This is a genomic window from Microbacterium sp. BH-3-3-3 (assembly GCF_007679045.1).
GTDB lineage: Bacteria > Actinomycetota > Actinomycetes > Actinomycetales > Microbacteriaceae > Microbacterium > Microbacterium algihabitans.
Window position 1 is genome coordinate 639,464 of record NZ_VEFS01000001.1, and the last position, 57,106, is coordinate 696,569.

The 57,106-nt window shown below is 70.4% G+C and carries 51 protein-coding genes (2 of these 51 cut by a window edge); 18 read left to right on the plus strand and 33 right to left on the minus strand.

Translation table 11 applies throughout. From position 1 onward, the window contains the following. Together FS769_RS02955 and FS769_RS02960 are read right to left on the minus strand one after the other, a co-directional pair. Positions 1–980: the 5' portion of an extracellular solute-binding protein gene (locus FS769_RS02955; RefSeq protein ID WP_144829159.1), read on the minus strand. 304 nt of this gene lie to the left of the window's left edge; only the first 980 of its 1,284 coding nucleotides appear in the window; it begins with the start codon at positions 978–980; its stop codon lies off the left edge, out of view. Between the two features lie 38 nt (positions 981–1,018). After that, positions 1,019–2,044: a LacI family DNA-binding transcriptional regulator gene (locus FS769_RS02960; RefSeq protein ID WP_144829162.1), complete on the minus strand. Its 1,026-nt coding sequence runs from the start codon at positions 2,042–2,044 to the stop codon at positions 1,019–1,021. A 184-nt stretch (positions 2,045–2,228) separates the two neighbouring features. Between FS769_RS02960 and FS769_RS02965 the strand changes: the two genes are divergently transcribed. Continuing rightward, positions 2,229–3,656 carry an NAD(P)/FAD-dependent oxidoreductase gene (locus tag FS769_RS02965; RefSeq protein WP_144829164.1) on the plus strand — a complete coding sequence of 476 codons (1,428 nt, stop codon included), beginning with the start codon at positions 2,229–2,231 and terminating at the stop codon, positions 3,654–3,656. A gap of 109 nt (positions 3,657–3,765) precedes the next feature. Next, positions 3,766–4,284 (plus strand): DUF1697 domain-containing protein, encoded by a 519-nt coding sequence (locus tag FS769_RS02970; RefSeq protein WP_144829167.1) that lies wholly within the window; start codon positions 3,766–3,768, stop codon positions 4,282–4,284. Here FS769_RS02970 and FS769_RS02975 read toward each other — a convergent pair. From FS769_RS02975 to FS769_RS03030, 11 genes are all read right to left on the minus strand, one after another. Further along, a complete protein-coding gene (locus tag FS769_RS02975; RefSeq protein ID WP_144829170.1) occupies positions 4,265–5,218 on the minus strand; it encodes a DMT family transporter in 954 nt (317 codons plus the stop codon). The two genes, FS769_RS02970 and FS769_RS02975, sit on opposite strands and share 20 nt — an antisense overlap. 266 nt (positions 5,219–5,484) lie before the next feature. Next, a complete protein-coding gene (locus tag FS769_RS02980; protein ID WP_144829173.1) occupies positions 5,485–6,528 on the minus strand; it encodes a hypothetical protein in 1,044 nt (347 codons plus the stop codon). A gap of 356 nt (positions 6,529–6,884) precedes the next feature. Beyond that, complete coding sequence (gene purH, locus FS769_RS02985; protein WP_144829177.1) at positions 6,885–8,495, minus strand: bifunctional phosphoribosylaminoimidazolecarboxamide formyltransferase/IMP cyclohydrolase; 1,611 nt, start codon at positions 8,493–8,495, stop codon at positions 6,885–6,887. 63 nt (positions 8,496–8,558) lie between these two features. Beyond that, the gene (purN, locus tag FS769_RS02990) at positions 8,559–9,158 is read right to left on the minus strand and encodes a phosphoribosylglycinamide formyltransferase (protein WP_144829180.1); all 600 of its coding nucleotides are present in this window, start codon (positions 9,156–9,158) and stop codon (positions 8,559–8,561) included. 42 nt (positions 9,159–9,200) lie between these two features. Then, entirely contained in the window at positions 9,201–10,697 is a 1,497-nt protein-coding gene (locus tag FS769_RS02995; protein WP_144829183.1) for a DUF6350 family protein, read from the minus strand. Between the two features lie 40 nt (positions 10,698–10,737). Continuing rightward, positions 10,738–11,784 carry a sirohydrochlorin chelatase gene (locus FS769_RS17020; protein ID WP_260979676.1) on the minus strand — a complete coding sequence of 349 codons (1,047 nt, stop codon included), beginning with the start codon at positions 11,782–11,784 and terminating at the stop codon, positions 10,738–10,740. Beyond that, positions 11,781–12,920: a uroporphyrinogen-III synthase gene (locus FS769_RS03010; protein ID WP_144829186.1), complete on the minus strand. Its 1,140-nt coding sequence runs from the start codon at positions 12,918–12,920 to the stop codon at positions 11,781–11,783. Before FS769_RS03010 ends, FS769_RS17020 begins: the two co-directional genes overlap by 4 nt. After that, complete coding sequence (gene cobA, locus FS769_RS03015; RefSeq protein ID WP_144829189.1) at positions 12,917–14,191, minus strand: uroporphyrinogen-III C-methyltransferase; 1,275 nt, start codon at positions 14,189–14,191, stop codon at positions 12,917–12,919. Before cobA ends, FS769_RS03010 begins: the two co-directional genes overlap by 4 nt. After that, positions 14,188–14,742 carry a nitrite reductase small subunit NirD gene (nirD, locus tag FS769_RS03020; RefSeq protein ID WP_396652402.1) on the minus strand — a complete coding sequence of 185 codons (555 nt, stop codon included), beginning with the start codon at positions 14,740–14,742 and terminating at the stop codon, positions 14,188–14,190. Before nirD ends, cobA begins: the two co-directional genes overlap by 4 nt. Further along, positions 14,739–17,318, minus strand: a complete 2,580-nt coding sequence (nirB, locus tag FS769_RS03025; protein ID WP_144831829.1) for a nitrite reductase large subunit NirB — start codon at positions 17,316–17,318, stop codon at positions 14,739–14,741. Before nirB ends, nirD begins: the two co-directional genes overlap by 4 nt. A 430-nt stretch (positions 17,319–17,748) precedes the next feature. Beyond that, positions 17,749–18,186 (minus strand): nitroreductase family deazaflavin-dependent oxidoreductase, encoded by a 438-nt coding sequence (locus FS769_RS03030; RefSeq protein WP_144829192.1) that lies wholly within the window; start codon positions 18,184–18,186, stop codon positions 17,749–17,751. Positions 18,187–18,253: 67 nt separating this feature from the next. Here FS769_RS03030 and FS769_RS03035 point away from each other — a divergent pair, with 67 nt between their 5' ends. Then, positions 18,254–19,705 carry an NCS2 family permease gene (locus tag FS769_RS03035; RefSeq protein ID WP_144829195.1) on the plus strand — a complete coding sequence of 484 codons (1,452 nt, stop codon included), beginning with the start codon at positions 18,254–18,256 and terminating at the stop codon, positions 19,703–19,705. A 282-nt stretch (positions 19,706–19,987) separates the two neighbouring features. Here FS769_RS03035 and sucD read toward each other — a convergent pair whose 3' ends face one another. The 4 genes from sucD to FS769_RS03055 all read right to left on the minus strand — a co-directional run bounded on the left by sucD (position 19,988) and on the right by FS769_RS03055 (position 22,832). Next, on the minus strand, positions 19,988–20,890 hold the full coding sequence (gene sucD / locus FS769_RS03040; protein ID WP_144829197.1) for a succinate--CoA ligase subunit alpha: 903 nt from the start codon (positions 20,888–20,890) through the stop codon (positions 19,988–19,990). Positions 20,891–20,925: 35 nt separating this feature from the next. After that, positions 20,926–22,089 (minus strand): ADP-forming succinate--CoA ligase subunit beta, encoded by a 1,164-nt coding sequence (gene sucC / locus FS769_RS03045; RefSeq protein WP_144782578.1) that lies wholly within the window; start codon positions 22,087–22,089, stop codon positions 20,926–20,928. A 201-nt stretch (positions 22,090–22,290) separates the two neighbouring features. Beyond that, the gene (locus tag FS769_RS03050; protein WP_144829200.1) at positions 22,291–22,485 is read right to left on the minus strand and encodes a hypothetical protein; all 195 of its coding nucleotides are present in this window, start codon (positions 22,483–22,485) and stop codon (positions 22,291–22,293) included. Between the two features lie 53 nt (positions 22,486–22,538). Next, positions 22,539–22,832: a VOC family protein gene (locus FS769_RS03055; protein ID WP_260979677.1), complete on the minus strand. Its 294-nt coding sequence runs from the start codon at positions 22,830–22,832 to the stop codon at positions 22,539–22,541. A 153-nt stretch (positions 22,833–22,985) separates the two neighbouring features. On the opposite strand from FS769_RS03055, the gene FS769_RS03060 reads away from it, so the two are divergent. After that, positions 22,986–23,393 (plus strand): RidA family protein, encoded by a 408-nt coding sequence (locus FS769_RS03060; RefSeq protein WP_144829203.1) that lies wholly within the window; start codon positions 22,986–22,988, stop codon positions 23,391–23,393. 9 nt (positions 23,394–23,402) lie between these two features. Here the strand turns inward: FS769_RS03060 and FS769_RS03065 are convergent, their stop codons facing one another. Genes FS769_RS03065 through FS769_RS03075 form a run of 3 tightly spaced genes read right to left on the minus strand, consistent with a single transcriptional unit; the run spans position 23,403 to position 25,569 of the window. Beyond that, positions 23,403–23,810, minus strand: a complete 408-nt coding sequence (locus tag FS769_RS03065) for an ASCH domain-containing protein (RefSeq protein ID WP_144829206.1) — start codon at positions 23,808–23,810, stop codon at positions 23,403–23,405. Further along, positions 23,810–24,412, minus strand: a complete 603-nt coding sequence (locus tag FS769_RS03070; RefSeq protein WP_144829208.1) for a DNA-binding response regulator — start codon at positions 24,410–24,412, stop codon at positions 23,810–23,812. Before FS769_RS03070 ends, FS769_RS03065 begins: the two co-directional genes overlap by 1 nt. After that, positions 24,409–25,569 (minus strand): sensor histidine kinase, encoded by a 1,161-nt coding sequence (locus tag FS769_RS03075; protein WP_260979678.1) that lies wholly within the window; start codon positions 25,567–25,569, stop codon positions 24,409–24,411. Before FS769_RS03075 ends, FS769_RS03070 begins: the two co-directional genes overlap by 4 nt. A 152-nt stretch (positions 25,570–25,721) precedes the next feature. Here FS769_RS03075 and FS769_RS03080 point away from each other — a divergent pair, with 152 nt between their 5' ends. Next, positions 25,722–26,222, plus strand: a complete 501-nt coding sequence (locus tag FS769_RS03080; protein ID WP_144829214.1) for a small multidrug efflux protein — start codon at positions 25,722–25,724, stop codon at positions 26,220–26,222. Positions 26,223–26,232: 10 nt separating this feature from the next. Here the strand turns inward: FS769_RS03080 and FS769_RS03085 are convergent, their stop codons facing one another. Further along, entirely contained in the window at positions 26,233–26,787 is a 555-nt protein-coding gene (locus FS769_RS03085) for an alpha/beta hydrolase (RefSeq protein ID WP_222123889.1), read from the minus strand. Between the two features lie 143 nt (positions 26,788–26,930). Here FS769_RS03085 and FS769_RS03090 point away from each other — a divergent pair, with 143 nt between their 5' ends. Further along, positions 26,931–27,362, plus strand: coding sequence for an Lrp/AsnC family transcriptional regulator (locus FS769_RS03090; RefSeq protein ID WP_260979679.1), 432 nt, complete (start codon positions 26,931–26,933; stop codon positions 27,360–27,362). On the opposite strand, the gene FS769_RS03095 is transcribed toward FS769_RS03090, so the two are convergent. Beyond that, positions 27,363–28,073, minus strand: coding sequence for a hypothetical protein (locus FS769_RS03095; RefSeq protein ID WP_144829220.1), 711 nt, complete (start codon positions 28,071–28,073; stop codon positions 27,363–27,365). On the opposite strand from FS769_RS03095, the gene FS769_RS03100 reads away from it, so the two are divergent. Beyond that, positions 28,072–28,380 (plus strand): hypothetical protein, encoded by a 309-nt coding sequence (locus FS769_RS03100; protein WP_144829223.1) that lies wholly within the window; start codon positions 28,072–28,074, stop codon positions 28,378–28,380. The genes FS769_RS03095 and FS769_RS03100 overlap by 2 nt on opposite strands. A gap of 113 nt (positions 28,381–28,493) precedes the next feature. Next, on the plus strand, positions 28,494–29,075 hold the full coding sequence (locus FS769_RS03105) for a helix-turn-helix transcriptional regulator (protein WP_144829226.1): 582 nt from the start codon (positions 28,494–28,496) through the stop codon (positions 29,073–29,075). 23 nt (positions 29,076–29,098) lie between these two features. On the opposite strand, the gene FS769_RS03110 is transcribed toward FS769_RS03105, so the two are convergent. Continuing rightward, on the minus strand, positions 29,099–29,581 hold the full coding sequence (locus FS769_RS03110; protein WP_144829229.1) for a nucleoside deaminase: 483 nt from the start codon (positions 29,579–29,581) through the stop codon (positions 29,099–29,101). A 91-nt stretch (positions 29,582–29,672) separates the two neighbouring features. Beyond that, complete coding sequence (locus FS769_RS03115) at positions 29,673–29,945, minus strand: hypothetical protein (protein WP_144829231.1); 273 nt, start codon at positions 29,943–29,945, stop codon at positions 29,673–29,675. Between the two features lie 206 nt (positions 29,946–30,151). Between FS769_RS03115 and FS769_RS16945 the strand changes: the two genes are divergently transcribed. Further along, positions 30,152–33,235, plus strand: coding sequence for a chitobiase/beta-hexosaminidase C-terminal domain-containing protein (locus FS769_RS16945; protein WP_222123890.1), 3,084 nt, complete (start codon positions 30,152–30,154; stop codon positions 33,233–33,235). A 103-nt stretch (positions 33,236–33,338) separates the two neighbouring features. On the opposite strand, the gene FS769_RS03125 is transcribed toward FS769_RS16945, so the two are convergent. The 7 genes from FS769_RS03125 to FS769_RS03155 all read right to left on the minus strand — a co-directional run bounded on the left by FS769_RS03125 (position 33,339) and on the right by FS769_RS03155 (position 43,458). Continuing rightward, positions 33,339–34,040, minus strand: a complete 702-nt coding sequence (locus FS769_RS03125; RefSeq protein WP_186325401.1) for a peptidase E — start codon at positions 34,038–34,040, stop codon at positions 33,339–33,341. After that, positions 34,037–36,781 carry a glycosyl hydrolase 2 galactose-binding domain-containing protein gene (locus FS769_RS03130; protein WP_144829236.1) on the minus strand — a complete coding sequence of 915 codons (2,745 nt, stop codon included), beginning with the start codon at positions 36,779–36,781 and terminating at the stop codon, positions 34,037–34,039. The genes FS769_RS03125 and FS769_RS03130 overlap by 4 nt, the downstream gene beginning before the upstream one ends. A gap of 4 nt (positions 36,782–36,785) precedes the next feature. Next, complete coding sequence (locus FS769_RS03135) at positions 36,786–37,652, minus strand: carbohydrate ABC transporter permease (protein WP_144829239.1); 867 nt, start codon at positions 37,650–37,652, stop codon at positions 36,786–36,788. Next, positions 37,649–38,638, minus strand: a complete 990-nt coding sequence (locus FS769_RS03140; RefSeq protein ID WP_144829242.1) for a carbohydrate ABC transporter permease — start codon at positions 38,636–38,638, stop codon at positions 37,649–37,651. Before FS769_RS03140 ends, FS769_RS03135 begins: the two co-directional genes overlap by 4 nt. Next, the gene (locus tag FS769_RS03145) at positions 38,635–40,710 is read right to left on the minus strand and encodes a DUF6259 domain-containing protein (RefSeq protein WP_144829245.1); all 2,076 of its coding nucleotides are present in this window, start codon (positions 40,708–40,710) and stop codon (positions 38,635–38,637) included. Before FS769_RS03145 ends, FS769_RS03140 begins: the two co-directional genes overlap by 4 nt. A 150-nt stretch (positions 40,711–40,860) precedes the next feature. Continuing rightward, a complete protein-coding gene (locus FS769_RS03150; protein ID WP_144829247.1) occupies positions 40,861–42,126 on the minus strand; it encodes an ABC transporter substrate-binding protein in 1,266 nt (421 codons plus the stop codon). Between the two features lie 69 nt (positions 42,127–42,195). After that, positions 42,196–43,458: an ABC transporter substrate-binding protein gene (locus FS769_RS03155; protein WP_144829250.1), complete on the minus strand. Its 1,263-nt coding sequence runs from the start codon at positions 43,456–43,458 to the stop codon at positions 42,196–42,198. 177 nt (positions 43,459–43,635) lie between these two features. Here FS769_RS03155 and FS769_RS03160 point away from each other — a divergent pair, with 177 nt between their 5' ends. Beyond that, the gene (locus tag FS769_RS03160; RefSeq protein WP_144829254.1) at positions 43,636–44,946 is read left to right on the plus strand and encodes a DUF3863 domain-containing protein; all 1,311 of its coding nucleotides are present in this window, start codon (positions 43,636–43,638) and stop codon (positions 44,944–44,946) included. Further along, positions 44,943–47,468 carry a family 78 glycoside hydrolase catalytic domain gene (locus FS769_RS03165; protein WP_186325402.1) on the plus strand — a complete coding sequence of 842 codons (2,526 nt, stop codon included), beginning with the start codon at positions 44,943–44,945 and terminating at the stop codon, positions 47,466–47,468. Before FS769_RS03160 ends, FS769_RS03165 begins: the two co-directional genes overlap by 4 nt. Positions 47,469–47,532: 64 nt before the next feature. Here the strand turns inward: FS769_RS03165 and FS769_RS03170 are convergent, their stop codons facing one another. After that, on the minus strand, positions 47,533–48,291 hold the full coding sequence (locus tag FS769_RS03170) for an SDR family NAD(P)-dependent oxidoreductase (protein WP_144829260.1): 759 nt from the start codon (positions 48,289–48,291) through the stop codon (positions 47,533–47,535). 76 nt (positions 48,292–48,367) lie between these two features. Between FS769_RS03170 and FS769_RS03175 the strand changes: the two genes are divergently transcribed. The 3 genes from FS769_RS03175 to FS769_RS03185 are packed head-to-tail and all read left to right on the plus strand — an operon-like array spanning position 48,368 to position 51,149. Then, entirely contained in the window at positions 48,368–49,270 is a 903-nt protein-coding gene (locus FS769_RS03175) for an SIS domain-containing protein (protein WP_144829263.1), read from the plus strand. Next, positions 49,267–50,223 carry an NAD(P)-dependent oxidoreductase gene (locus tag FS769_RS03180; RefSeq protein ID WP_144829266.1) on the plus strand — a complete coding sequence of 319 codons (957 nt, stop codon included), beginning with the start codon at positions 49,267–49,269 and terminating at the stop codon, positions 50,221–50,223. The genes FS769_RS03175 and FS769_RS03180 overlap by 4 nt, the downstream gene beginning before the upstream one ends. Further along, positions 50,220–51,149 (plus strand): phosphotriesterase, encoded by a 930-nt coding sequence (locus FS769_RS03185; RefSeq protein ID WP_144829269.1) that lies wholly within the window; start codon positions 50,220–50,222, stop codon positions 51,147–51,149. Before FS769_RS03180 ends, FS769_RS03185 begins: the two co-directional genes overlap by 4 nt. A gap of 48 nt (positions 51,150–51,197) precedes the next feature. Here FS769_RS03185 and FS769_RS03190 read toward each other — a convergent pair whose 3' ends face one another. Further along, a complete protein-coding gene (locus FS769_RS03190; RefSeq protein WP_144829272.1) occupies positions 51,198–53,654 on the minus strand; it encodes a glycoside hydrolase family 2 protein in 2,457 nt (818 codons plus the stop codon). A 134-nt stretch (positions 53,655–53,788) separates the two neighbouring features. Between FS769_RS03190 and FS769_RS03195 the strand changes: the two genes are divergently transcribed. The 4 genes in view from FS769_RS03195 to FS769_RS03210 are tightly spaced (at most 3 nt apart) and all read left to right on the plus strand, a layout consistent with a single transcriptional unit that may run on beyond the window. Continuing rightward, a complete protein-coding gene (locus FS769_RS03195) occupies positions 53,789–54,391 on the plus strand; it encodes a glucose-6-phosphate isomerase family protein (RefSeq protein ID WP_144829275.1) in 603 nt (200 codons plus the stop codon). After that, complete coding sequence (gene deoC, locus FS769_RS03200) at positions 54,384–55,073, plus strand: deoxyribose-phosphate aldolase (protein ID WP_144829278.1); 690 nt, start codon at positions 54,384–54,386, stop codon at positions 55,071–55,073. Before FS769_RS03195 ends, deoC begins: the two co-directional genes overlap by 8 nt. After that, complete coding sequence (locus FS769_RS03205; protein ID WP_144829281.1) at positions 55,070–56,038, plus strand: shikimate dehydrogenase; 969 nt, start codon at positions 55,070–55,072, stop codon at positions 56,036–56,038. Before deoC ends, FS769_RS03205 begins: the two co-directional genes overlap by 4 nt. A 3-nt stretch (positions 56,039–56,041) precedes the next feature. Continuing rightward, positions 56,042–57,106, plus strand: the 5' portion of a protein-coding gene (locus FS769_RS03210) for an FGGY-family carbohydrate kinase (protein WP_144829284.1). Its footprint extends 447 nt past the window's final position; the window shows 1,065 of its 1,512 coding nt (coding positions 1–1,065); the start codon lies at positions 56,042–56,044; its stop codon lies off the right edge, out of view.

The following is a 57,106-nucleotide window of genomic DNA, read 5'->3' on the forward strand; positions in this document are numbered from 1 at the left end:
TCCCACGCGGTGGCCTTGTTGTCGCACGCGGTGAACAGGCCGACGTTCTTCGCGTCGCTGAAGGTCCACGTGTCGGAGGCGGCGGTGCCCTTCTCGGTCGGCACGGGGACCGAGCCCCAGTTCACCTTGTCCTTGTAGACCGAGATGGCCCACGGCCCGACGATCGCCATGGCGGCCTGGCCGTCGGCGAACGCGTCGCCCTGGTACTGCTCGTTGCCGGCGAGCTGGTCGCTGTAAATGGTGCGCCAGAAGTCGGCAACCGCTTCGCCGTCCGCGTCGTCGAAGGTCGCCTGACCGTCTTCGACCAGCTGCTTGCCGCCCGTCTGCGCGGCGTACAACGGGTAGAAGTCGAACCACGACTGGAAGAACTCGCTCGTGGGCGCCGGGTTGATCGCGTACGGCGCGACCCCGGCCGACTTCAGCGTCTGCGCGGTCTGGAGGAACTCGTCGTAGGTCGACAGCTTCGGGTTCTCGGCGTCGAGGCCGGCCTGGGCGAAGAGGTCCTTGTTGTAGAAGATCATGACCGGGTTGCTCTTCCACGGCAGCTGGTAGAAGCCGCCGTCGTCGGAGCGGTACTGGTCGGCGAGGTCGCCGCTGCGGTCGGTGATGTACTGCTCGCCGTCGGGGAAGTCCGACAGGTTGACCAGTCCGCCCTGCTTCTGGAAGCCGGGGACGGCCGCGGGCGAGGTGTTGAAGATGAGGCACGGCGCGTTGCCGGCGGTGATCGCGGCCCCGATGACCTCTTCGCTCGAGGATCCGGCGGGGATCTCCTGCGCGGTGATCTGCTGGTCGGGGTTGGCGTCGTTCCACGCCTTCACCATCTGCTCGCCCCACGCGATCTCGGCGTCGTTGTTGGAGTACCAGATGGTGATCGGGCCGCGGGCGTCCATGCCCGAGCTCGCTCCTCCCCCGCCGCTGCAGGCGGACAGGGCCAAGACGCCGGTGGCGGCGAGTGCTGTGGTCAGAATGCGTCGTCGCATGTCTTCCTCCTTGTGTGTGCGGGATGACCCGCGGTGCGTCAAGCGGTCGGCGGCGCCCCGGTCGAGGCGCGGACGATGAGTCGGGGATCGGGCAAAGCGAGGGCCTCGGCGGCACCGCCCGTGGTGGCGGCCAGCAGCGCGCGGGCGGCGGCGGCTCCCCAGCCCCGCGCGTCTGTGGCGACGCTGGTGAGGGCAGGGAAGAGGTGGCGGCCGATCTCGGCGTCGTCGAACCCCGTGATCGACAGGTCGCGCGGCACGACCAGCCCGCGACGCTGCGCGCGGCCGAGACCGGCGATGGCCATGTTGTCGTTCGAGTACACGATCGCGGTCGGGGGCACGTCGGCGTCGAGCAGCGCATCCGTGGCCCGGGCGCCGTCGGCCGCGCTGAAGTCGGTCGGCACGACCCGGGACCGGATGCCGCGGTCTGCAGCCGCCGCCTCGAACGCCGCCGTGCGGCTGCGGCCGTGGAGCATCGCGGTGGGGCCCGCCACGTGGGCGATGTCGGTGTGGCCGAGGTCGGCCAGGTGGTCGACCGCGAGACGGATGCCCGCTCCGTCGTCGACCGACACCGAGGTGAAGGGGCTGTCGACGTCGGGGACGCCGAGTGTGACGGCGGCGATGCCGAGCTCGGCGACCAGCGCGATGCGGGGGTCGCCCGCGCGGAGGTCGGAGAGGATCACGCCGTCGACGCGGCGATCGGCGACCAGGCCGCGGTAGGTCTCCTCCTCGTGGCGACCGGGGGTGGCCGCGGCCAGCACGAGCACCTGGCCCGAGACCGAGAACTCGTCTTCGACGCCCGCGATGAACGAGGGGAAGAAGGGGTCGGCGGCGATCACGTCGGGGCTGCGACCGATCACGAGACCGCACGCGAACGCCCGGCCGACGCTGAGCGAGCGAGCCCGGAGGCTGGGGCTGAAACCCATGTCGGCGGCGACGGCGAGGATGCGGTCGCGGGTGTCGGGGGCGACGCCCGCGCGGCCGTTCAGCGCGAACGAGACGAGGCCCTTGCTCACGCCGGCGCGGCGCGCGACATCGGCGATGGTGGGTCGCGTGTCGTTCGTCATCCGTCACTCCGTCGTGGGGGCCTGCGGCCTAAACCGGTTCAGTAATCAAAACTCTAAACCGGTTCAGAGATAGTAGTCAAGACCTTGCAGGGTTCCCCCAGGGTGCGGTTGGCTCGGAAATCCGCGCGCGGGTGGGCAGCGCAACCCCCGCCCGATGTCGCACCCCCTGAGTAGCCTGAGCGACATGAGCGAACGCGAATACGACCTCATCGTCATCGGTGCCGGCCCCGTCGGCGAGAACGTGGCCGACCATGCCGTGCAGGCCGGCCTCACCGCCGTCATCGTCGAGTCCGAGCTCGTCGGCGGCGAGTGCTCGTACTGGGCCTGCATGCCGTCGAAGGCCTTGCTGCGCAGCGCCGCCGCGTTGCGCGCCGCACGCGACGTCGACGGGGCGAAGCAGGCGGTCACGGGCGACCTCGACGTCGCGGCCGTGCTCCGCCGTCGCGACACCATGACCAGCAACTACGACGACTCCGGTCAGGTGCAGTGGCTGCAGGGCGCGGGCATCGACCTCGTGCGCGGCCACGGCACCCTGACCGGCGAGAAGACCGTGCGGGTCACCGCCGCCGACGGCACGACAACCGACCTCGTCGCGCGCCACGCGGTCGCGGTCTGCACCGGGTCGGCTGCGCTCCTGCCCGACATCCCGGGTCTGGCCGACATCTCACCGTGGACGAGTCGCGAGGCCACCGCCGTCGAGCAGATCCCCGCATCCCTCGCGATCATCGGCGGCGGCGTCGTCGGCGCCGAGATGGCCACCGCGTTCCAGAGTCTCGGCAGCGAGGTCACGATCATCGCGCGCTCCGGCCTGCTCGGCGGCAACGAGCCGTTCGCCGGCGAGCTCGTCACCGACTCCCTGCGCGAGCGCGGCGTCACCGTCAAGACCGGCGCCGACACCACCTCCGCTCGTCGCGACGACGACGGCCGCGCCACGCTCGAGCTCTCCGACGGCACGACCGTCACGGCCGACGAGGTGCTCGTCGCGATCGGTCGCACGCCCCGCACGCAGGATCTGGGGCTGGATGCCGTGGGCCTCAAGCCGGGCACATGGCTCGAGGTCGACGACACCCTCCTCGTCCGCGGCTTCCATTGGCTGTACGCCGTGGGCGACGTCAACCACCGGGCGCTCCTGACCCACCAGGGCAAGTATCAGGCGCGCGCGGCAGGCGACGTGATCGCCGCCCGTGCGAAGGGCGACGAGATCGACGACGCTCCGTGGGGCGCTCACGTGGCGACCGCCGACCACGACGCCGTGCCGCAGGTGACGTTCACCGACCCCGAAGTGGCATCCGTCGGTCTCACCGCGAAGAAGGCCGACGAGAAGGGCCTGAACGTCAAGGTGGTCGACTACGACCTCGCGAGCATCGCCGGCTCGAGCGAGCAGTCCGACGCCTACGTCGGAAAGGCCCGCGCGATCGTCGACCTCGACCGAGGCGTGCTGGTCGGTGCGACCTTCGTCGGCCCCGACATCGCCGAGCTGCTGCACTCCGCGACCATCGCGATCGTCGGCGAGGTGCCGGTGAAGCGTCTGTGGCACGCGGTGCCGTCGTACCCGACGGTCAGCGAGGTGTGGCTGCGCCTGCTCGAGACCCTGGGTCGCGACTCGGCCTGAGGCGGGGCGGGCGCGCGCTGTCGCTCGACGCTCGAGCGAGCCGGGCGTTGATCTGTCGCGCCCGGATCCGCCCTCTCCTCACCCGGTGCCGACGGAATACGGTCGCTTCATGTCACGCCTCATCGCCCTGATCCGTGGAGTCGGTGGACCCACGGCGATGAAGATGCCCGCGCTGCGCGAGGTCCTGGCATCCGCCGGTCTGGGCGAGGTCGAGACGCTGCAGGTCGCGGGCAACCTCGTGCTCGACCCGGGGCGACGCAGCTCCGCCACCATCGCGAAGACGGTCCGCGCGGCGGTGCGGGAGGGGTTCGGCTTCGACCTGCCCGTCATCGTCCGCACCCACGCCGAGCTCGCCGACGCGCACGCGCGCAATCCGTTCGCGTCCGACCCCGAGGGTCACTGGGTGCAGACCGTCTTCCTCGATCAGCCCGCCGCCACGACCACGCTCGAGCTCCCCACGGGCGCGCCGGAAGAAGTCGTGGTCGACGGGCGCGAGGTGTTCGTCCGCTACCCCGACGGCATCGGACGGTCGAAGGTGCAAGCGAGCTACATCGAGAAGCGACTCGGCGTCGTCGGCACGGCGCGCAACGCCAACACCGTCGCGAAGCTCATCGAGATGAGCGCGTGAGCGCAGCGGCATCCGTCGCCTCGGGAGACACGGGCGCCGGAGGGCCCGCCGAGCGCTGACGGATCGTCACGGCGATCGCCGCGCACGCGATGACGGCGAGACCACCGGCCACGGTCCCGAGGGTCAGCGACTCTCCGAGCACGAGAGCCGCCCAGCCCAGCGACAGCACCGGCTGGGCGAGCTGCAGCTGGCTGACGCGGGCCATGGGTCCGATCGCGAGTCCGCGGTACCAGGCGACGAACCCGAGGAACATGCTCACCACCGCGAGGTAGGCGAACGATCCCCACGCGGCGGGATCCGCGGTGACCGGCGTGCGGATCGCGGAGAAGAGGGTCAGGCCGACCATCACGGGGCTCGACAGCACGAGCGCCCACGAGATCGTCTGCCACGCGCCGAGTTCGCGCGCGAGCACCCCGCCTTCGGCGTAGCCCACGGCGGCGGCCACGACCGCGCCGAGCAGCAGCAGATCGGTGGCATGCAGCCCCTCACCCCCGGAACCGCCGACGGCGAAAGCCACGGCGACGACGGCTCCGATCGCCGCCGCGATCCAGAACCCGCGGCCCGGTCGCTCGCGCGTGCGGAGCACCGCGGCCACGGCGGTGGCGGCGGGCAGCACCGCGATCACGACCGCGCCATGACTCGCGGGTGCCGAGGTCAGGGCGAACGAGGTCAGCAGCGGAAAGCCCAGCACCACTCCCCCGCCGACGATCGCGAGGCGTGCGGCCTGCCGGGCCGACGGCATCCGCGACCGCGTCACCGCGAGTGCGACCGCCGCGATCGCCGCGGCCACGACGGCCCGCCCCGCCCCGACGAACAGCGGGTCGAGCTGCGCCACGGCGACGCGGGTGAAGATCACGGTGAACGAGAAGGCGAGCACGCCGAGGCCACCCCACACGAGGCCGCGCCGCGAGACATATCCGGATGCCGACTGCATCCCCCCACCCTGCGAGACCGGGCGCCGCGCTCGCGCGGTCCACTCGCCCCCGCGTGGCCTGCGGCGGTCCCGTCCGGTTTGGGGCAGTCCCCTCCGGTTTGGGGCAGTCCCCTCCGGTTTGGGGCGGATTCCGTCGTTCGGGGCGGATGATTCACGCCCCGAACGACAGAACGCGCCCCGAACGCGACCGATGCCACCACCGAACCCGCCGGTCCGGTACGCCTTCGCGTCCAGCGAGCTGCCGCCATTGCGTGATCGCTTCTCGGCTACACCTCAACGGTCGAAGTCGCAGTCGCCCCCGACCTCGGCACCGGATGGGCGCTCGCGTACGCCTGCGCACGCCGGATCTGCCGCAGTTGCAGCGGGATCACGACCGCGAGGCCGACGATCACCAGTCCGAGGAAGATGGCGCTGAACACGCGGAACGCAGGGTCCGAGGTCTCCGACAGGAGAGTATTGATCTGCAGGATCCCCTGACCCGCGATCAGCGCCCCCAGCGAGATCAGCTGGTAGGTCAGAAGAGCGGGAGCCACGGGTGCGTACCGCGCGGCGGCCTCCTCTTCTTCCGGAGTGAGCTCCACCTTCTTGTTCCCCAGCACCACCTTGCCGATGGCTCGCAGTCGCCCGAGGTCGCCGTCAACGAGCGCACGGGTGCGCCGACCAAGCCGGTAGGACGGGAACATCGCCCCCACGCCACCTCCGAAGAGAAGCGTCATCGCGATGGGGAGACCGACGAGCGGGAACCAGTTCTCCTCCGCTCCGAAGATCAGGCCGAGGGAGAGCGAGAGGGTTCCCATGATCACGAAGGTGATGACGGCGGTCAGCACGATACGGCGGATGTCACGGCGTCGCTCTTCCGGTGGGTAGATCGACGCCACCTCGCCGGCGACCTGATGACGATCCGCGTTCCGCAGCGCAGGGCCCATGGCGTATGCCGCGGCCATCAGCACGGCTCCCCCGGCGATGAAGACGACCGGAAGCCACGTCGGAGCGCCCACCAGAACCGCATACGCGATGATCAGCGCGACAGAGGCGATCTCGACGACGCCCATGACGATCCACATCCGGCGGAACATCTGGCGCGATCCCCGAGACCTGCGGGGGTCCCAAAAGGTCAACCACGACCCCATGAGCATCGGACCGACGGCGAATCCGCCGATCGCCGCGGTCGCGAGGAACACCTCCCCGCCCGCTCTTCGAGGAGAGGTCAGCCCCAAAAGGACACCGGCACCCAGCGCGTAGGCCAGCAGCACGACGATGACGACCACCAACACCGCCACGCGCGACGCTCGCGACATTCTTCCGGCCACGTCTCCGGACTCCTCACCGCGACCGACGATCGCTCACCGAAAGCTATCGACCCGTCCGCGCCGGAAGCTCGCACTGGCGGTTCGCGGGGTCTTGTGAGTGCGTTACCGCTTGATCCACTCGTCCCCCGCCGTCGGCGCTTCGCGCCCCTCCGGGTTCGGGGCGGATTCCGTCGTTCGGGGCGGGAAATTCACGCCCCAAACGACAAAGTGCGCCCCAAACCGCACCCCGCGAACCCACGCAACGCCCCGCCAACGCCAACGCCAACGCCCCGCCAACACCAAGATCCACGCCACACCCCCACACACCACACCGCCCCCGCAACCGAGGTCACGAGGGCGGCGCGAAGCGCGACGGCTCAGTGGAAGAAGTGACGCTCTCCCGTGAAGAACATCGTGACGCCGGCGGCGCGCGCGGCGTCGACGACCTCGGCATCCCGAACCGATCCACCGGGCTGGATGATCGCCGAGATCCCGGCGTCGATCAGCACCTGCGGCCCGTCGGCGAAGGGGAAGAACGCGTCGGATGCCGCGACCGAACCGGCAGCACGGTCACCGGCCCGCTCGACGGCGAGGCGGCACGAGTCGACGCGGTTGACCTGGCCCATGCCGATACCGACGGTGGCCGAGGCCTGCGCGAGCACGATGGCGTTGGACTTCACCGCGCGGCACGACTTCCACGCGAAGATGAGGCTCTCCATGTCGGCTTCGGCGGGACGCTCGCCCGAGACGAGCTCCCAGTTCTTGGCGACCGACTCGATGTCGTCGGGGAAGCGGTCGGCGTCCTGCAGCAGAAGTCCGCCTGAGACGAGGCGCACGTCCATCGACTCCTGCGTCCAGTCGGCGGGCAGGCGCAGCACGCGCAGGTTCTTCTTGAGCTTGAACACTTCGAGCGCTTCGGGCTCGAAGTCGGGCGCGATGATGACCTCGGTGAAGATGTCGCGCAGGTTCTCGGCCATCTTGAGCGTCACGGTGCGGTTCGCGGCGATCACTCCACCGAAGGCCGACACGGGGTCGCACTCGTGCGCGCGCAGGTGCGCCGAGGCGATCGGGTCGAGCGCGTTGGGGGCGGCGACGGCGATGCCGCAGGGGTTCGCGTGCTTGATGATCGCGACGGCGGGCTTGACCATGTCGAAGGCGGCGCGCAGGGCAGCGTCGGCGTCGACGTAGTTGTTGTACGACATCTCCTTGCCCTGCAGCTGCGTGGCCTGGGCGATGCCGTGACCGCCGACGCGCGTGTAGATCGCGGCGCGCTGGTGCGAGTTCTCGCCGTAGCGCAGGGTCGACTGGCGCTCGGCCTGGATCGTGAGGTGCGCGGGCAGGTCGATGTCGTCGCCGAGCGTGCCCTCGGCGAACCAGGTCGACACGGCGGTGTCGTAGGCGGCGGTGTGCGAGAAGGCGCGGGCGGCGAGCTCGCGGCGCTGCACGAGGGTGGTGCCGCCCTGCGCCTGCACGGCGTCGATGATCGCGGGGTACGACTCGGGCGAGACGACGATGGCGACGTTGGCGTGGTTCTTCGCGGAGGCGCGCACCATCGCGGGGCCGCCGATGTCGATCTGCTCGACAACGTCGTCGCCCTCGGCTCCGGATGCCACGGTCTCGACGAACGGGTAGAGGTTCACGACGACGAGTTCGAAGGGGCGGATACCGAGCTCGTCGAGCTGCGCTTCGTGCGAGGCCAGGCGCAGGTCGGCGAGAAGACCGGCGTGCACGTTGGGGTGCAGGGTCTTCACGCGGCCGTCGAGCGACTCGGGGAAGCCGGTGACGGCCGAGACGTCGGTGACCTCGAGGCCGGCGTCGCGCAGCAGCGTCGCCGAGCCGCCGGTCGAGACGATCTCGACGCCGGCGGCGGCGAGGGCTTCACCGAGCTGCAGCAGGCCGGTCTTGTCGCTGACCGACACGAGGGCGCGGCGGATGGGGACGATGTCGCGGGGACGGTAGTCGGCGGGGTCGTGGCGGGGTCCGGCCATGGCTTTCGGCTCCTGTGTCTCGAGTCGGGTTCGTCCGCAGCGGGCGAGCGCCCGCCGCGCGGGTCAGGCGGTTCGGGATGCCGCGGCGGCGAGGTCGAGCTCGCCCTCGGCGATGCGGCGCACGACGTCGATGAGCAGACGTCGTTCGACGGGCTTGATGCGGTCGTGCAGGGTGTCTTCGGTGTCGCCGGGCAGCACGGGGATGCGCTCCTGCGCGAGGATCGGCCCGGTGTCGACGCCGGAGTCGACGACGATGACGCTCGCTCCGGTCTGCTCGACGCCGGCGGCGAGGGCGTCGCGCACGCCGTGGGCTCCGGGGAACTCGGGGAGGTACGCGGGGTGGGTGTTGATGATGCGGGGTTCCCACGCGGCGACGAGGTCGGCCGGCAGCAGGCGCATGAGTCCGCTCAGCACGACGAGGTCGGGATTCCACACGGCCAGCTGCGCACCGAGTTCGGCGCCCCACTCTTCGCGGCTCTCGAACGAGTCATACGCGACGAGGAAGCTCGGGATGCCGAAGTGCTCGGCGTGGGCGAAGCCGTCGGCTTCGCGATCGGCACCGACCACCACGACGCGCGCCGGAAAGTCGGGGGCGGATGCCGCCTCGAGCAGGGCGCGGAGGTTGGAGCCGGTGCCGGAGATGAGGACGGCGACCGTGAGCACGCGCTCAGTCTACGCAGGTGGGTCGGAGCGTGCCGAAGCGGGTCAGCGGTCGTCGCGGTGGCCGTCGCGGTCGGCCGAGCCCCAGGCTGCGCGGATGCGGGCGCGCTCCTCGTCGGTCAGGCCGACCTCGGTGCGCTCGGGCGTCGCGCTGGGGCGCGCGGCATCCGGTTCGGTGAACGTGCGGGGCCAGACGTCGGAGGCGATGCCGGTTCCGGGCGCCGCGAGCACGGGAGCGGGTCCGGTCGCGTGCTCGTCGTGGTCGAACGCGGTGTGCGCGCGGGGGGCCGGGACGAAGGCGGGAGTCTCGTCGCGGTGCTCGACGACCTCGGGCGGGGCGTCTCCGCCGACGCGGGGGCCGAGCAGCATGATCGCAAGGCCGACGAGCACTTCGAGGCCGAGCGCGAGCGCGAGGGGGCCGGGCTGCGGGCCGGTCTCGACGAGTCGTCCGGGCCCGATCGCTCCGCTCGAGAGCACCGCGGCGAGCGCACCCGCTCCGCCGGTGAGCACCGCGACGCTGAGGGCGACGACCAGCCGGGGCGCGACGGGTTCGTGGTCGTCGTTCAGCGGCATCCGGGATCGCAGGATCCACCCGGTCAGCGCGCCGACCGCGACCGGGAGCAGCACGAGCAGCAGCAGCCACGACGAGGTGGTGTCGGGCACGGCGCCGAGCACCGGGATGCCGGGGAGCGCGCCGACCTGCGTCGCCGCCGGCGTCACGGCGGTGTCGGTTCCGAGTGCGAAGCCCGGGCCGGCCGTGAACGACAAGGCCCAGAGCACGAGCGTCGGCAGGTACATCAGCTGCCCGAGCGCGATGACGGTCGCTCCGAGAGCGTCGGCGTTGCTCGCCTGGAAGAGGCCGATCACCTGCGTCGAGCGCGCGATGAGGCCCACGACGACCACTACCGAGGCGACGGCGACGAGTCCGAGCGCGGTGACGGCGAAGCCGCGGATCGCGAGGGCGGGCACGAGGGCCCAGTCTCGCGGCATCCGCGCGATCCACCCCCGCACGGCGTCGACGGGGCCGTCGTCACCGACCCGCCAGGCACCGAGCACCGCTCCGATGAACGAGGGGGCGACGAAGAACAGCGACGGCAGAAGGATCGAGAGCCAGGTGTCGGATGCCACGAGCGCGGCGTTCGACGTGAGTGCGACGACCGTGGTCAGGGCGGTGAAGACCACCGAACCCGACAGCCAGCCGGTGAGCGCTGCTCCCGCCTCCCCGGCGCGGGCTCCCGAGCGCGCGGCGAACAACGCGGTGAAGGCGGCGAAGGCGAGCGGCGCGAGCGACAGCGTGAAGGTCGCGAACGAGGGGTCGATGCCCGTCGCCGCGAGATACGTGTCGGGCAGGGTCAGGGTCACCGGCACGAGGTGGCCCAGGTGCCATACCGCGGCCGATGCCGGCCAGAGGGCCGACCAGTCGGGATTGCCGATACCGAACACCCACAGCAGGGTGAGCGGTGCGAGCACCACGGCGATACCGCCCGCGGCGGCCAGAACGGCGTCGAGAGCGGCCAGAAGGGCGACGAGGAGGCGATGCATGGGCGAGAGGAACCCTACCCGCGCTCCCCCAGCGCTCTGCTCAGGCGCGGCGGCGAGCGCGCGAGAAGAGGCCGCGCAGCCCGGCGCAGAGGCCGCGCGAGGAGGACCCTGCCACCTCCGCAACCGAGGTCCCTGAGCCTGTCGAAGGGTCCGCAACCAACGCACGACCGGGGGCTTCGGCAAGCTCAGCCACCTCTGCGACCGAGGACCCTGAGCCTGTCGAAGGGTCCGCAACCGACGCACAACCGGAGGCTTCGACAAGCTCAGCCACCTCCGCGACCGAGGTCCCTGAGCCTGTCGAAGGGTCCGGAACCGACGCACGACCGGGGGCTTCGACAAGCTCAGCCACCTCTGCGACCGAGGTCCCTGAGCCTGTCGAAGGGGCCGGGACCACCTCCGCAACCGAGGCCCGGGGGCGGCGCGCCGCGGCCCACCGCTCCCACACCACCGTCGCCAGGCGCGGGTCCGCGCCGATCGGGGCGGTGGTGAGGTCGGCATCCGCCTTCTCGATCACGCGCGAGAAGTGCCCCGGGGCGAGCACGTAGCTCGCGGCGACCGTGCGGCGGCCGTCCGCGCGTGCTGTCGCCACGGCATCCGGAATGCGGGGGTCGGATGCCGCGGCGTAGGCCGTGACGACGGGACCTGTCACACCGGCGTCCGCCATCAGCTCCGCCATGCGTTCGACGTCGACCACGGCGCCCGGGCGGGTGGATCCGGCCGCGGCGAGCACGACGGTGTCGTCGGGAGCGGCCCCGGCCGCGCGCACGCGATCGGCGAGAATCTCGGCCAGCACCGGGTGGGGTCCGAGCGCGGGCGCGACCGGGAGGCCACCCGCGGCCTCCACCAGGTCGACCTCGGTGTGATAGCCGGTCGACAGCAGCAGTGGCACGATCACGATGTCGTCCGTGCGCTCCCGCGCTACGGCGACCACGTCGGACACGTACGGACCGTGCACGTCGACATAGGCCTCGAGCACCTCGACGCCCGCGGGAGCGGTGGAGCGCAGCACCTCGAGCAGCTCGCGCACGACGACGCGACCCTCTTCGAACCTCGTGCCGTGGGCGCAGGCGATCAGTACGGCGGTCATGCGTCCTCCTCGTCCATCACGTCGAGCCGGTATCCGCGCTTGTAGACGGTGCGGATCAGGTCGAGCCCGCCGAGCGCCTCGCGCGTGCGGGCCACGGCGACCTCGACGGCGTGTCCGCTGGCCTCCGCGCTCGACAGCGCGGCGATCAGGTCGGCGCGCGAGACGACGGCCCCGGGGTTCTTGGCGAGCGCCCGCAGGATCTCGACTCCGGTGCGCGGCAGGGGCGTGAACTCCCCGTCGAGCACGATCCCCGATGAGCGGATGCCGAGGCGCCCGACCGTCGTGGGGATGAGCGCCGCGTCCGCCCCGCCGTAGTGCGTCACCACGGCTCGCACGAGCGCGCCGAGTCGCCCGCGGTCGGGGATGAGCGGGGTGATGCCCGCCTCGAGGAGGGGACCTGCGGTGATGGGCCCGACGGCGGCGACGAGCACGTGCCCGCGGGCGGCTCGCGCGGCCACTCCGTCGAGCGCGTCGGCCCGTTCGGCCGCGAGGATCCACTCGCGCGCGGCGGGGGCCGAGGTGAACAGCACCGCGTCGATCTCTCCCCGCGCGACCTGCTGGGTCGACGCGGCGACGATCTCGGGGTCGGGCGGCGGACCCCAGCGGTAGATGGTGAGGCTGGTCACGCGCGCGCCGGCCGCCTCGAACGCCTCGTCGAGACCGTCGGCCCCGGAACCGTGGTGCTGCACAGCGACGTGGAGTCCCTCGATTCCCTCGGCCACGAGGAAGTCGCGCAGTTCAGCGGCCGTCTCGCTCTCGGCGACCCAGTCGGCCTCGAACCCGGCCTGCTGAATGGCCCCGCGCGCCTTGGGCCCGCGCGCGACGATGCGCGCGCCGTCGAGCACGGGCGCGAGCGCGTCGTGCAGCCCCGCCTCATCGGCGGTCTCCATCCACGCGCGGAACCCCACGCCGGTGGTGGCCACGACGACGTCGGGCGGGTCGGCGACCAGCGACCGTGTCTGCGCGATCAGTTCGTCGTCGTCGACGTGCGGCACGATCGTGAGGGCCGGAGCGATGCGCACGCGCGCGCCGTGGCGCTCGAGCGCGGCCGACAGCTCCCCCGACCGCCTGTCGACGGGAAGCAGCACGGTGCACCCCTGGAGCACCGTGCTGATCGTCCGCGCGGGTGTGGTCACCCGATGCCCTCCGTGCGCACCGCGACCGCCGCGGAAGCAGGCTGGCGTGATGCCGCAGCGGGCGCCGCGACCGGCAGCAGCAGGTCGGCCCGGGCGACCTCGCCGAAGACCAGCACCGCAGGGTTCGCGAGGCGGTGGGTCTCGGCATCCGCGATCGCCGTTCCGAGCGTGGTGCGGATCGTGCGCTGAGCGGGCGTGTGGCCGTTCTCGACGAAGGCGACGGGGCGCGTCTCAGGAGCACCGGCAGCGCGGGCCGCGGCGACGAAGCGCGGCAGGGCACTGACGCCCATCAGTGCGACGACCGTGGCGCTGTCGTCGCGCAGGGCGGCGAGGGTCGCCTCGCTCGGGGTGTCCTGACCGTTCACGACATGCAGGGTACCGGCGACGCCGCGGTGCGTCACGGGCACTCCGGCGGCTGAGGGAACGGCGATCGCGCTCGAGATGCCGGGCACGACCTCGACCGCGATCCCGGCCTCGCGGCACGCGATGACCTCTTCGCCGCCGCGGCCGTAGACGAACGGGTCGCCGCCCTTGAGCCGGACGACGCGCAGCCCGCGAGCCGCGCGATCGACGAGAATCGCGTTGATCTCGTGCTGCGGCACCGGGTGATGCTGCGGCCGCTTGCCCACGTCGATCAGCTCGACGTCGTCGCCGAGTTCGGCGAGCACGCCGGTGGGTCCGAGCCGGTCGTGCACGACGACGTCGGCCTCGGCCAGCAGCGCGCGGGCGCGCACCGTCAGCAGGTCGACCGGGCCGGGACCGCCGCCGACGAGCGCCACACTCCCCACGAGCGGGCGACGTCGGCGGCGGAGCGGAAGGGCGCCTTCGGCGAGGCGCTGGGCGATGGCGTCGCGCACGGCGACGCTGCGGCGGGGGTCGGCCCCCGCGGTGGAGACGACGCCGACCATGACGTCGCCACTCGTGGTCTCGGCGGCCAGGCGCGCGGTGCCCTTGCCCCCGTGCCCCGCGTTGACGCACCACACGCGGCGGGCCTCGGCCGCAGCGACCACGTCGGCGTCGACGGATGCCGTGCCCGTGGCCGTGTGGCAGAACCAGGCGTCGTCGAGGTCGGCGTCGGCGAATCCCCTCGCGAGCCACTCGATGTCACCCGCGGCGGCGAGCGCGGCGAGACCCGGCGTCACCACGGGTGCGACCACCCGCACCCGGGCGCCGGCGGCCCGCAGCCGCGCGATGCGCTTCTCGGCGACGGAGCCGCCGCCCACGCACACGACGAGCTTGTCGGTGAGGTCGAGTCCTGCGAGAGCGATCATCGGGCGTCTCCTTCTGCGGGGTCGGCGTGCGCGGGGTCGGCGTGCGCGCTGCCCGCCGGCGCCGAGGCGGTCACGAGCTTCACGAACACATCGCCTTCGGCGACCGCCACCGGGTGCACGGCCACGGTCAGCGATTGCTTGCCCTGCGTGTCGAGGCACGCGCCGGTGCGCAGGTCGAACACCTGCTTGTACATGGGCGAGGCCACGGTGGGCACTCCCCCGCGGTCGCCGACGATCCCGCGCGAGAGCACCGCCGCTCCGCTGAACGGGTCGATCTGGTCGGTCGCGAAGATTCGCCCGTCGAACGTGCGGAACAGTGCGATCTGCCGGTCGCCGAGCAGGGCCGCCGCCCCGCGCTCGACGAGCAGGTCGTCGATGCGGCAGACGCGGATCCAGCCGTTGCCCGCCGCCGCCTGCGCGTCGGGAGCGAGAGCGGAGCCTGGCGTCATGGCCGGGGTCCCGGCATCCGGAGTCGCCCCGCATGCCACGGAGGCCGAACCCGTCGTCACGGCCGAGGCCCCGGCATCCGGAGTCGTCTGCATCAGGGTCATGACCGCACCGCCAGCGTCGTGCCACCGATGAGTACCGCGCCCGACGCGCGTTCCTCAGCCGTGGCGGGTCGGGCCTGGCCGCGCTCGGCGACATAGGCGAGCGAGGGGTCGGCCTTCTCGGGCGCGTTGACGAAGCTCTGGAAGCGCTTGAGCTTCTCGGGGTCGGCGAGGGTCGCGGCCCACTCGTCTTCGTACGCGTCGATGTGGGATGCCATGGCCCGGTCGAGATCGCCGGCGATGCCGAGCGTGTCGTCGAACACGACACCCTTCAGCGCCTCGAGTCCGCCCTCGTACTCCTCGACCCAGGGGGCGGTGCGCTGCAGCCGGTCGGCGGTGCGGATGTAGAACATGAGGAACCGGTCGATCGCCCGGAGGAGCCCCTCGTCGTCGAGGCCCTCGGCGAACAGCACCGCATGACGCGGGGTGAAGCCGCCGTTGCCGCCGACGTAGAGGTTCCAGCCGGCCTCGGTCGCGATCACCCCGATGTCCTTGCCGCGGGCCTCGGCGCACTCGCGCGCGCAGCCCGAGACGCCGAACTTGAGCTTGTGCGGCGAGCGCAGGCCCCGGTAGCGCAGCTCGAGCTGCACGGCCATGCCGACCGAGTCCTGCACGCCGTAGCGGCACCAGGTCGAGCCGACGCACGACTTCACGGTGCGCAGCGACTTGCCGTAGGCGTGGCCGGATTCGAAGCCGGCGTCGACGAGACGCTTCCAGATGTCGGGCAACTGGTCGAGGCGGGCGCCGAACAGGTCGATCCGCTGCCCTCCGGTGATCTTCGTGTACAGCCCGAAGTCGCGCGCGACCTCGCCGATCACGACCAGCCCCTCGGGCGTGATCTCGCCACCCGGAATGCGCGGGACGACGCTGTAGCTGCCGTCGCGCTGGATGTTGGCCATCACGTGGTCGTTCGTGTCCTGCATCGTCGCGAGCTCGCCGTCGAGCACGTGCCCCGAGTAGAGGCTGGCGAGGATGCTCGCGAGGGCCGGCTTGCAGATGTCGCAACCGCGGCCGGTGCCAAAGCGCTCGACGATCGAGGTGAAGGTGCGCAGCCCCGAGACCCGGACGGCGTCGAACAGCTGCGCCCGGGTGAACGAGAAGTGCTCGCAGAGTCCGTTCGAGACTTCTTTTCCGGATGCCGCCAGCTCGGTCGCCACGAGCTTCTTCACGAGCGTGAAGCACGAGCCGCACGCGGCCCCGGCCTTGGTGCAGGCCTTGACCTCGGCGGCATCCGCGCACTGGTGTTCGGTGACGGCCTCGCGCACGGTTCCGGCGGTGACGCCGTTGCACGAGCAGACGATCGCGTCGGCGGGCAGGTCGCCCTGCGGGGCCGGGGCGAGGTCGGAGGGCATGAGGTAGGCCGCGGGGTCGCCGCCGAGCGCGCGACCGATCAGCGGACGCAGCGAGGTGTACGCCGAGGCGTCGCCGACCAGGATGCCGCCGAGAAGCGTCCGCGCGTCGTCGCTCAGCACGAGCTTCTTGTAGACGCCCGACACCGGGTCGGCATAGGTGACGTCGAGGGCGTTCGGCGTCTCGGCGAACGCGTCGCCGAAGCTCGCGACCTCGACGCCCGAGAGCTTGAGCTTGGCCGAGGTGTCGAAGCCGGGGAAGGCCGCTTGGCCGCCGAGCAGGCGGGTCGCGGCGACCTCGGCCATCGCGTAGCCGGGGGCGACGAGGCCGATGCACTGCCCGTCGAAGCTGGCGACCTCGCCGATCGCCATGATCGCGGGATCCGAGGTGTCGCAGCCCTCGTCGATCACGACGCCGCCGCGGGCGTCGACCCGCAGCTCTGCCGCACGGGCGAGCTCGTCGCGGGGCCGCACGCCGACCGTGAAGACCACGATGTCGACGGCCTCCCACGTGCCGTCGCGCAGCTCGAGGCCGCACACGGCGCCGGTCTTGTCGGCATCCACCCGGGTCGTCACCGAGCTCGTGCGCACCTCGATGCCGCGCGCTTCGATGAGCCGCTGCAGGGTGCGCGCCCCGCCCAGGTCGAGCTGCGCCGACATGAGGCGCTCGTTCGACTGCAGCACGAACGGCGAGACACCCTCGGCCTGCAGAGCTCCCGCGGCCTCCAGTCCGAGCAGACCGCCGCCGACGACCGCGCCGCGCAGGGGCCGGCCGAGCTGGGCCGAGCGCTTCGCGACCCACGCCCGCATCGCCGCGACGTCGTCGAGCGTGCGGTAGACGAAGCAGCCCTGGTGGTCGAAGCCGTCGAGGGCCAGGCGCGCCGCGAACGAGCCGGTCGCCAGCACGAGGCGGTCGTACGCGTGCGTCGACCCTCCGGCCGTGGTGACGGTGCGCGCCGCGCGGTCGATCGCCGTGACGCGGGCGTCGGTGCGCACCCGCACCCGGTCGTGCTCGAGCACGGCGGGGTCGAGGGCGAGGTCGTCGGGGGTCTTGCCGCTGAAGTAGCCGGTGAGGCCGACGCGGTCGTACGGGCCGCGGGCCTCGTCGCCCAGCACCGTGACTGACCAACGGCCGTCGGTGTCGCGGCTCGTGAGGCTCTCGACGAAGCGGTGGGCCACCATTCCCGCACCCACGACCACGACGGATCCGGATGGAGCGGGGTGGAGCATGCCGTCACCGTACGCGGCGGACTTTGCCGAGGCGTCAGCGGCGTGTTTCGTTCCGGTTGCGGGGTTCGAGCGGGCCATGCCCCGACGCTAGGCAGCCGAGGTTTCTCCCGCCCTCGCGCCCGCGTTACCCCCGGCGAACGTTTCTCTCACGCGGGCGCGGGCCCGGTGTGAGGTTTGCGCCCACCAAGGTGGCTGAGCCTGTCGAAGCCACCGCGAGCCCCGCGGCGCCCACCAAAGTGGCTGAGCCTGTCGAAGCCACCGCAACCCGCAGACAACCCCGGCCCTTCGACAAGCTCAGGGACCTCCGCCAAGGTGGCTGAGCCTGTCGAAGCCACCGCAACCCGCGCGGCGCCCAGCGAGGTGGCTGAGCCTGTCGAAGCCACCGCAACCCGCAGACAACCCCGGCCCTTCGACAAGCCCAGCGGCTCCGTCAGTCGACCGGCTCCAGCACGAACAGCTCGATGCGGCGGTCGGTCTTCTTCTGGTACTCGTCGTAGTCGGGCCAGACCTCGGTCGCGTAGCCCCACCACTCGTCGCGCTCAGCGCCCTCGGCCTGGTGCGCGTCGTACTCCTTCTTCACGTCGCCGTCCTGCAGGGCGACGCGGGGGTTCTTCACGAGGTTGAAGAACCACGCGGGGTGCTCCGGGGCGCCGCCCTTCGACGCCACGACCGCGTACTTGCCGTCGTGCTCGACGCGCATCAGGGCGGTCTTGCGCAGGCCGCCCGTTTTGGCGCCGACGGTGGTGAGGACGATGATGGGTACGCCCCGCATGTCGGCGGACTCCTTGCCCCCCGTGGCTTCGAACGTCTCCGCCTGCTGACGGGCCCATTCGCTGGTGCTGGGTAGATACTCTCCTGAGAGTGACATAGCTCACACGATACGTCGGCGTCTTCCCCCTCCGGTCTAGCCCCTCCCCCTTTTTCCTGGAGCCTTCATGAGCGCTTCTGCTCCCGAGACCACGACCGTTCCCGCACCGAAGAACCGTCTCGATAAGTTCTTCGAGATCACCGCGCGCGGCTCGACCGTCGGCGCGGAGGTCCGCGGCGGCGTGGTCACCTTCGTGACGATGGCCTACATCGTCATCCTCAACCCGATCATCCTGTCGGGCACGCCCGACGTCGCCGGCAACGCCCTCGGCTTCACGCAGGTCGCCGCGGTCACCGCCCTCACCGCGGGTGTCATGACGATGCTCTTCGGCCTCGTGACCCGGTTGCCGTTCGCCTTCGCCGCGGGCCTGGGCATCAACTCGTTCCTCGCGGTCGGCATCGTGGGCGAGGTCACCTGGCCCGAGGCCATGGGGCTCGTCGTCATCAACGGCCTGATCATCGTGCTGCTCGCGGTCACAGGCCTGCGCCGCATGATCTTCGAGGCCGTGCCCCTCGCGCTGAAGACGGCGATCACGGTCGGAATCGGCCTGTTCATCGCCTTCATCGGCTTCGTCGACAGCGGCCTGGTCACCTCCACCGGCCTGAGCTCTCCCCCGGTGGGCCTCGGCGTCGGCGGCTCGATCGCCACGATTCCGACCGCCCTGTTCGTGCTGACCCTCGTCATCACCGCCGTGCTGCTCGTGCGCAAGGTCAAGGCCGCGCTGCTGATCGGCCTGCTCTCGGGCACCGTCATCGCCGTCATCGTCGAGGCGGTCGCGGGTCTCGGTGTCAAGGCCGACGGCAACGCCGGCGGCTGGGGTCTGACCGTGCCGACCCTCCCCGCGCAGTGGGTGAGCCTTCCCGACCTGTCGCTCGTCGGCCAGGTCGACCTGGCAGGCTCGTTCGGCCGCATCGGCATCCTCGCCGCCCTCATGCTGGTGTTCACGCTCGTGTTCACGAACTTCTTCGACGCGATGGGCACCATGACCGGCCTATCGCGCGAGGCGGGACTCGCGGCTCCCGACGGCACCTTCCCGCGCCTGCGCTCGGCGCTGGTGATCGAGGGCATCGGTGCTGTGGCCGGAGGCGCAACCTCGTCGTCGTCGAACACGGTGTTCATCGAGTCGGGCTCCGGCATCGGCGAGGGCGCCCGCACGGGCCTCGCCAACGTCGTGACGGGAGCACTGTTCCTGCTGGCGATGTTCTTCACGCCGCTGACCAGCATCGTGCCGAGCGAGATCGCCGCCGCGGCGCTGGTCATCGTGGGCGCGCTGATGATGGCGCAGATCCGCCACGTCGACCTTTCCGACCTGTCGGTGCTGATCCCGGTGTTCCTCACGGTCACCGTCATGCCGCTGACCTACTCGATCGCCAACGGCATCGGCGCGGGCTTCGTCAGCTGGGTGCTGATCCAGGCCCTCTCGGGTCGCGCGCGTCGAGTCAGCCCCCTGCTGTGGATCGTCGCCGCCGGCTTCGTGGTCTTCTTCGCCCGCGGCCCGGTCGAGGCTCTGCTCGGCTGAGGTTCGATTCCCCTCGGAAGGGTCCGGATGCCGCGGCATCCGGGCCCTTTTCCGTCGCTGCCGCAGGGCGGGGCGCGCGGCAACCGCCCCACCGCACCGAAGCCGCACCCGTTTGCTCAGACCGCACCCGTTTGCCGCCCATCCGATAGTCCTCGACGACCGAGTGCGTCCTCACGCGGTCCGCCCCGTCGCCCGCCCGCGTCCGCGCCCGCCCCGCCCGGCACGACGGACACGCGAAAGGGCCCGGATGCAATGGCATCCGGGCCCCGCAGAGAGTGCTGCTTACAGGCTCTCGATGATCTCGCGCATCAGGGCGGCAGCCTCGGACGGCGTCTTGCCGACCTTGACGCCGGCGGCCTCGAGGGCCTCCTTCTTCGCCTGAGCGGTACCGGCCGAGCCCGAGACGATGGCGCCGGCGTGGCCCATGGTCTTGCCCTCGGGAGCGGTGAAGCCGGCGACGTAGCCGACGACCGGCTTGGTGACGTTGGCCTTGATGAAGTCGGCGGCACGCTCTTCGGCGTCTCCACCGATCTCACCGATCATGACGATGGCCTTGGTCTCGGGGTCGGCCTCGAACGCCGCCAGGGCGTCGATGTGCGTGGTGCCGATGACCGGGTCGCCGCCGATGCCGATGGCGGTCGAGAAGCCGAGGTCGCGCAGCTCGAACATCATCTGGTAGGTCAGGGTGCCCGACTTCGACACGAGGCCGATGGGTCCCTTGCCGGTGATGTTCGCGGGCGTGATGCCCACGAGCGCCTCGCCGGGCGTGATGATGCCGGGGCAGTTCGGACCGATGATGCGGGTCTTCTCGCCCTTTGCCTTCGAGTACGCCCACGCCTCGGCGGTGTCGCCGACGGGAACGCCCTCGGTGATCACGACGAGCAGGGGGATCTCGGCGTCGATGGCCTCGACCATCGCGTCCTTGGTGAAGGCCGGGGGCACGAACGCGATCGACACGTCGGCGCCGGTCTCGCGGATGGCCTCTTCGACCGACGCGAAGACGGGCAGCTCGACGTCGTTGCCCGACGCGTCCTGGTGCGAGACCGTGGTGCCGGCCTTGCGGGCGTTCACGCCACCGACGACCTGGGTGCCGGCCTTGAGCATGAGGGCGGTGTGCTTGGTGCCCTCACCGCCGGTGATGCCCTGGACGATGACCTTGGAGTCCTTGTTGAGGTAGATAGACATGTTCTCTTTATCCGGTCCCTGAGCTTGTCGAAGGGTTAGGCGTTGGCCAGTTCGGCGGCCTTGTCGGCGCCCTCGTCCATACCGGCGGCAAGGGTGACGAGCGGGTGGTTGGCGGCGGCGAGGATCGCGCGACCCTCTTCGACCTGGTTGCCGTCGAGGCGCACGACGAGCGGCTTGGTGGCGGTGTCACCGAGGATCTCGAGGGCCTTGACGATGCCCTCGGCCACGGCGACGCACGAGGTGATGCCACCGAAGACGTTGACGAAGACGCTCTTGACCTGCTCGTCGCCGAGGATGACGTCGAGGCCGGCGGCCATGACGGTCGCCGAGGCGCCGCCGCCGATGTCGAGGAAGTTGGCGGGCTTGACGCCGTTGTGCTTCTCACCGGCGTACGCGACGACGTCGAGGGTCGACATGACCAGGCCCGCGCCGTTGCCGATGATGCCGACCTGACCGTCGAGCTTGACGTAGTTGAGGTCGTGCTGCTTGGCCTTGGCCTCGAGCGGGTCGGCGGCGTCCTTGTCTTCGAGCGCCTCGTGGTCGGGGTGACGGAAGCCGGCGTTCTCGTCGAGCGAGACCTTGCCGTCGAGGGCGATGATGTCGCCGTCTTCGCTCTGGATGAGGGGGTTCACCTCGACGAGCGTGGCGTCCTCGCCCTTGTAGACGTTGAAGAGCTTGACGAAGACGTCGGCCACCTTGGGGGCCAGCTCGTCGTCGAACTTCGCGGCCTTGGCGATCTCGAGGGCCTTCTCGGGCGTGATGCCCTCGATCGGGTCGACCTCGATGCGCGCGAGCGCCTCGGGACGCTCGACGGCGAGCTCTTCGATCTCCATGCCGCCCTCGACGCTCGAGAGCGAGAGGTAGGAACGGTTGGCGCGGTCGAGCAGCACCGAGAAGTAGAACTCCTTGGCGATGCGGGCGCCGGCGGCGACCATGACGCGCTTGACGACGTGACCCTTGATGTCGAGGCCGAGGATGGCCTGGGCCGCCTCGAACGCCTCGTCGGGGTTCTTCGCGACCTTCACGCCGCCGGCCTTGCCGCGGCCTCCGGTCTTGACCTGAGCCTTGACGACGACGACACCGCCGAGCTTCTCCGCGGCCGCCTTCGCCTCCTCAGGGGTGTCGGCGATGATGCCGGCGAGTACCGGCACCTCGTACTTTTCGAACAGATCACGTGCCTGGTACTCGTAGAGATCCACGGACAATCCTTCGCTGGGCGATCGGTGGTGGGAGGAGGCGAACTCTCTCGATATCAAGAGATCTTCGCCAGTCGACAACCCTACTAGACGGGGCTGGAGCCCCCCGACCCCTGCCCCTTCGATGGGAGGGGGTTCCCGGATGCCGCCGTGGCCGGCAGAACAGAGAACTCAGGGTTACAGCGACGGCACGCGGGCGCCGGCTCACTTTTTCGGACGCACCACGAACCACGCGATGACCGCGCCGATGATTCCGAGGAACAGGCCGATCGAGATGCCGAATCCGACCCCGATCGAGGGCACGAGCAGTCCGATGAGCGGCCCGGCGATGATGCCGACGACCACCCCGATGATCACGTACCGCGCCAGCCCCGCGTCGCCCGCTGCGTTGTCCGCCATGCCCCGACCATAGCGACGCCGGCGGGCGGGAGGCAGAGCTTGACGGATGCCGCTCACCCCGGGTTGTGCATGAATTCGATGCGGATACCGTCGACGTCTTCGACGAACGACGCGTAGTACGTCGGCGTGAACCGGGGGTACTCCTTGGGTTCGCGCACGGCCGTCCATCCGGCATCCAGGGCTAAGGCGTGCATGCGGTCGACTTCGGCGCGCGAGGCGACGGCGAACGCGAGGTGCTGCCACCCGACCCGCCCGTGTTCGTGGGGGCCGGATGCCGTGTCCCGGGCCGGCAGCACGATGAATTCGGTCTCGCCTTCGGCGTACCACGTGGGCCCCGTTGCCGCCATCGGTGCGCTCGAGCCCGAGAGCGGTGAGGATCGGATCGAACTGCGCGATCGCGCGATCGACGTCGGAGACGCTGACACTCAGGTGATCGAAGAGGGGCATGCGCCTAGTCTGGCCAGGACCTCCGACATCGCCACCTCCGGGAGCCTCGAACCATGCCGTCCGTCGTGACCCTCATCCGTTCCGCGTCGCTGTCGGATGCCGCCGAGTACGCCTACGCCGCCACCGCTCCGGCGAACGCCCGCCTGATCTTCCTCGCAGGCTCCTGCCCGTTGAACGCCGACGGCTCGACCGCCGGCGTCGGCGACTACGCGGCGCAGGCCGCGAGCTGCATCGAGAACATGACGATCGCCCTGCGCGAAGCCGGGGCGACGATCACCGATGTGATCAGCACGCGCGTGCTCGTGGCATCCGCTCGACAGGCCGATCTCGTCGCGGCGTGGGAGGTCGTGCGCGACGCGTTCGGCGATCACGACGTGCCGAGCACGCTGATGGGCGTCACCGTCCTCGGCTACGACGACCAGCTGGTCGAGATCGAGGCGGTCGCCGCGGTCGTCGACTGATTGCGCGGGTCAGCCCGACACCGCGAACTGTTGCAGCACCACTCGGGTGTCGTCGTCGACGACGAAATCGTCGCCCAGCTCGTCCCGCATGGCATCCGATGTCCAGAACCGCACGTGGCCATCGCGCCACTGGGCGACCGACGCGTAACCCTCCCCCTCGGCGATCGCGTGGGCGAGGGGAACGTCCCGCAGGGCCACGACCTCGACCTCGGTCGTCTCGATGACGCAGACCGGCTCACCGAAAGAGTCGATCACCACGCCCCGCTCGCCGACGGCGGGGAGCGGGTCACCGGCGACGGCATACTCCTGCTCCAGCGAGCTCGTCGTCGTCTTCTCCCCCGCACGGATCGCCGCGACGATCCGGTCGCGACCGGGCCCGGGGAACATGAACTCGATCGGCGTCAGCTGCTCCGTCATCAGATCCACCCCCGCTCGCGCGCGTGGATCGTCGCCTGCTGGCGACTCGCGAGACCGAGCTTGCCGAGCACCGACGACACGTGGTTTCGCACCGTCCCCGCCGACAGGTGAAGGGATGCCGCGATCTCGGCGACCGTCTCCCCCCGGGCTCCCGCGCGCAGCACGTCGAGCTCGCGGTCGGTGAGGGGGCTGCGCTCGTCGCTCAGCGCGTCGGCGGCGATCTCGGGGTCGACGTAGCGCCGCCCGGCCGCGACCTCGCGGATCACCGCCGCCACGTCATCCGCGGGCCTCGATTTGGGCAGGAACCCGTCGACTCCCGCACCGAGCGCGCGCCGCAGCACTCCGGGTCGCGCGTGGCGCGTGACGATCACGCAGCGCGAGGCGACGCTGCGCAGGATCTTCGAGGCCGTGTCGACCCCGTCGAGTCCGGGCATCTCGAGATCGAGAAGGCACACGTCGGGTTTCAGCCGCTGCGCCTCGATCACGGCGCTCTCGCCGTCGCGGCATTCGGCCACGACCTCGAGATCGTCCTCCAGCCGCAGCAGTGCGGCGAGCGCGGTGCGGATCATGTCTTCGTCGTCGGCGATGAGCACGCGGATCACGCGGGAACCTCCTCGGGCACGCGGACGGTCACGCGGAAGCGGTCGCCGAGCCGAGTGGCATCCACCGTCCCTCCCACCGATCCCACGCGTTCGGCGATGCCCGACAGCCCCGCCCCATCGCCGACGGGTGAGGCGGCACCGCGCGAGTCGTTCTCGACGACCAGCACCCAGGCGCCCTCGTGTCGGGCGAGCGAGAGCGAAGCCGAGACCCCGCCGCCGTGCTTGAGCACATTCGTCGTGGACTCGCGGACGACCGGTCCGAGCACATCGGCCGGCGCCCGATCGGCCTCGGTGTCCACCAGCAGATCGACGGACAGACCCGCCGCACGCAGCAGGTCGGCGGCGTTGGCGAGTTCGTCGGGAAGGGGCACCCCGCGGAAGCGCGCGGCCAGATCGCGCGTGCCGCGACGGGCTTCGTCGACGCTCGCGCGAGCCGCGCGCACCTGTTCGACGGCGGCATCCGGATCCCTCCCCATCATCTTCTCGGCGAGCTCGAGCTGCAGCGCGATCACCTGCAGGTGGTGGCCCTGCAGGTCGTGCAGGTCGCCGGCGAGGCGCAGGCGCTCTTGCGCGGCGGCGAGACGCCCCTCGGCGCGCCGCGCGCGGTCGAGTTCGCGCACGATGTCCCACCACCACAGCGACGTCGCGGTCAGCGGCGCGAGCATCGCGACGAACAGCGGCAGGGCGAAGCCGCTGACCTCGTATCCCGCGGGGTGGATGCGCGTGGCATCCACGAACCAGGCCGCCGCGATCACGGCGAGCAGCAGCACGACCAGACGCAGCCGGATGCCGTGCCTCCAGCGCACGAGACACAACGCCTGCGCGGTGAAGCCGACGCCGAGCAGCAGCGACCCGGCGCTGATGCCCATGAGCACCGCCGAGACGACGCCGAGCGCGACGAGCGGCCACACGCGGCGGCGCGCGGAGTCGTCGTCCTCGAGGGGCTCCTGCCGGTAGCGGATGAGCAGCAGGACGGCGGACGCCACCGACCCGGCCACCCCGACGAGGTTCAGCACGAGGGCGGGCACGGTGCCGTCGACGAAGACCGACAGCGACCAGAACAGCGCCGCGAACAGATGGAGGAACAGGATCGACGACGCCGTGTACCACCACGTGACGCGCACGTCGCGGGCGTAGGTGGCGGTGGAGGTGCTCACCCCGGCCACTGTACGGCCGTGACATTCGTCACGGGTGGCCCGTCGCATCCTCCCGCGCAGTCATGACACCGCGACACTGCCGCAGAACGGCGCGGATCGATGGGATGGAATCACCGCGGAACACGCCGCGGACTCATCCCCCAGGAGAACTCATGTCGAACCCTGTCAGCGATCTCGTCCTCGGTTTCCAGGGCCTCGTCTCCGATGTGCCCGAGTTCGTCCAGCCGCTCATCGTCGCCCTGGCCGGCGCCGTGCCGTTCATCGAGGGCGAGGGCGCCGCCGCGATCGGGCTCATCGGCGGTATCCACCCCGTGGTCGCCGCGATCGCCGGTGCCGTGGGCAACCTCATCTGCGTGGCCATCGTCGTGCTGGCCACCTCACGCGTTCGCACCGCCGTCACCACCCGTCGCGGAGCCGCCGCGAAGCCCCCGACCGCGCGCCGCGAGAAGTTCGAGAAGGCCTACCACCGGTACGGAACCCCCGGTGTGAGCCTGCTCGGCCCCCTGCTCCTGCCGACGCAGTTCACCGCCGCCGCCCTCACCTCGACCGGTGTGCCCCCGCTGCGCGTGATCGCCTGGCAGGCCGCCGCGATCGTGCTGTGGACGACGGTGATCACCCTGCTCATCACGGGCGTCATCCGCGCGGTGGCGTAAGGGGCTGGGTTCAGTCGTCGGCGAACGCTCGGTGCAGCGCCTCTCGACCCTGGGGCCAGTCGCCGAGACCGCTGGCGGAGTTGAGATGGCCGAGGTCACCCACGACGACGAACTCACTACCCCACCCGCGCGCGAGACCCTCGGCCGTTCCGAGGTCGCAATACGGATCGTTCGTGCTGGCCACGACCACGCTGGGGCAAGGCAGCGAACGCACGTCGAGTCTCGTGAAGCTCGGGGCCTCTGCAGCCGGAAACGCGTCGCCCGTCGGGTCTGGCGGCGCCACCAGGAGCACCCCGCGCGGAGGGCGTCCGGCTGATGGCCGCAGCCACTCCGCCACCGCCCAGCATCCGAGGCTGTGGGCGATCAGAACGATGTCGTCTACCCGCGGTTCGAGGTCTGCCGCCGCCCGATCGATCGCTGCGACCCAGTCTCCGAGATCCGGCTGCGACCACGAGCTCGGCTCGACACACACGGCGATCTCGTCGCCCCACCGGCGCTCCCACCTCGTCTGCCAGTGCGCGTCGTCCGACCCGCCGATCCCGGGAACCATCACGTATCCGATCACAGTCTTCCTTCGGTTTTGCGCGCGCGAGGCGCCTCGGATGGGTGGCTGTACGGGTCGAGCATGATGGGATCATCATCGACACGCGAGCGCAGTGAGCGATCCCTAAGCAGTAGGACGGAAACGCGATGGAAGCATTGGATCGAGTGGACCGCCGAATCCTCGAGCTGCTTCAAGACGACGGACGTCTCACCGGCGCCGAGGTGGGCCGCAGGGTCGGTCTGTCGCAGCCGGCGGCCAGCGCCCGCATCGCGCGGCTCGAGAAAACGGGCGTCATCTCCGGGTATCACGCCGTCGTCGACGCAGCCGTCGTGGGCCTGAACATCCGCGCCGTCATCCGCCTGCGCACCACCCACGCGCAACTCGGCCCCGCATTGCAACTGGCGTCGCAGATGGAGGAGGTCACGTCGACTCTGCGAGTGACGGGTGAGGACTGTCTGATCTTCGACGTGCACTGCGTCGACGCAGCACGGTTGGAAAGGGTCGTCGATTCGCTCGCGCGTTTCGGCCCGGTCACTACCTCGCTGGTGCTGCGCGAGTATCCCGCGAAGCCCCTCGCGCCGGCGTCCGTCGGCTAGCTAGCCCGCGACCGGCGGTCCCGGCGAAGGGTCGGCGGCGGGTTGACCGTCTTGAGTCGCGTCGATCTCGCTCCGCCGTGCGAGCACCTCGCGGATGATCGCGTTCTTACGCAGACTGCGCGGGGTGGTGACGACGGAAACGACGAGCATCACGACGAAGAACGCCGCGGCCAGGCCCCAGTACGGGCTTCGCGTGATCGTGAGCGAGAGCGCGACAGGGGTCATCAACCCGAAGACGACCGGATTCAGCCAGAGGGCGCGCCGCAGTAGTTGATGCTGACGTTCGACGATGGTCGCCCACGCGACGACATCGATCTCGGCCGGCACCCGCCCCGTCTTGAGAGCGTGTCCGATGCGATCCAGTTCGAGGGCTCCGCCGGCGTCGCTTCGCTGCCGGACAACTATGACCGTGAAGACGACGGTCATCACGGTGGCGAAAATGGAGGTTCCGATCAGGCGGGCGGCGAGAGGGCCGTCCGGCAGGGCCAACTGCCCGCCCGCGAAATAGGCACCCGCGAAGAAGACGAAATAGACCGGGGCGAGAGCCCACAACGGCAACGTCCGGAATCTGCGCATCAGCGATGGTCTCAGCCCGGCGAGAAGTGAGGAGGGTGCCTGCTCTCCCTCCGCCGTAGGCGCTAGGTTGTCGCGGGTGGATGGAGTCCAGTGGGGTGCAGAAGGCGTATTCCTGCTGGTCTTCAGCTCGGTCATGGCTGTTGCATTCCCCATCGTGATGCGATTCAAGCTCGCCAGCCCCCAGCTCCTCCGCGAGCAGGTGATGTTATCGACAAGCCGTGGGGTCGTGATCTGGACGGTCCTCGTCACCCTGGGCGCGGGACTTTTCGGACTCACCTCCGTGTCCGTCGCCCTGGAATTTCCGGTTGGCTGGGGAATTGCCGCGATGGCAATCAGCGTGCTGGTCTGCACCCTCTGGTATGCGATCCTCTATCGCCGCACGATCCGCGAAATGGAGCGCGAGCGCATGTCTCGCGACGCGGCGCCTCCAGACCCCGACTGACGCCCCGCCCCTCAACCCGTTCGACAGCTCGTCACGATCAGCCCCCTGGTCCTGAATACGGCCGCGATCCCTCAAGCCCATCCTGTTATCGTTTAAGAGAACAGGAGGTCGGAATGGGCATCGTGAACACTCTTCGCAGGGCGCGCCGACGCTCCGGCGCAAGCCTTCGAAACGTGGCTTCGCAATCGGGGGTGGGGGCAGGCAATCTCAGTGCGATCGAGAACGGCCACCGCGAGCCGACCTCGTCCACGGTGGATCGGCTCGCCTCGACCATGGGAATCGAATGGGTGCCCTTTCACGCCGAAGGACGCACTCCCGCCGCGAGCGCCGCCGATGAGATCACCCGCGCCGAGAACGACGGCAGGCATGCGCAGGCCTATCGCCGCTTCCTTCAGTTGGCCGACGATCTCGCCTCCGCCGATCCGGTGACACGGGTGCTGCTCTCAGCGGAGCCGCCAGAAGACTCACCCTCTCGCTGGCTGGACGCGATCGCCGCTGTCGTGGAACTGCGTTTGCACGAGGTTCGCGCTCCGATCCCTTCATGGGTCACCGGCTACTCCGGTCAGCCGGATGCCGTGTGGGAGCCTCAGCGCGGTTCACGCGCTCTCCCGCTCAGCGCAGATCACGACAACGTCCCCGCTGAATTCCTCAAGCGAGGTGTCGCGATCGAGCAGGGTGAGTTGCTCACTGCGTAAGAACCGCCCGCACTAGAGCCCGCTCAGCCCCAGAACCCCCGGTGCGGCTCCGCCGCCTCGTCCTCGAGGTGCGGCCCCGACACCGCGATCGCCCGCCCGCCGTGCGCGAAGACCTCGCGCGAGGGCAGGTCGAGGGCGGCTCCATCGTCCTCTCCCCCGGCGATGTCGATGAGGCCGGTGCCCGAGAGGGCGTACACGACGCGGCCGATGCCCGCCCAGAAGATCGCCCCGCAGCACATGGCGCAGGGTTCGCACGACGTGAACAGAGTGGATGCCGGCAGCTCAGCGGCATCCACCTCCTTCCACACCCGCCGCACGAGGTTCGTCTCGGCGTGACCCGTCACGTCGCGGTCGGTGAGCACGGTGTTCTCGGCCTCGATCACGCGCCCGTCGCCCGTGACGAGCAGCGCGCCGAACGGATGGTTGCCGTGCTCGCGCGCCGCGATCGACAGGTCGATGGCACGGCGGAGGTGGGCGAGGTCGGTCGCGTCGAGAGAGTCGGTCATGCAGTCGATGATGGTGGATCAATGTTTTCGCGAAGAAGAGGGCGGATGCCGCGGCGTCGGTCAGCTCGTCAGGAGTCACCGCGGATTTTGGTTATGCCCGGCGATCCGGCAGGTCGCGCGGGCGGCCGTCGTCGCCCTCCCCCGTCTGCACGGATCCGTAGACGGCGGGGAGGTCCGTCGAGGCGGAGGGCGTCCATCCGTAGGCCTCCGACTGCACGGCTCCCGCGTCCATCACCGGACGCAGCGCAGAGCGCAAGGCGTCGCGCCCTCGCCGACGACGAACCAGCGCAATCGTGAGCCGCACGGCGATGCCCACCGCGATGGCACCCCAGAACAGGTACTCGATCCATCCGAATGCGCCCACGCGTGGCCTCCCTGTCGCCGCAGTGCGTGGGATGGGCGACGTTACCGGACGGCGATGACCGACGGAAGTCGATAACGCCCTGCGGGCGTAGCAAAACTACTAACGGATGCGCTCTTCGCGGCTGAAAGCGGCGGAATGCCATGTACTACCTCCCGTTTGTGTAGTACAACTACTCTCACTGCCCTTCAACGAAGACGGAGCCCCCGATGAGACCCTGCCGCCGAACGCGCAGATGGACCAGCCTGACGACCATCGGAGCGCTCCTCGCGACCGCCGTGGTCGCCGGATCGACCTCGGTCGCCAGCGCGGCCGACACCGCGACCGTGACGATCGACACGACCGACGTGGTGCAGGAGAACTTCCTCGGAGTCGGGGTGAACGTCATCCCCTCCGCCCTCATGGAACGCTCGCGCGGCTTCGGATACACGGATGCCGACTGGGCGGTCGACGCCGAACGCATCGCGAGCATCCGCCCCAAGGTGGCCCGCGTGTGGTTCCAGATCGACTGGATGGAGCCCGACAAGGGCGTCTACACCTGGGACAGCGACCGGATGAAGGCCTTCTACGCCTATTTGGACGCCTTCAAAGCCGCCGGCACCGACATCGAGCTCAACTTCGGGTGGAAGGTGGGATCGACCGTGCACGACTGGTTCCCCATCGCCGGCGTCGACCCGTGGACCAGCGCGCCCTCGGACACGGCCGCGTACGCGGCATCCGCCTCCGCCTTGATCGACCAGCTGAAGAACGTGCGCGGCTACGACAACGTCAAATACCTCACGTACTACAACGAGCCCAACGGAAGTTGGGACTTCGAAGCTCCGGGCGACCAGCAGGCGGCCTACGTGCAGATGGCGCAGGCCGTGCATCAGCGCCTGGTCGCTGACGGTCTGCGCGACGAGGTCGAGATCTGGGGGCCGGAGGAGACCAGCGCGCCCGCGTGGACGACGTACATGGCGCAGAACGGCGGCGACGCCTTCGACCAGTACAGCTTCCACACCTACGGCGACTCCTACGGATCGGTGCCTGCGAGCATCAACGCCCGCAAGAGCGTGGCCGGTGGCAAGCCGGTCAACATGTCGGAGTTCGGCTGGTCGGACGACAACGCGAGTGGGTGGAATTCCGGCTACGCCAACTACGTGATCGCGGGTGCCAACCTGGGCCTGCATTCGATGCTCGTGTGGCAGCTCAACGGCACCTGGACCGTCGACCCCGACGGTGACACCAACGGCACCTACAACATGTGGGACGCCCTGCCCCTCGGACTCGAGCCCCGCAAGACGTTCCTCTCCGCGGGCCTGTTGAACCGCTACATCCCGGCGCACAGCGACGTGCTGGCATCCACTTCCTCCTCGGGCGACGTGCGCTCTGCCGCGTTCCGCGACGCGGACGGCGAGTACACCGTGCTCGTGGAGTCGAAGGGCACGGCCCCGACCGACCTCACCGTCGACTTCGGCGGCACCGCGGTGAATGCCGATTTCCACCGGGTCGTCTACTCCGACGACCTCGCGCCCGACGAGAACGCGCTGCTGCCCGCCGTCTCGGCGACGCTGCCCGCCTCGACGGGCTTCAGCGACGAGCTCGCGCAGGGCTACTCCTTCGCGGTGTACACCACCGCCGATCCCGCTCTGCAGGTACGCATGGGCGATGTCGACCCGACGGTCGCCTCGGGCTCGACGCTGGCGCTGACCGCCGATGTCGTCGACGGCCCCGCCGGAGTGACCTGGTCGGTCGAGGGGACCGGCAACGGATCCGTGTCGACCACAGGTGTCTACACCCCGCCCACCGTCGACTCCGAACGCAAGATCGCCGTGCGCGCGACGAGCACCGCCGACCCCACGTCGTCGGGGATCTCCGTGGTCACCGTCACCCCGCAGCTCACCGCGGGTCGGGTCGACCCCGTGCAGTTCGACCTCGACAGCGGCGTGTACGCGGGTTCCGACGTGCTCACCCTCTCGACGGCGACCGCGGGAGCGCAGATCCGCTACACCACCGACGGCTCGGCTCCCACGGCGAGCTCGACGCTGTACGAGCGGCCGGTGATCCTCGCCGAGAGCTCCACGAAGCTCTACCGGGCCGCCGCCTTCGCCTCGGACAAGCAGCCCTCGGGCATCACCAGCCGTCTCTACAAGGTCGGCGGCGTCTCCGAAGGACCCGACGGTTACACCCTCTGCGCGAACGAGGGCGGAACGTGCTTCTTCTCCGGCCAGCAGAGCGTGGCGTTCGGCGGCGATGGACTGTTCACCTACCAGGCGAAGACCGGCCCGGTGGCGTGCGACACCGCCACCCTCGGCGACCCGAACCCCTCGGGCACTCAGCGCTGCTACGTCAGCCCCGAGCTGCCGTCGTCGTACCCGTTGGTCACCCTGAACAACGCGGGGTTCGAGAAGCCGGCCGGCACACGTTCGCGCACCGGACCCTTCACGAACGGCTGGACCTTCGACAGCCGCTCGGGCATCCAGAACGGACAGGGGCCCCTCGGACCGCCCACTCCGCCCGAGGGGCAGCAGGTCGCCTATCTGAAGACGGATGCCGGCGTGCAGGGCACCATCTCGCAAGAGGTGGCGTTCCCCGCCGGTGACTACCAAGTGGTGTTCGCCCTGTCGGGGCGCTCGGGCTACCCCGCCCAGAGTTTCGACGTGCTCTACGACGACACGGTCGTCGGCTCCTTCTCGGTGGGCTCGACGAGCACGTACACGACACAGCGGTCGAACGCCTTCACCTCCGATGGGGGGCGCCACACGATCACCTTCCGTGCCACCGCCCCGTCCGGGGACCGCACCGCCTTCCTCGACGCCGTCCGCATCGAGGCACCGGTGGCTCCCGAGCCCGCCCAGTTGGCGAACACCGGATTCGAAACCCCCGCGACGACCGGCGTGAAGTCGGCGCCGTTCACCGAGGGGTGGTCGTTCGTCGGACGTTCCGGCATCCAGCACAACGGGAGCGCATTCGGCGCTCCGACCGCGCCCGAGGGTACGCAGACGGCCTTGCTGCAGTCCCGCAACGGCGAGCACGGCTCGTTCGCCCAGACCCTCGACATGGAGGCCGGTGCGTACACGATCAGCTACCAGGCCTCGCGGCGACCGGGATACTCCACGGTGCAGACCATCCAGGTGCTGGTCGACGGGACGGTCGTGGACACCTTCGCCCCGCCGTCGAACGTCTTCACCGCGCATACCTCGGCGGCCTTCACGGTGGCCGCGGGAGACCGGCAGATCACGTTCCGAGGGTCGGCGGCGACGGGAGACGCGACGGCCTTCATCGACGCGGTGACACTGACACCCGCGCCCTGACGACGGACCGGCGAGCGGGCGGCGGCTTCGGCTGCCGCCCGCTTCGTCGCGTCGACGACGCGGTCGACGAACGACCGCCCGCCTGGCGGACGAACGCCGTTGCTCAGATCGAGCGCGTCGGCAGCGGTTGCTCGGGCACCCCGGCGTCGACCCGATGCACACGACCCCCGGGCCGTTCGGTGACGAAGTCGACCGCGCGGTCGCCTTCGTAGAGCACCGCTGTGCCCTCGTCGAGGCCGTACCCGCCGGGGAGGCGGCCCGCGTCGACGGCCCGCTGCAGGGCGGGACGCCGCTCGGGCTGGGAGTCGTAGTGCACGCCGAGCGACCCGGGGATGAACGACAGCCCATCCTCGATCGTGCGCACCTCGCCGAAGCCCGAGGTGGGTCCGCCTTCGTGCCAGCACAGGGCTCCCGCCGATGTGCCCGCGAGCAGCGTCCCCGCCCGCCAGGCCTGCCGCATGACCTCGTCGAGACCGTGCGTGCGCCAGACGGCGAGCAGGTTCACGACGCTCCCCCCGCCGGCCCACACCAGGTCGGCGGATGCGACGACCTCGGCCAGGTCGACCGCGGTTCGGCCGAAGAGGCGCAGATGCACGGCATCCACTCCCGCGGCCATCGCGGCGGCGAGCTCGCGTCCTTCGTCGGTGCGCTGATCGCCGCCGGCGGTGTCGACGAAGACGACGCGCGGGCGGCCCTGCACGCCGGTCAGGTCCAGAGCGAACCGCAACAGCGGCCCGAACTCCACATCGCCCCACGAGGAGTCAGCCCACCCGCCGCAGGTCGCCAGGATCCGCGGCGCGCTCACGCCCGGACCTCCACGGCGTCGGCGTTCCATGCGCGCACGCGCGGGTCGGCCCAGGTCGCACCGGCGAGCGCGAACGCGATCTCGCGCTCTTCACCGGGCTCGAGCCCGAACGCGTTGTCGTCGAGCCAGGCGCCGGCCGCGGTGGGGAACCCGTCGATGATGACGAGGGGCGCGGGCACCTCGCCGCTGTTGCGGACGCGGAGCGTTCCCTCACCCCATCGGGCCTCCAGCCGGGTGCGGGGCTGTTCCTGGAGCGGCGCGGGGCCGATCGCGTACGGCGCGAGCAGCTCGGGAATCGGGCGATCGGTCAGGTCGTCGAGCGGTTGCGCTTCGAGGGCGGCCACGGCGGCGCTCTTCGGCTGGGCGTTCAGGGCGTACCAGGCGGAGGACACGTGGGCACCCGCGGCATCCGTCATCCGTACCGAGAGCACGAGAGGCTGCGCGTGGATCTCGGGCACGACGGCGTCGAGATCGAAGACGTGCACCGGCAGGTCGGGCGGAAGGTCGACGGATGCCGCCTGCTCGGCCAGGAGCCCGAAGCGGGCGTCGTACAGGCGGGCGGTCACCACCGCGCCCGTCAGTGCTGCGGGGGTGTCGTTGACCGCGTGAACCGAAGCGGAGAAGGACTCGCCCGCAGCCAGGACGGTCCGGTCGTAGACGGCAAAGGCCGTGCGGGCGGCACCGAACTGGCGCGCGCGGTACCACGACAGCTTGGCCCGCCCGTAGTAGTCGACGATCGCCCAGGAGGCGCCGGGGAACACCTCGCCCACTTTGTAGAACCAGTAGGCCGCGGTACGCGTGCCCGCGTGGGCGCGCAGGCGCTCCGACGCGAAGCGCAGGGCGTCACCCTGGGCGAGTTGCGAGTACTCGATGAAGGTCGCCCAGTCGGTGAGGGGACCGTAGTGGGCGTAGCGGGCCTGCTTGAAGAGATCGAACAGCGCGAACTGCGCCTGGTGCTGCACGATCGCGCCGTGCGCCGGAGGCGGCCATTCGTCGAGCAGGGCCGGATCGAGGAAGCGGTGCATGCTGTCGAGGTCGCATTGGCTCGACAGTCCGTACTCGCCGAACACGGCGGGCACGTGGTCGGCGTACGACTCGATGGGCTGACCCTCGTGGTAGACGCCGTAGAAGTGCTCGCTCCCACCCCACGGGTCGGTCCGGTGGAACGGGCGGGTCGGGTCGAGCTGCGCCACCCGGGTGCCGATGACGGTGAGCAGGTCGTCGCCCGTGAGGGTGTCGGGGTTCTCGTTGCCCCCGCCCCACATGATCAGCGACGGGTGGTTGCGCAGCCGTCGCACGATGCGGGAGGCCTGCTCGTCCACGGTCGCGAGAGTCTGCCCGGTGGCATCCAGCCCGAACGACAGCGGGAACTCCTGCAGGACGACGATGCCGCGGCGGTCGCACTCGTCGTAGAAGTCGTCGCTCTCGACGGTGCCCCCGCCCCACGCACGGAGCATCTGCAGGTTCGCCCGCACGCACAGATCGAGGATGTGGCGGTCGATCTCGAAGCCTCGACGGGCCATCGGATCGGTGAAGCACCAGTTGGCGCCCTTGAGGAAGAGCGGTCGCCCGTTGACCACGACCTGCCAGTCGTAGACGTCGTCACCCGAGACCCCCGGCAGAGGGGCCATCTCGAGCGTGCGGATGCCGACCAGGGTTTCGCGACCGGAGCCCTCGACCCACGCCTCGACGCGGTGGAGCGGCTGGTCGCCGTAGCCGAAGGGCCACCACAGCTGCGCCTGAGGAACGTCGACCTCGAGAGACTGCCGGGTGGTCGCCTCACCTGTGTGCGGCTCCGTGCACACGTCGACGACGACGGTGCCCTCGGGATCGGTGATGCGTACGCGCGTCGCCGTGGATCCGGGGCCCACGTGCGAGACGACGTCCCACTGCACGCGCAGGCGCGCGGTGGTGCCCTCGAGAGCGATCGTCGAGACGAAGAGGTCGACGAGCTCGCGGTCGGGGACGAGCTCGAGGCTCACCCCCCGCCAGATACCCATCGAGATGAGGTGACCGTAGTGCCACCCCCACCCCGGCGACGGCTTCAGCGTGCCGTGCCAGTCGCGCGGGGGTGCGTCGATGCGCACGACGATCTCGTCGGTGCCGTCACCGCGCAGCAGTCCCGTCACGTCGATGTCGGGGCCGCCGTACATGCCGGCGTGGCGCGAGACCGGTGCGCCGTTGAGCCAGAACGACGCCGTGTCGTCGACGCCGTCGAACGAGAGGCGGACGCGCCGCCCGAGCCACGACGCAGGTACGTCGAAGCGGCGGGCGTACCACCACTGCTGTTCCTCGACCCGCGTGCGGCGGAAGTTCCACGGCCACTCGCGGGGCACGCCGTGCTCGGTGAGCTCGACGTACGTGTGATCGTGCAGGAGCGGGTCGGGGATCTCCCCCGCCTCGGTGAGCGCCGCCTGCACCGTGCCCGGGACCCGGGCGCGGATCCATTCGGAGCGGTCCGTGTCGGGGCGATGCCAGCCCACGGGAGTCGCTCCGCTGCGGTCCCCGAACCATCGCTCGATCGCGAACTCCCGGCCGGCGGCGGCACCTGCGAGCAGCCACTCCCCGTCGAGCGAGACCACCTCGCGCGGCGGTCGAGCCCCGCGCGGCGTCGGGGAGTCGGCATCCGGACGCATCACCGCCGGATGCACGGGCAGCGACGCGTGCTCGTGCACCCACCGGTCGCCGTACAGCGGCGAGGCGAGCGCTCGCCCGCGCTCGCGCTCGTCGAGCGAACTCATGCGGTCACTTCACCGCCCCGGCATACAGGCCGCTGACGAAGAAGCGCTGCGCGAAGACGAACAGCAGCAGGATCGGCAGGCTCATGATGAGCACGGCCGCCATGATGTTGCCCCAATCGGCGAGGTACTGGGCCTTGAAGTACAGCACGCCGGTGGTCAGCGTCCGCTTCGACGGGTCGGTGAGCAGCAGCTGCGGCACGAGGTAGTCGTTCCAGATGCCCACCCCCTGCAGCACCCAGAACGTCGCGATCGCGGGGCGCGCGAGCGGCAAAAAGATGCGGCGGAACAGGGTGAAGTAGCCCGCGCCGTCGATGACGGCGGCTTCGACGATCTCCTTGGGAACCTGGCGCATGAACGCCGCCATGAGGAACACCCCGAACGGGAGGGCTCCCGCGATGTAGATGAGGATGACGCCCGCGTAGTTGTTGATGAGACCGAGGTCGCGCACGACCCGGAACTGCGGCACCAGCGCGAGCTGCATCGGCAGGAAGATGCCGGCGGCCAGCAGCAGGTAGACGCCGGAGCCGATGCGTGTGGCCTGCCGCACGATCGCGTACGACGCCAGGGCGGCGACGAAGGTCGCGACGGTCATGCTGACCACCGTCAGCAGCACCGAGTTGAAGAACAGGTTCGCGAAGCCTGCGTCCTGCCACGAGGTGACGAAGTTGTCGAAGGTGGGCGCCTGCGGCAGCCCGGTCGGGTTGGTCAGCACCTCGAGGTTCGGCTTGAACGCAGTGATGACGATGATGACGATCGGATAGATCATCGCGATGCTGAGCACGATCAGCAGCAGGTTGATCGGCAGGCGACGGGCCAGGCGCATCGCGGAACGCGTCGTGATGCGCGGGCTGGCGCTGGTGCTGGTGGTCATCGGTTTCCCTCCTCGGCGGCGACGCGGTTGTTCAGCTTGTTCTGCACGGCCGCGATCGCGATGAGCACGATCAGCACGAGCACGGCCATCGCCGAGGCGTAACCGAAGTTGTTGTTGACCAAGCCCTCTTGGAACACCTGCGTCATGAAGAGCTGGGTCGAATTGCCCGGTCCCCCTCGAGTCATCAGATAGACGGTGTCGAAGGCCCTCAGCGCGCCGTTGATCGACAGCACCAGCACCAGGCCGATCGAAGGGATCATCAGCGGGATCGTGATGAAGCGCATCGCCTTCCAGCCGCGAGCTCCGTCGACCTTGGCCGCCTCGAGGATCTCGCCGGGGATCGTGGAGAGCCCCGCGAGGAAGATCACGACGTTGAACCCGAGGCCGCTCCACAGGTCGACGAGGATGACGCTGTACAGGGCCAGGTCGTAGTTGCCGAGCCAGTCCTGAGCGAGACCGCCGAGCCCGACGCTGCGCAGCAGCGTGTTGAACGTGCCCGAGGTCGGGTCGTACATGAAGCTCCACGTGAACACGATCGCGACGGGCGAAATGACCATCGGAGCGAAGAAGATCGCGCGGTAGATGTTGCCGAGCCGCAGCTGGCGATGAAGCAGCACGGCGATGAGGAACGCCAGGATGGTCTGCACGACGATCTTGAAGAAGCCGTAGATCGCGGTGTTGCCGATCGCCTCCATCAGCACCGGGTCGCCCGAGAAGATGCGCACGAAGTTCGCGACTCCCACGAAATCCCACGCGCGGTTGAAGCCGCGCGCATCGGTGAAGCTCGCGACGATCACCTGGCCCATCGGGTAGACGGTGAAGACGACGTAGAGCACGAGGGCGGGTGCGACGGCGATCCAGAATTTGCCCGCCGAACTGCGGCCCGTCCATAGCCGCGACTTCAGCGAGCGCGTGGTCACCGCCTGTGTGGCGGTGGGGTCGTCCAGGGCGAGGACCCGCGGGTCCTCGACGCGTGTGCTGCTCATGGCGTTCCAATCGAGTCGGAGAGGGGGATGACGACCACGGCGCTGCGCGCGGGCACCTCGACGCGACCGCCGGAGAGGCGGGCGGTGCGTCCGTCGATGTCGTCGGTGTCGGCGTCGCCGATCCCGCGCAGGTGCAGGGTCAGAGGGGCGTCGTCGTAGCTGGCCACGACGACGAGGCGACGCCCGTCGGGCCCCTCCCATACGGACAGCAGGTCGTGCTCTCCGCCGTCGTCGCGTGTGGCGCGGATGTCGTGATCCGTGACGAACCGGCCGTTCCAGAGCTCGTCGCGATGACGATCGCGCAGGTGCTCCGCTCGGCGGGCCAGGTCGACCGTCGCGGGCATGTCGCCCGGGCGGCCCTTGAAGTTGAACGGCTCGAGGCTGATCGCGTAGCCGTAGAGAAGGCATTGGGCGATCATCGAGCGATCGTCGAAGCCGGTGAGGGCGGTGACGATGCGCGCATCCGGGCGCAGCATGCGTCCGAGCGGACGGTGCGTCGGCGAGGCGCTACGGAAGTACGACACGTCGTAGTGCGCGAACTGATCGTCGTAGGCGCCTTCGGCGGCGATCACGAAGGTGCGCCCGCGCTCGCCCAGCGCCTCCCGGATGTCCTCGACGAAGGCGTCGTCCCACGTGAAGGCGCTGGCACCCACCTCGTGCCCGTGGCCGTCGGCGAAGCACAGCAGCGCACGCCCGTGGTACAGGGATTCGTCCGCCAGGATGCCGTCGGCTCCCCATTCCGCCATCTGCACGACCTCATCGGCGAAGCGTCGACGCAGCGCCTCGACGCCGAAGCACAGGGGCACGTACCAGGGGGTCGCGATGCCGTACCTCTTGCGCGAGGAGTGATAGACCGGCCCGGGCTGGGCGTAGGGCTGACCGTTGACGTCACGCGAGACGAAGGGCTCGAGCTCGTCCCACAGCGGACCGGGCTTCTCGACCCACACGTACTTCACGTAGAGCACGGTGGCGACGTCGAGCTCGCGGGCTCGGGCCAGAGCGCGCCGCAGGCCGGCCTCTCCGCCGAGCTTCTCGGCCGGCCGGTGCTGCGGCACGAGACCGTCCTGACCGCCCTCGTTCCACCCGACGATCTGGATGGCGCCGATGCCGTCTCGCGCGCACTCCTCGATGACGTCGATGAGCGCGTCGAAGTCGTAGCGCGGCTCGCCCTCGGTCGACATGAGCTGCACCTGCAGCCAGGCTCGCGGCTCCGACAGCCACGCCGCTTCGGAATGCCGGGTGGGCTTCTGCGTCGGTAGGTAGGCGTCGAGCCCGCGCTGCCACTCGCCGGAAAAAGGGACGACGGCCATCTCGGGAAGACTGCCCGAGAGTCCCTGCCCCGCGGGGAAGTGGATCGCGTCGAGCGTGACGGCCGCGTCGTCGCCCGCCGTGCGGCGCAGACTGTCGTCGAAACCGGGCACGAGACTCGCCCGCCACCCGATGAACTCCGAGGTGCGCGCGGCGGGCTGCACGGTGAGTCCGCCCGATGCCCCCGCGAGGACGACGAAAGGAGAGGTGGGCGTGCCCACCAGCTCGGGGCGCAGGTTGCCGCTGGCGTAGTCCGGGTACAGGGTGCCCCAGTACGGGGCGTTCGAGTCGAACACGGGCAGCAATGAGACCCGCGTGCCCGTCGAGTAGTCGACACCGCGCAGTTCCAGTGCTCCGTCGAGCGACCGGATGCCGCTGAGCGAGGGGAACCGCACGGCCTCGACGTTCGCCTCGTCGAAGCGGAACGTGAGCGACAAGCGCAACGCGCCGTCGCGGACGCGCGCGTCGATGGCGATCTCGCCGGCGAGATGCTCGCCCGTGGAGGCGATCGGGTTGCGCCACGTCAGGCGCAGGTCGCCGGTACCAGGTTGCTCGACGGGGGTCAGCACTTGGGCGGACGCGTCCACGACCACGGTGCGATCGCCGCCGCGCGGTACCTCCAACACGAACAGCGACGCGCGGGAATCACCTCCGCGCAGCAGCGCGGCGTCGGCATCCGCGCCTTCGAGAGCCACCAGGGCACCCGTGGCGGGGTCGAACATCGCGGTGGTGCGATCATCGCTGATCGTCAGCAGGGAGGTCACAAGCACATCCTCGTTCTCGTTGTGTAGCCATACTACATCTCTGAGGGCAAACTGCACCCGTGCGATGCCCGATCCGGCGTCCATCGCCACGATCGCGTAGCCGAGCTACCGATCGGCGGATGCCGCGGCTCGAGACCGCGGCATCCGGGGTCATTCCGCGTTCGCGCGGACCTCGACCAGCGACGCGTCGAGCTCCCCGATCACGGCGTCGACATCGGTCCGGCCGGCGATGAGGTTCTGCATGCCGACCAGCAGGGTCTCCTGCAGCTGCGGGTGCGCGGGGATCACGATCGGGCGGAAGGTCTTGCCTTCCCAGGCGGCCACCATGTCGGGGAAGAGCGGGTCGTTGGCGGTCACGTCGACCCCCGAGGTGGTGGGGAACGCCTTCACCGCCGTGAGGAACTCGGTGTAGGTCGCGTTCTGGAAGAAGAAGTCGATGAACTTCTCGGCCGCGCCGACCTTGCCGTTGCCGGGGTTCACGCCCCACTGCACCAGGTAGCTGCCCCACATGTCGGCGACGTCGCCGTCGACGGTCGGGAAGTTCATGTAGCCGGGCTCGACCCCCGCCGCGCGGGCGTCGGCCAGGATCCAGGTCGCCGGGAACATGGCAGCCTGACCGCTGAGGAACGCCGACTTCGCCGCCGACTGGTTCGTGCCGAGCGGATCGGGCATGTAGTAGGGCACGAGGTCCTTGACGACCTCGAGCGCCTGGGCGTAACCGGGGATGTCGGCGAAGGTGCGCTCGCCGTCGAGCAGCTCGTCGATCGCGTCGGCGTCGTCGGGGAAGACGTGCTGCGCCATCGCGTAGTACGCGATGAACTGCGGCCACCAGCTGTCTTGCGCGCTCATCGCGAACGGGGTGATCCCCGCCGCCGACAGCTTCTCTGCCGTCGCCTTGAGCTCGTCGTAGGTCTGCGGCACCGCGGTGATCCCCGCCTGCGCGAAGAGTTCGGTGTTGTAGATGATGCCGTTGCCCGACTGCGAGATCGGCACGGCGTACGCGGCGTCTCCGTCGGACCCGCGCCGAGCCTCCTGCTGCGCAGCGTCATCGAGGCCGGAGAAGAACGAGGCTCCGGAGAGGTCGGCGGCGAAGCCGTCGCGCACGAAGTCGGTGATGTTCTTCGGGTCGAAGCCGTAGACGTCGGGACCCGCACCGCCGGCGAGACGGGTCTTGAGGACGTTGTCATAGTCGTTCGTGTTGACGAATTCGGCGTTGACGGTCACGCCGGGGTTCTCGGCTTCGAACGCGTCGATGACCTTCTCATAGGCCTTCTGAGTGTCTCCCCCGTCACCCCACATCAGGAAGCTCAAGCTGTTCCGGTCGGAGGCGGACCCCGCGGAGCAGCCGGTGAGGGTGGCTGCTGCGAGCACTGACAGTGCGGCGGCGGAGACGGCGGTGGTGGCGAGACGGTTCATGGGCGGTGTGCCTTTCGACGAAAGCGCCCCGCTCCGCGCGAACGCGGAGCGGGGCGTCGTGGGGAGGTGTCAGCTGTTGTTGGCGCGGTACTGCTCGAGCGCGAGGTCGAGGTCGGACAGGACCTGTTCCGTGCTCTTCTGTCCGGCGATGAGGTTCTGCAGTCCGACCAGGAGCGCGTCCTGGATGCTCGGGTCGGTCGGCGAGAAGGCCGCGACGAAGGTCTTGCCCTCCCACGCCGCCTGCATGTCGGGGAACAGCGGATCGACGTCGGCGCCGATCTCGACACCGGTGGTGGTGGGGAACAGCTTCACCTTCGACAGGAACTCGCTGTAGGTGTCATCCTGGAGGAAGAAGTCGAGGAACCTCTGCGACGCCGCGAGCTTCGCGTCGCCGTTGTTCGGGTTCACGCCGAAACGCACCTGGTAGGTACCCCACAGGTCGTCGGTCGGCTGTTCGACTGTCGGGAAGTTCATGTAACCGAGGTCGAGGCCGGCCTCACGGGCGTCGGAGAGGATCCAGGTCGCCGGGAACATCGCCGCCTCACCCCCGAGGAACGCCGACTGCGCGGCGGTCTGGCTCGTGCCGACCGGGTTGGGCATGTAGTAGGGCGTGAGATCGCGCACGACGTCGAGCGCTTCCACCCACGGCTTGCTGTCGGAGAACGTGGCTTCGCCTGCCGCCATCTTCTCGCCGAGTTCCTCGTTGGCGCCGTGCTCGGCGAGGGCGTAGTACACGATGAACTGCGGCCACCAGTTGTCCTGCGCGCTCATCGCGAAGGGGATGACGCCGGCATCCGACAGCTTCTTGGAGTCGGCGAGCAGGTCGGTGTAGGTGGTGGGCGGCTCGGCGATGCCCGCCTTCTCGAACAGCGCCTTGTTGTAGATGATGCCGTTGCCCGAGAGCGAGATCGGCAGGTTGTAGGTGCCGCCCTCTCGCTGGCTGTCCTTCGCCGCCTCGGGGGTGAGCTTGGAGAGGTAGCTCTCGCCGCCGTCGGAGAGGTCGGCGGCGAAGCCGTCGTCGACGAACGTCTTGATGTTGCCGAGGTCGAAGCCGTAGACGTCGGGACCGGCACCGCCCGACAGGCGCGTCTTGAGGATGTTGTCGTAGTCGTTGGTGTTGAAGAACTCGGCGTTGATCGTGATGTCGGGGTTGGCGTCCTCGAACTTCGCGATCACGTCTTCGTAAGCGGTTTGAGTGTCACCCCCGTCGCCCCACATCATGAAGCTGAGCTCGGTCGAACCGCCGCCCGTGCTTCCGGAGCACGCGCTGAGCGTGCCGACCGCGGTCAGTGCGACGGCTGCGATCGCCGTCTGCTTCAGCCACTTGGCCATGGCTCGTCCCCTATCTCCATCGATCACCGGTCACCACGCTGCGCCGGAGTACGTTGGTAGCGATACTACACAAAATCTCCGCAATCGCTACCGCGGACCGAAATTCGCTCACGCTCGACGGTAATTTTGCTAGCGAGACTACGCACGGGCTTCTCTCCCCGATTAGTGTGTCGCCTCATGACCTCCCCCTCGACGCCCCTCGGCCGCCGGCTGACCATCAACACCATCGTGCGCCGGCATCAGATCGAAGCGACGCGCGACAGGTCCCTCTGGGACGACGAGACGGAGCTGCACTCGGCCGCCCTCGTCGAACGCTTCTCGGACGCCATTCGCGCGGCGGTCCCCGACGCCTCTCTCACCTGGGCCCTGTCGTGGGGCGCACTGACCGACGACTCCCCGCGCTACCGCGACATCCGCCGCACCCTGGCCCGCATCGCCGCGGAGCACGGCGACGACATCACCTTCGTCCCCGGTGGCTTCTTCGCGAACCTCTACGGCTCGCGAGACGACGTCGCCCGCGACATCTCGGATGCCGTCGACCTCCTGCACGCGCAGTTCGACCGCCCCACCACCGCGCTCGTGGCCGGGTTCTTGTCGGCGGACAACATCGCGGGGGCCAGGGATCTCGGCATCCGGACCGTTCAGGGCAACATCTGGAGCCAGTTCGACATCGATCTGCAGGACGGCGACGGATCCATCGCGTACCCCTACTACCCGTCGCGCCGGCACTTCCTCGTGCCCGGCCGCGGAGGCGACCGCATCGACGCCGTGCAACTCGACGGCTGGACGGTCGACCTGGTCGCGGCGCGCGGTGCCGGCATGTCGTCGGAGTTCAACTCGCGGCTCGGACTCGGTCCCATCGAGACCCTGCACCGCCTGCCGCGCGAAGACGCGCTCCGCGAGCTGTACGCCACGAGCGAGGCGCACCTGAACGACCGCAACGTGGAGCGCAACGGCCTGGGGTGGCTCACGGTGAACTACGAGATCAGCGAGGTCGCCCGCGGGCTCGCCCATGACCCCTCGACGCTCGACGCGTGGACCGGATGGCTCAGGGGCCTGCGCGAGACCTGGAGCGACCTGCAGGTCACCACCATCGACCGCTTCGGCGAGGAGTGGCGCGACCGTCACCCCGACAACGAGGGCCTATCGTACCTGCTCGAGCAGACGGGTTCGGGCGTGCAGGGGTCTCGCGCCGGCGAGACCGTGACGTGGTTCATGAACGCCGAATTCCGCCTCGGCATCGTCCGCGCGCACGACGCCGTCGACGTCTTCGACTACACCGCGTACGCCGACGCGCCCGCCGAGCCGAGCGAGCTCGGCGACCGCCGCTGGAGCCTGCTGGGCGAGATCAACCAGAAGCAGACGCGCCCGCAGGACCGCCCCGTGCCCCTCGGGCGGTTCTTCGCGACGCACCCCGAGGTCGAAGCAGCGGTGGATGCCGACTGGGCCGGCGCCCCGGAACTCGCGCAGCTGCGGGTCGGCTCGTGATCACCGTCGACGACCTCACGGTCGAACGCGCCGTCGACCCGGTGGGTGTGGGCTCGCATCCCCGGTTCGGCTGGACGCTGCACGCCGACGCTCCCGCCACGCGCCAACTCGCGTACCGCCTCAGCGTGGCCGACGACGAGGGCGTGGTGTGGACCAGCGGGCGCGTCGACTCCGACCGCAGCGTCGACGTCGTCTACGCCGGGCCCGCGCTGCGCCCCCTCCGCCGCTACGAATGGCGTGTCGTGGTCACCACGACCGCCGGCGACGGCGTCGCGACCGGCACCTTCGTCACGGCGCTCGTCGACGACGACTTCCGCGGTGCGCGATTCATCGGCGGGCCTGCCGACGCCGTCGCTGCCCCCCTGCTGCGCACCGTCTTCGAGGTGCCCGCCGGCGTCAGCGAGGCCTACCTCGTCGTCGCCGCGGGCGGCCTGGCCCGCGTCGAGCTCGACGGCCTCGAGGTCGGCAACGGGGTGCTCGCCCCCGGCTTCACCGACTACGACGTCACGGCGCAGTACACGGTCACCGACGTCACCGGCCGTCTCGGTCCGGGCCGCCACGCGCTGGGTCTCGAGCTCGGCCGGGGGTTCTTCGGCATGCGCGGGCGCAACACCTGGGACTGGGAGCGCGCGCCGTGGCACGCCGAGCCCTGCGCGCGGGTGCTGCTGGTGATGCGCGACGAGCACGGCGAGCACGTCGTGGTGAGCGGATCGGACTGGCGCACGGCATCCGGCCCCACGATCTTCGACGACCTGTACGCCGGAGAGGACTACGACGCCGGTCGCGAGAAGCTCGGCTGGAGCACCGCCGCGTTCGACGACGAGGGATGGATGCCGGCGACCCCGGCCGACGGACCGCACGGGCGAGCGGTGGCGCAGCGGCAGCCGCCGATCGTCGAGGGCGAGCTGCTCGAGCCCGCCTCCGTCACCCGTCTCGGCGAAGACCGATGGGTCGTGTCGTTCCCCCGCGTGATCGCCGGCTGGGTGGAGGTCGAGGCCGAAGCCGACCCCGGCGCGACGATCGAACTTCGTTTCGGCGAGTCCTTGCGCGCCGACGGCACGCCCAACTCCGACGACGAGAAGGGCTACTTCGACGGACGGTTCCAGACCGATCGGCTGACGCTCGGCGAGACGCCGGTGCACTGGCATCCGCGATTCACGTGGCACGGCTTCCAGCACGTCGAGGTGCGCGCGCGACGGCTCCCGACGCTGCGCGCGCGCATCGTGCACACCCGAGCGGCGCGCACGGGCCGTTTCGCCAGCTCGTCGGCACTGCTCGACACCCTGCACGAGCTGACCGTGCGCACCATCCTCAACAACCTGCACGGCCTGCCCACCGATACCCCCAAGTACGAGAAGAACGGCTGGACCGGCGACGGCATGGTGGGGGCCGAGATGATGCTGCTCAACCTCGACGTGCACGAACTGCTCGCCAAGTGGGTCGACGACGTCGCCGCCTCACGCCACGGCGAGGGGGCACCCGAGGTGATCGCGCCGCACGGCGGATGGCACCTGGACTGGTCGCCCGCCCCGACCTGGCATTCGGCGCTGCTGCTGGTGCCGTGGGAGATCTATCGTCAGCGCGGCGACGAGCGCGTTCTCGCCGACGTCTGGCCCGACGCGCGCGACTACCTCCGCTTCGAGCTGGGGCGCGGCGTCGACGGGATCTTCGACACCACCCTGGGCGACTGGGTGAGTCCCGAGACGGATGCCGGCGGCGGAAACGCCCCGGAAGACACCCGCGTATCCGCGACGGCGTTCGTCGTCGCGATGTGCGACGCGGCGGCGCGCATGGCACGGGTGCTGGGGCACGACCCGACCGAGTGGGAGCGCGCCGCGGAAGTGTCGCGCCGGGCATTCGTCAGGCGGTTCTGGGACGCCGACACCGCCGAGGTGCGCGGAACGGGCGACGCGGGGTACCGCCAGGCGCACACCGCGCTCGCGCTCGCCTTCGACGTGCTGCCCGAGCCCGTACGGCAGGCCGCCGCGGACCGTCTCGCCCGCGACGTCGTCGAGCGCGACCACCACCTCTCGACCGGGGCGCTGGCGACCAAGCACCTCCTCCCCCAGCTCACGCGATTCGGCCACGTCGACGTGGCGGTGGCGGTGGCGCTGCAGACCACCTTCCCGAGCTGGGGCTTCTGGGTCGAACGCGGCGCGACCTCGCTCTGGGAGCACTGGAAAGAGGAGTCCCGCTCGCGCGGGCACTACTTCCTCGGAACGCTCGACGACTGGCTCTACGGCACCGTCGCGGGGCTCGCTCCGCTGGCCCCCGGGTGGCGCGAGGCGTTGATCGCGCCGCGGGTGATCGGAACGGGCATCGACCATGCCGAGGCGGCCGTTCGCACGCCGTTCGGCGAGATCTCGGTGCGTTGGCGCGTCGAGGGCCCCGAGGTCGTGCTCACCTGCACCGTGCCCGTCGGGGTGCGCGCCGTCGTCGAGCTTCCGGGCCTGCGGCGCGCGGTCGAGGCGGGGACGCACGAGGTGCGCGCCGCCGTGCCGGTGGTGGGCGCCGGGGTCTGACCCGCGCCCGGTCGCCGAAGCGGACCCGACCGACCCGCAGGCCGGCCGGGGCCGCTTCGATGGCTCACCAGGCGGCGTAACCGCCGTCGATCAGCACGACCGAGCCGGTCATGTACGAGGCGGCATCCGATGCCAAGAAGGCCACGAGCGAACCGATCTCCTCGGGAGCGCCGAGGCGGCCCATCGGCGTGCGCCGCACCCAGTCGTCCCACCACTCGCCGGGTACGCCCTCCTTCGTCAGCTCGGTGCCGACGTAGCCGGGAGCGACAGCGTTGACGCGGATGTTCTGCTCGGCGAACTCGATCGCGAGCGACTTCACCGCCAGGTGCACGGCGCCCTTCGACGCGTTGTAAGCCGCCTGACGCTGCGGGGCGTTGGCGAGCTCGCCCGACATCGACCCGATCGCGACGATCGACCCGCCGCGCTCGCCCATCTGCCGGGCCGCTTCGCGGGCGCACCAGAAGGTGCCGGTGGCGTTGACGGCCAGCACGCGATCCCACGTCTCGCGGCCGAGCTCGAGCGAGGGCTGGTGGTTGGCGATGCCGGCCGAGGTCACGAGGATGTCGACCGAACCCAGTCGCCGCGCGACGTCGGCGAACGCCGCCTCGACCGCGGACTCGTCGGTCACGTCGAGGTGCAGGTAGGTCACGCGCCCGTCCGCGAACGACTCCGCCGCCGCGGTGCCGGCGTCATCGAGCACATCGGCGATCACCACGCGCGCGCCGAATTCGACGAGCGCGGTGACGACCGCCAGGCCGATCCCCCGCGAGCCGCCCGTGACCACCGCGACGCGATCGGTCAGTTCCAGCCGTTCCCGGTACATCATCGTCCCCTTTCCGCCTCCACCATGGAGCGCGAGTCCGCTAGAATGTAGCCATACTACATGGAAGGAGCTCGCGATGACCCTCGACGTCGAGCAGGCCAGCGAAGAGTCCACCGACACTCTCCTCGAGCGCATCACCCGGCAACTGCCGCATCTGCGCCGTTCCGAACAGCGCGTGGCGGCGGTGATCATGGGCGATCCCGTCCGTGCGGCGCAGTTCACCATGGCGGGTCTCGCCGAGGCCGCCGAGGTCAGCGAGCCCACCGTCATGCGCTTCTGCAGCTCGGTCGGGTGCGAGGGGTTCCAGGACTTCAAGATCCAACTCGCCCAGACCCTCGCCCTCGGACTGCCGGTGACGCACTCGTCGATCACCGAGAGCGACTCGCCCGGTGATGTGGCCGACAAGATCTTCGACCACACCATCTCGAGCCTCGACCGAGCACGCCGCACCCTCGACTCCAGCGCCGTCGACAAAGCCGTGGCGGCGATCCTCGAGGCCAGCGACATCCTGTTCGTCGGCTTCGGCGCCAGCGGCATCATCGCCCTCGACGCCCAGCAGAAGTTCCCGCTGTTCGGCGTGCCCTGCCAGGCGCCCGAGGACTTCCACCAGCAGTTCATCGCCGCCACGATGTCGGGCCCGAGAAGCGTCACGGTGGCGATCTCGAACACCGGCCACACCGAGCAGACGCTGACCGTCGCACGCGCGACCAAGAAGGCCGGCGGCACGGTCATCTCGCTCACCGGTCGCACCAGTCCCCTCTCCGAGGCGGCCGACATTCCCCTGATCGTGCGCACCTTCGAAGACACCGACGTCTACACGCCTTCGACGAGCCGCCTCGCGGGTCTCGTCGTCATCGACGTGCTCGCCACGGCGGTGGCCCTGCGCCGATCGCCCGAGCACACCGCCGCCGTGCGGCGCATGAAGAGCGAGCTCGCCGCGATGCGGCACGCCGACGACGACGATACGGAACAGGCGTGAACGGCACCGTCCTGGTCACCTCGCGCTCGTTCGGTTCGGGCGACTTCGACGCCGATTCCGCCCTGGCCGAGGCCGGGTACCGCCCCGTGCGGGCCGGCGCCGCGCACGATCTCGCCGAGCTCGCGCCCCTGCTCGCCGAGGCGGAGGGGTGGATCGCCGGAACGGGTGCGATCACCGCCGCGCACCTCGATCTGGCCCCGCGGCTGCGCGCCATCGCCCGCTACGGCGTCGGCGTCGACAGCGTCGACCTGACGGCGGCCGCCGCCCGCGGCGTGGTCGTGACCAACACGCCCGGGGCCAACTCGGCGGCCGTCGCCGAGCACACCCTCGCGCTGCTGCTGACGGCACTGCGCGGCATCCCCGCCGCCGACCGCCGCGTGCGCGCCGGAGACTGGTCGGGTCGGTCGGCGCGCGAGCTGTCGGCCCTCACGATCGGGGTCGTCGGGCTGGGGCGCATCGGCCGCCTCGTGATCGAGCGCCTGCGCCCGTTCGGCGCGAAGGTGCTCGGCGCCGATCCCTGGGTCGACCCGGCCGACCCCCTGTTCGCCGAGGTCGAGCGGGCCGACGTCGCCGACCTCGCGACCCGCTGCGATGTCGTGACACTACATGCGCCGGGGGGTCAGACGGTCATCGACGAGCAGTGGCTGGCCGCGGCCGACCGCCCCGTCCTGCTGGTGAACACCGCGCGCGCCGACCTCGTCGACGAAGACGCGATCGCGACCGCCGCGCGCCGTGGACGGGTCACCGCGTACGCGGCCGACACCCTCGCGGCCGAGAACGTCGACGACGCCGGGTCTCCACTGCTCGCCGACGACCTCGCGGATCGCGTGATCGTCACGGCGCACCTGGGCGCGCAGACGCGCGAGGGCGTCGACGGCATGGGACGCATGGCGGTCGCCGATCTGGTGGCCGTGCTGCGTGGCGCCGCGCCCGCCCATCCCGTGCGGGCATGAAGGGTCTGATCCGCACCGTCGCGGGAGACAGGTCGCCCTCCGACCTCGGCCGCGTCGACTATCACGAGCACCTCTTCCAGGTCTCACCGCTCCTGCCGGGCGACGAGCTCGACGACGAAGACGCCGCTCGCGAAGAGACGCGCCAGTTCGCGGCATCCGGGTTCGACGCGATGGTCGATGCCACTCCTCTCGGTCTCGGGCGACGTCCGGCCGCCGTGAGGCGCATCTCCGACGCGACGGGCGTGCACGTCGTGCTCACGACGGGACTCCACCGGTCCGAGCACTACCGCTCCGACGACCCGCTTCTCGATCTGGACCCCGAGGATCTCGCGGCGGCCTTCGTCGCCGACCTGACCGAGGGCGCGGCCGAGCCCGGCGCACCGCGCGACCCGTCGGTTCGCGCCGGCGTGCTGAAGGCGGGTGCGGGGTACTGGCGCATCGACGGGCACACCGCCCGCGCGATCGAGGCGGTCGGCCGCGCGCACGACGCCACCGGCGCCCCCGTGATGGTGCACCTCGAGCACGGCACCGCCGCCTTCGAGGTCCTCGAGGCGCTCTCGGCGGTCGGCGTCCGCTCCCATCGGGTGGCACTGGCGCACATCGACCGCAACCCCGACCCGGTGCTGCACGCCGAGCTCGCCGCGGCCGGCGCCTACCTCGGCTACGACGGGCCGGCGCGCGCACGCGAGCACCCCGACGCCGTCGTGCTCGCCTGTCTGCGAGCGACCGCCGCGGCCGGGGGCGGCGATCGTATCCTGCTCGGCGGCGATGTCGCCCGCCGCACGCGCTATGCCGCGTACGGCGGCATCCCGGGACTGCGCTACCTCGGCGACCGCTTCGTTCCGCGCCTGCGCCGCGAGGGCGGCGACGACCTCGCCGACGCGGTGCTGCGGCGCAATCCCGCCGCCTGGCTCACCTGGCGCTGACGACCGCGGCCGGCCGCACCCGCTCAGACGAGTGCGACCGGCGCCGTTTCAGCGCGCGACGAGCGCGGCGGCGGGGACGAGGTCGTTGGCGCTGCGCAGCACGGGGGCCCGCCCGAAGGCGTCGAGGTCGAGCCCGGCGGGCGCCGTGACACGGAATACGGTCGACTCCCCCAGCAGCAGCGTCACCAGCGCCCGATCGACGCGCGCGTGCGCGTCGGCGCGGTCGACGAGCAGCGTGAGGTCCTTCGCGAGCGAGCGCGCGACGACCTCCACCTCGTAGCCGCCTTCCACGACCGAGGTCGAGATGGACACCGGGTCGGCCTCGAGAGCCAGCTCGGGGTCTTCCGCGAAGAACCACAGCGCGCGGACGCCGTCGGGCAGATCGGCCACCAGCACCTCGCGCGAGGGATCGTGGGCCTCGGCGAGCGCGCGCGGCACGACGATCGAGGCCGACGCGCGCGCGGCGACCTCGACGGCGACCTCGGCACGAGCGAGCTCCGCACCCTCGAGACTGAGGCGTCGCAGCACCGCGGTCCCTCGCCAGGGCTCCGCGTGGTCGTCGTGCAGGGCGAGCACGAGGTCGGCGCCGCGAGGCTGGAACGAGGCGAACCGGTCGGCGTAGACCTCACGCAGGGCGTGCCAGAGCGGTTTCCGGATGCCGAGGGAGTCGACCGCCGCCCACGAGATGACCGGCCAGCAGTCGTTCAGCTGCCACACGATGGCGCCCTGGTTCAGCGGATGCAGCGACCGGAAGTGCGCGATACCGAAGGCCACTGCTCGCGCCTGGTTCAGCTGGGTCGCCCAGTGCCAGTCGTCGATCGTGCGCGGCGCCGAGATGTGTGCGCCGAGCCCGCGCTCGAGCTTGCCGTTGCCGTCGACCGCCTTCTGGTGCACCAGCATGAGCGGGCCGTAGGGGTCGGCGGGCTCGTCGTGCACGACCGAGAACAGGGTCGACCAGGCCGGCGGCCCCTGGAAGCCGAACTCCGAAACGAAGCGCGGTCGATAGCTGCGGTAGACGTCGTAGTCGACCTGGTTCCACACGTCCCAGATGTGGGTGGTGCCGTGTGCCGGGTCATTGGGGTGCACGTAGGTGCTGAAGCCGTACGGGCTGCCGGGCGAGTAGGGCGTGGCGGGAGCGAGCTCCGCGACGATGGCGGGGAACAGTTCCTGGTAGTAGCCGTCGCCCCAGGTCGCGCCGTTCAGGCGCGGTCGCCACTTCCAGTCGACCCATCCCCAGATGTTCTCGTTGCCCCCGTTCCACACGATCAGACTGGGGTGGCTCGCGAGACGCGTGACGTTGTCGCGCGCCTCGGCGGCGAACTCGTCCCACAGCTCGGCGTCCTCGCTGTAGGCCGCGCAGGCGAGCAGGAAATCCTGCCACACGAGCAGCCCGTTCTCGTCGGCGAGGTCGTAGAAGTCGTCCGACTCGTAGATGCCGCCGCCCCAGACCCGCAGGAGGTTCATGCCGGCATCCGTCGCATCGGCGAAGCGCTCCGCGAGGCGTTCGCGGGTGATGCGGGGGAAGAAGGTGTCGTCGGGAATCCAGTTGGCGCCGCGGACGTAGACCTCCGCCCCGTTGATCCGCACGACGAAAGGGCTGCCGTCGTCGTCCGCGGTCGTGTCGATCTCGACGGCGCGGAAGCCGATCCGCTTCTCCCAGCGGTCGTCGCCGGCTGTGACGACGAGGTCGGTCAGCGCAGGATGGCCGTGTCCGCGGGGCCACCACAGATCGGCATCCGCCACCGTCCCCTCGAGGACGACGCGCGTCGCGTCCGCGGCGAGGTGCGCCTCGAGCATGGTTCCCGCGACCTCGGCGCGCACGGTGAGGTCGCGGGCGTCGGCGTCGCGCTGCACCTCCACCTCGATACGCAGGTGACGAGGGTCCCCGCCGAGACCGGTCTGCGGCCGGACGGCGGCCAGTCGGCATCCGCTCCACGACGAGATGCCGATGCGCCGCCAGATGCCGCAGGTCACGAGCGCGGGCCCCCAGTCCCATCCGAAGTTGCACGCGGATTTGCGGATGGCGTTGAAGGGGTGGTCGTAGGAGTGCGGACGCGCGCCGAGCACGGCCTCGCGTTCGCGGGCGTAGGCGATCGGCGAGGCGAACCGCACGCGCAGCTCGTTCGCGCCGGGCCGCAGCACGTGGTCGACGCGCCACCGGGAGGTGCGGTGCTGGTTGACCGTGCGCGCGATCTCGACGCCGTTCAGTTCGACGCACGCGACGGTGTCGAGGCCCTCGGCCACCAGCTCGTGCACGTCGTCACCGTCCGGCTGCCAATCGAACGTCGTCTCGTACCGCCAGTCGCTGTGCCCGATCCAGGCGAGGAGGGCCTCGTTGTCGTCGACGTAGGGGTCGGGAATGAGCCCGGCGGCAAGCAGGTCGGTGTGCACGACGCCCGGAACGGTCGCGCGGATGCGACGCTCCCCCACCGCGGCGAACTCGGGGGGAAGCTCACCTCCGTCGTGCTGCAGCGTCCACTCACTGGTGAGTTCGAAAAAGCCCATGACTCAGAAGTAGCACAACTACCTAGGAGGGGCGTAGATCGAGCCGGGAGGACCGACATTTGTCTTCTCTCGGTTCATTCTTGTAGTATCACTACTCACACGGTCGTCGCGGCCGTGGCGAAGGAGAACGACTGATGTGCGCCGCTGCACGCCTGGCCGAACCCGCCCGGCTCACCGTCGATGCCGCCCGCGGGCTGCTCGACGGCCGCTCCGAGAGATACGAGAAGCACCTCGCCGATCTCGCCGGGGTATACCGCGACGCGGGGGCCTTCTCGGCCGCCCTCGACGGCGACAGCGGTGAGCCCGTCTACTGGGTCGAGAGCAGCACGCCCGAGTCGGGGCGCGGCGCTCTGACCATCGGGCTCAGCGTGCTGCGGCCCGGGCGGGTGGGCGACGAGTTCGCGATGACCCGCGGTCACCTGCACGCGCAGTCCGAGTTCGCCGAGCTGTACTACGGGCTCGCCGGCTCGGGCGTCATGCTCCTCGAGTCCACCGACGGACAGGCGCGGGCCGTACCCATCTCCCCCGGCGTCGCCGTGCACGTGCCGGGCGGCTGGGTGCACCGGAGCGTCAACGTCGGCGATGACACGCTCGTCACCCTCTTCGCCTACGCCACCGAGGCCGGCCAGGACTACGGAATCATCGCCGACGCAGGCGGCATGCAGCAGCTCGTCGTCGCCGACGGATCCGGCTGGACCGTACGCCCCAACCCCGACCACGGAGGCTACCGTGACTGACGCCGACACCGTCTTGAGCGATCTCGCCCGACACATCGACATCAGCTGCGTACAGGCGCAGCACGACCGTGACGACGTCGACGAGCTCGCCCGTCGCGCCATCGCGGGCGGATTCGTCAGCGCCCACGTCCTGCCCACCTGGCTGCCGTACCTGCGCGAGCGTCTCGAGGGCAGTGCGGTGCTGGCGGGGTCGCCCGTCGCCTTCCCCAGCGGTGGCGCCACGACCGCGACCAAGGTCGCCGAGGCGACCGGGCTGCTCGAACTCGGCGCGCAGGAGCTCGACGTGGTGGTCGCGATCGGCCGCCTGCGCTCCGGTGACGGGGCGTACGTCGAGGCCGAGCTCGCCGCCGTGGCTCAGGTCGTCGACGGGCGCGTACCGCTGCGGGCGATCCTCGAGGTCGGCCGCCTCGACGACGACGACATCCGCCGAGGGGTCGACGCCGCCGTCGCGGCCGGCATCCCCTGGATCAAGACCGGCACGGGGTGGTCAGGGGTGGCCACCACCACGGCGCACATCCGCCTCATCGCCGAGCGCGCCGCCGGCCGCGCCGCCCTCAAGGCCGCCGGCGGAATCCGCGACATCGACACCGTCCGCGAGATGGCGAGGCTGGGGGTCACGCGCTTCGGCATGAACGCCGACGCGGCCCTGCTCGCCGTCTCGGCCTCGAAGGAGAAGCCATGACCTTTCCCACGCTGACCGTCGACACCCTTCGACCGGCCACTGCGCCCACGTTGTACTTCATCGGCGTGACCACCGGTCGCTCCTCGATCCAGCACGTCTTCCCGCGCTGGGCGGAGCACCTCGGCCTCGACGACGCCGTGCTGCAGGGCATCGATCTGCCCCTGCACGCTCCGGCCGCCGACTACCGCCGCGTGGTGCAGTTCATCGCGCGCGATCCCCTCAGCCTGGGCGCGCTCGTCACCACGCACAAGATCGACCTCTTCGCCGCGTGCCACGACCTCTTCGACGAGATCGACCCCTTCGCCGCCCTGATGGGTGAGACCAGCTGCCTGTCCAAGCGCGACGGAGCGCTCGTCTGTCACGCGAAGGATCCGATCTCGAGCGGCCTCGCCCTCGACGCCTTCCTGCCCGAGGGGTTCTGGGCGGGCGGTCCTGCCGACGCACTGCTCCTCGGCGCGGGCGGCTCCACCATCGCCATCAGTTGGTATCTGTCGCAGCGCGAGCGCGGACTCGATCGCCCGGCGCGCATCATCGTAACCAACCGCTCCGCCGCGCGTCTGGACCACCTCCGCGAGATCCACGCCGCTCTCCCCACCGACACGCGTTTCGAGTACCACCTGACGCCCACGCCCGACGACAACGCCCGCGTGCTGGCCGACCTCGCGCTGCGTTCGCTCGTGGTCAACGCCACCGGTCTCGGCAAGGATGCCCCGGGCTCCCCCCTGCCCGACTCCGCGGTCTTCCCGCGCGACGGCGTGGCCTGGGACCTGAACTACCGCGGTGACCTGGTCTTCCTCGATCAGGCGCGTGCCCAGGCCGACGAGCGCGCGCTGCAGGTGGAGGATGGGTGGATCTACTTCGTGCACGGATGGACGCAGGTGATCGCTGAAGTGTTCCACATCGATATCCCCACCTCGGGCTCGTCGTTCGAACGGCTCAGCGAGCTCGCGCTGGCGACCCGCTGACCCATGGGACCCCTCGCTCTCGCGCTCGATCTCGGCACCGGCGGGTGCAAGGCGTCGTTGTGGTCGGCCGAGGGTCGATCCGTCGCCGAGACGGTCGTCGGCTATCCGACGCGGCATCCGGCGCCCGGCAGGTCGGAGCAGCGGCCTCAGGAGTGGTGGGATGCCGTGGCCTCAGCCACGCGCACGGTGCTGGCCGATGTGCCCGGCGCCCGCGAGGCCGTGATCGGCATCGCGCTGTCGGGGCAGAGCCTCGGGGTCGTGCAGGTCGACGGGAGCGGTGAGCTGGTCGCGCCGAGTACGCCGATCTGGTCCGACACCCGCGGAGATGCGGGCACGGTCTTCTCGCGCATCGACGAGGAGGCCTGGTACCTGCGCACCGGCAACGGCTTCGGTGCTGCGCTGTATCCGGTGTTCAAGGCGCGAACGCTCCGGGCCGAAGACCCCGAGGGGTGGGCGCACACGCGGGTGCTGCTCGGGTCGAAGGACTGGATCACACTGCGTCTGACCGGCGAGATCGCCACCGACCATTCCATGGCATCCGGAACCGGCGCCTACGACCTCGCGACCGGTGCCTACGACGCCGAGGTGCTCGATGCCGCGGGGCTCGACGCATCGCTCTTCGCGCGGCCGCGCGAGTCCGCGGAGATCGTCGGCACTCTTCGCCTGGATGCCGCGGAGGCACTGGGACTGCCCGAGGGGGTGCCCGTGCACGCGGGCGCGGTCGACAACGCCGCGATGGCGCTCGGCTCGCGCGGCACCCGTGACGGTCGCATTTACGCGGCCCTCGGCTCGTCGAGCTGGATGACCGTCACCTCCAGCGCGCCCGTCGTCGACGTCGCGACCCGGCCCTACGTCTTCCGCCATGCCGTGCCCGGCCTGTACGTCAGCGCGCTCTCGACCTTCAGCAGCGGCACCACGCTCACGTGGCTCCGCGACGTGCTGGCACCGGGCGTCGACATCGGCGAGCTGATCGCGCGAGCCGACGACAGCCCCCGGGGTGCGCGCGGGTGCGTGCTCGTTCCCACCCTCGCCGGCGGCACTCCGCTCGAAGGCGGCAGTACCGTGCGC

What these genes read in the sequence shown, in the direction of transcription:
- FS769_RS02960 (WP_144829162.1), bottom strand. Translation starts at nt 2,044, where the DNA reads ATGACGAACGACACGCGACCCACCATCGCCGATGTCGCGCGCCGCGCC.
- FS769_RS02965 (WP_144829164.1), top strand. Translation starts at nt 2,229, where the DNA reads ATGAGCGAACGCGAATACGACCTCATCGTCATCGGTGCCGGCCCCGTC.
- FS769_RS02970 (WP_144829167.1), top strand. Translation starts at nt 3,766, where the DNA reads ATGTCACGCCTCATCGCCCTGATCCGTGGAGTCGGTGGACCCACGGCG.
- FS769_RS02975 (WP_144829170.1), bottom strand. Translation starts at nt 5,218, where the DNA reads ATGCAGTCGGCATCCGGATATGTCTCGCGGCGCGGCCTCGTGTGGGGT.
- purH (WP_144829177.1), bottom strand. Translation starts at nt 8,495, where the DNA reads ATGGCCGGACCCCGCCACGACCCCGCCGACTACCGTCCCCGCGACATC.
- FS769_RS02995 (WP_144829183.1), bottom strand. Translation starts at nt 10,697, where the DNA reads ATGCATCGCCTCCTCGTCGCCCTTCTGGCCGCTCTCGACGCCGTTCTG.
- FS769_RS17020 (WP_260979676.1), bottom strand. Translation starts at nt 11,784, where the DNA reads ATGACCGCCGTACTGATCGCCTGCGCCCACGGCACGAGGTTCGAAGAG.
- cobA (WP_144829189.1), bottom strand. Translation starts at nt 14,191, where the DNA reads ATGATCGCTCTCGCAGGACTCGACCTCACCGACAAGCTCGTCGTGTGC.
- nirD (WP_396652402.1), bottom strand. Translation starts at nt 14,742, where the DNA reads ATGACCCTGATGCAGACGACTCCGGATGCCGGGGCCTCGGCCGTGACG.
- nirB (WP_144831829.1), bottom strand. Translation starts at nt 17,318, where the DNA reads ATGCTCCACCCCGCTCCATCCGGATCCGTCGTGGTCGTGGGTGCGGGA.
- FS769_RS03030 (WP_144829192.1), bottom strand. Translation starts at nt 18,186, where the DNA reads ATGTCACTCTCAGGAGAGTATCTACCCAGCACCAGCGAATGGGCCCGT.
- FS769_RS03035 (WP_144829195.1), top strand. Translation starts at nt 18,254, where the DNA reads ATGAGCGCTTCTGCTCCCGAGACCACGACCGTTCCCGCACCGAAGAAC.
- sucD (WP_144829197.1), bottom strand. Translation starts at nt 20,890, where the DNA reads ATGTCTATCTACCTCAACAAGGACTCCAAGGTCATCGTCCAGGGCATC.
- FS769_RS03050 (WP_144829200.1), bottom strand. Translation starts at nt 22,485, where the DNA reads ATGGCGGACAACGCAGCGGGCGACGCGGGGCTGGCGCGGTACGTGATC.
- FS769_RS03055 (WP_260979677.1), bottom strand. Translation starts at nt 22,832, where the DNA reads ATGGCGGCAACGGGGCCCACGTGGTACGCCGAAGGCGAGACCGAATTC.
- FS769_RS03060 (WP_144829203.1), top strand. Translation starts at nt 22,986, where the DNA reads ATGCCGTCCGTCGTGACCCTCATCCGTTCCGCGTCGCTGTCGGATGCC.
- FS769_RS03065 (WP_144829206.1), bottom strand. Translation starts at nt 23,810, where the DNA reads ATGACGGAGCAGCTGACGCCGATCGAGTTCATGTTCCCCGGGCCCGGT.
- FS769_RS03080 (WP_144829214.1), top strand. Translation starts at nt 25,722, where the DNA reads ATGTCGAACCCTGTCAGCGATCTCGTCCTCGGTTTCCAGGGCCTCGTC.
- FS769_RS03100 (WP_144829223.1), top strand. Translation starts at nt 28,072, where the DNA reads ATGGCTGTTGCATTCCCCATCGTGATGCGATTCAAGCTCGCCAGCCCC.
- FS769_RS03095 (WP_144829220.1), bottom strand. Translation starts at nt 28,073, where the DNA reads ATGACCGAGCTGAAGACCAGCAGGAATACGCCTTCTGCACCCCACTGG.
- FS769_RS03105 (WP_144829226.1), top strand. Translation starts at nt 28,494, where the DNA reads ATGGGCATCGTGAACACTCTTCGCAGGGCGCGCCGACGCTCCGGCGCA.
- FS769_RS03110 (WP_144829229.1), bottom strand. Translation starts at nt 29,581, where the DNA reads ATGACCGACTCTCTCGACGCGACCGACCTCGCCCACCTCCGCCGTGCC.
- FS769_RS16945 (WP_222123890.1), top strand. Translation starts at nt 30,152, where the DNA reads ATGAGACCCTGCCGCCGAACGCGCAGATGGACCAGCCTGACGACCATC.
- FS769_RS03130 (WP_144829236.1), bottom strand. Translation starts at nt 36,781, where the DNA reads ATGAGTTCGCTCGACGAGCGCGAGCGCGGGCGAGCGCTCGCCTCGCCG.
- FS769_RS03135 (WP_144829239.1), bottom strand. Translation starts at nt 37,652, where the DNA reads ATGACCACCAGCACCAGCGCCAGCCCGCGCATCACGACGCGTTCCGCG.
- FS769_RS03140 (WP_144829242.1), bottom strand. Translation starts at nt 38,638, where the DNA reads ATGAGCAGCACACGCGTCGAGGACCCGCGGGTCCTCGCCCTGGACGAC.
- FS769_RS03150 (WP_144829247.1), bottom strand. Translation starts at nt 42,126, where the DNA reads ATGAACCGTCTCGCCACCACCGCCGTCTCCGCCGCCGCACTGTCAGTG.
- FS769_RS03155 (WP_144829250.1), bottom strand. Translation starts at nt 43,458, where the DNA reads ATGGCCAAGTGGCTGAAGCAGACGGCGATCGCAGCCGTCGCACTGACC.
- FS769_RS03160 (WP_144829254.1), top strand. Translation starts at nt 43,636, where the DNA reads ATGACCTCCCCCTCGACGCCCCTCGGCCGCCGGCTGACCATCAACACC.
- FS769_RS03170 (WP_144829260.1), bottom strand. Translation starts at nt 48,291, where the DNA reads ATGTACCGGGAACGGCTGGAACTGACCGATCGCGTCGCGGTGGTCACG.
- FS769_RS03175 (WP_144829263.1), top strand. Translation starts at nt 48,368, where the DNA reads ATGACCCTCGACGTCGAGCAGGCCAGCGAAGAGTCCACCGACACTCTC.
- FS769_RS03185 (WP_144829269.1), top strand. Translation starts at nt 50,220, where the DNA reads ATGAAGGGTCTGATCCGCACCGTCGCGGGAGACAGGTCGCCCTCCGAC.
- FS769_RS03190 (WP_144829272.1), bottom strand. Translation starts at nt 53,654, where the DNA reads ATGGGCTTTTTCGAACTCACCAGTGAGTGGACGCTGCAGCACGACGGA.
- FS769_RS03195 (WP_144829275.1), top strand. Translation starts at nt 53,789, where the DNA reads ATGTGCGCCGCTGCACGCCTGGCCGAACCCGCCCGGCTCACCGTCGAT.
- FS769_RS03205 (WP_144829281.1), top strand. Translation starts at nt 55,070, where the DNA reads ATGACCTTTCCCACGCTGACCGTCGACACCCTTCGACCGGCCACTGCG.